51 protein-coding genes (2 of these 51 running past the window's edge) are annotated in these 56,219 nt (G+C 75.0%); 20 read left to right on the top strand and 31 right to left on the bottom strand.

Annotation, left to right across the window (positions count from 1 at the left end; all coding sequences use genetic code 11):
* Positions 1-666, bottom strand: the 5' end (the start) of a protein-coding gene (locus tag ACZ4UB_RS03475; protein ID WP_468068178.1) for a S8 family serine peptidase. The gene continues 1,104 nt to the left of window position 1, outside the view; 666 of the gene's 1,770 nt are visible here — the first part of the coding sequence; the start codon lies at positions 664-666; its stop codon lies off the left edge, out of view.
* Positions 667-1,239: 573 nt separating this feature from the next.
* Here ACZ4UB_RS03475 and ACZ4UB_RS03470 point away from each other — a divergent pair.
* The 6 genes from ACZ4UB_RS03470 (at position 1,240) to ACZ4UB_RS03445 (ending at position 5,928) form a co-directional block, all read left to right on the top strand.
* Positions 1,240-2,292 carry a DUF1996 domain-containing protein gene (locus ACZ4UB_RS03470; protein ID WP_468067969.1) on the top strand — a complete coding sequence of 351 codons (1,053 nt, stop codon included), beginning with the start codon at positions 1,240-1,242 and terminating at the stop codon, positions 2,290-2,292.
* Between the two features lie 106 nt (positions 2,293-2,398).
* Entirely contained in the window at positions 2,399-3,025 is a 627-nt protein-coding gene (locus ACZ4UB_RS03465) for a sigma-70 family RNA polymerase sigma factor (RefSeq protein ID WP_468067968.1), read from the top strand.
* Entirely contained in the window at positions 3,022-3,756 is a 735-nt protein-coding gene (locus ACZ4UB_RS03460) for an anti-sigma factor (protein ID WP_468067967.1), read from the top strand. The genes ACZ4UB_RS03465 and ACZ4UB_RS03460 overlap by 4 nt, the downstream gene beginning before the upstream one ends.
* Positions 3,757-3,953: 197 nt before the next feature.
* Complete coding sequence (locus tag ACZ4UB_RS03455; protein ID WP_468067966.1) at positions 3,954-4,880, top strand: SCO0930 family lipoprotein; 927 nt, start codon at positions 3,954-3,956, stop codon at positions 4,878-4,880.
* 125 nt (positions 4,881-5,005) lie between these two features.
* Positions 5,006-5,206 carry a DUF5302 domain-containing protein gene (locus ACZ4UB_RS03450; protein WP_467968958.1) on the top strand — a complete coding sequence of 67 codons (201 nt, stop codon included), beginning with the start codon at positions 5,006-5,008 and terminating at the stop codon, positions 5,204-5,206.
* A 233-nt stretch (positions 5,207-5,439) separates the two neighbouring features.
* Positions 5,440-5,928 (top strand): hypothetical protein, encoded by a 489-nt coding sequence (locus ACZ4UB_RS03445; protein WP_468067965.1) that lies wholly within the window; start codon positions 5,440-5,442, stop codon positions 5,926-5,928.
* 23 nt (positions 5,929-5,951) lie between these two features.
* On the opposite strand, the gene ACZ4UB_RS03440 is transcribed toward ACZ4UB_RS03445, so the two are convergent.
* Both ACZ4UB_RS03440 and ACZ4UB_RS03435 read right to left on the bottom strand, forming a co-directional pair.
* Positions 5,952-6,647, bottom strand: a complete 696-nt coding sequence (locus ACZ4UB_RS03440; RefSeq protein WP_468067964.1) for a hypothetical protein — start codon at positions 6,645-6,647, stop codon at positions 5,952-5,954.
* Between the two features lie 8 nt (positions 6,648-6,655).
* Positions 6,656-7,393, bottom strand: a complete 738-nt coding sequence (locus tag ACZ4UB_RS03435; protein ID WP_468067963.1) for a DUF1838 family protein — start codon at positions 7,391-7,393, stop codon at positions 6,656-6,658.
* A 298-nt stretch (positions 7,394-7,691) separates the two neighbouring features.
* Between ACZ4UB_RS03435 and ACZ4UB_RS03430 the strand changes: the two genes are divergently transcribed.
* Complete coding sequence (locus tag ACZ4UB_RS03430; RefSeq protein WP_468067962.1) at positions 7,692-8,111, top strand: hypothetical protein; 420 nt, start codon at positions 7,692-7,694, stop codon at positions 8,109-8,111.
* A gap of 271 nt (positions 8,112-8,382) precedes the next feature.
* Here ACZ4UB_RS03430 and ACZ4UB_RS03425 read toward each other — a convergent pair whose 3' ends face one another.
* Positions 8,383-8,604, bottom strand: coding sequence for a hypothetical protein (locus ACZ4UB_RS03425; protein WP_385772531.1), 222 nt, complete (start codon positions 8,602-8,604; stop codon positions 8,383-8,385).
* 250 nt (positions 8,605-8,854) lie between these two features.
* Here ACZ4UB_RS03425 and ACZ4UB_RS03420 point away from each other — a divergent pair, with 250 nt between their 5' ends.
* Entirely contained in the window at positions 8,855-9,925 is a 1,071-nt protein-coding gene (locus tag ACZ4UB_RS03420) for an RNA ligase (ATP) (protein ID WP_468067961.1), read from the top strand.
* On the opposite strand, the gene ACZ4UB_RS03415 is transcribed toward ACZ4UB_RS03420, so the two are convergent.
* The 21 genes from ACZ4UB_RS03415 to ACZ4UB_RS03315 all read right to left on the bottom strand — a co-directional run bounded on the left by ACZ4UB_RS03415 (position 9,926) and on the right by ACZ4UB_RS03315 (position 38,389).
* On the bottom strand, positions 9,926-11,197 hold the full coding sequence (locus tag ACZ4UB_RS03415; protein ID WP_468067959.1) for an SUKH-4 family immunity protein: 1,272 nt from the start codon (positions 11,195-11,197) through the stop codon (positions 9,926-9,928).
* 54 nt (positions 11,198-11,251) lie between these two features.
* Entirely contained in the window at positions 11,252-12,043 is a 792-nt protein-coding gene (locus ACZ4UB_RS03410; RefSeq protein ID WP_468067958.1) for an AfsR/SARP family transcriptional regulator, read from the bottom strand.
* Positions 12,044-12,157: 114 nt separating this feature from the next.
* Positions 12,158-13,615, bottom strand: coding sequence for a hypothetical protein (locus ACZ4UB_RS03405; RefSeq protein WP_468067957.1), 1,458 nt, complete (start codon positions 13,613-13,615; stop codon positions 12,158-12,160).
* Positions 13,612-15,075, bottom strand: a complete 1,464-nt coding sequence (locus tag ACZ4UB_RS03400) for a hypothetical protein (RefSeq protein ID WP_468067955.1) — start codon at positions 15,073-15,075, stop codon at positions 13,612-13,614. The genes ACZ4UB_RS03405 and ACZ4UB_RS03400 overlap by 4 nt, the downstream gene beginning before the upstream one ends.
* A complete protein-coding gene (locus tag ACZ4UB_RS03395) occupies positions 15,072-17,168 on the bottom strand; it encodes an ATP-binding protein (protein WP_468067953.1) in 2,097 nt (698 codons plus the stop codon). The genes ACZ4UB_RS03400 and ACZ4UB_RS03395 overlap by 4 nt, the downstream gene beginning before the upstream one ends.
* Positions 17,161-18,945 (bottom strand): hypothetical protein, encoded by a 1,785-nt coding sequence (locus ACZ4UB_RS03390; RefSeq protein ID WP_468067952.1) that lies wholly within the window; start codon positions 18,943-18,945, stop codon positions 17,161-17,163. Before ACZ4UB_RS03390 ends, ACZ4UB_RS03395 begins: the two co-directional genes overlap by 8 nt.
* On the bottom strand, positions 18,942-21,083 hold the full coding sequence (locus ACZ4UB_RS03385) for a phage tail protein (protein ID WP_468067950.1): 2,142 nt from the start codon (positions 21,081-21,083) through the stop codon (positions 18,942-18,944). The genes ACZ4UB_RS03390 and ACZ4UB_RS03385 overlap by 4 nt, the downstream gene beginning before the upstream one ends.
* On the bottom strand, positions 21,083-23,359 hold the full coding sequence (locus ACZ4UB_RS03380) for a putative baseplate assembly protein (RefSeq protein WP_468067948.1): 2,277 nt from the start codon (positions 23,357-23,359) through the stop codon (positions 21,083-21,085). Before ACZ4UB_RS03380 ends, ACZ4UB_RS03385 begins: the two co-directional genes overlap by 1 nt.
* A gap of 19 nt (positions 23,360-23,378) precedes the next feature.
* Positions 23,379-23,861: a GPW/gp25 family protein gene (locus ACZ4UB_RS03375; protein ID WP_468067947.1), complete on the bottom strand. Its 483-nt coding sequence runs from the start codon at positions 23,859-23,861 to the stop codon at positions 23,379-23,381.
* Positions 23,862-23,938: 77 nt separating this feature from the next.
* Positions 23,939-26,968: a hypothetical protein gene (locus tag ACZ4UB_RS03370; protein WP_468067946.1), complete on the bottom strand. Its 3,030-nt coding sequence runs from the start codon at positions 26,966-26,968 to the stop codon at positions 23,939-23,941.
* Complete coding sequence (locus ACZ4UB_RS03365; protein ID WP_468067944.1) at positions 26,965-28,494, bottom strand: hypothetical protein; 1,530 nt, start codon at positions 28,492-28,494, stop codon at positions 26,965-26,967. Before ACZ4UB_RS03365 ends, ACZ4UB_RS03370 begins: the two co-directional genes overlap by 4 nt.
* A complete protein-coding gene (locus ACZ4UB_RS03360; protein ID WP_468067942.1) occupies positions 28,491-29,156 on the bottom strand; it encodes a phage baseplate assembly protein V in 666 nt (221 codons plus the stop codon). Before ACZ4UB_RS03360 ends, ACZ4UB_RS03365 begins: the two co-directional genes overlap by 4 nt.
* A complete protein-coding gene (locus ACZ4UB_RS03355; protein WP_468067941.1) occupies positions 29,157-30,242 on the bottom strand; it encodes a phage late control D family protein in 1,086 nt (361 codons plus the stop codon).
* Complete coding sequence (locus ACZ4UB_RS03350) at positions 30,235-30,411, bottom strand: hypothetical protein (protein WP_467956253.1); 177 nt, start codon at positions 30,409-30,411, stop codon at positions 30,235-30,237. The genes ACZ4UB_RS03355 and ACZ4UB_RS03350 overlap by 8 nt, the downstream gene beginning before the upstream one ends.
* Positions 30,408-31,847 carry a CIS tube protein gene (locus ACZ4UB_RS03345; RefSeq protein ID WP_468067940.1) on the bottom strand — a complete coding sequence of 480 codons (1,440 nt, stop codon included), beginning with the start codon at positions 31,845-31,847 and terminating at the stop codon, positions 30,408-30,410. Before ACZ4UB_RS03345 ends, ACZ4UB_RS03350 begins: the two co-directional genes overlap by 4 nt.
* Positions 31,844-32,428 carry a phage tail protein gene (locus ACZ4UB_RS03340; RefSeq protein ID WP_468067938.1) on the bottom strand — a complete coding sequence of 195 codons (585 nt, stop codon included), beginning with the start codon at positions 32,426-32,428 and terminating at the stop codon, positions 31,844-31,846. The genes ACZ4UB_RS03345 and ACZ4UB_RS03340 overlap by 4 nt, the downstream gene beginning before the upstream one ends.
* A gap of 3 nt (positions 32,429-32,431) precedes the next feature.
* Positions 32,432-34,471, bottom strand: a complete 2,040-nt coding sequence (locus ACZ4UB_RS03335; RefSeq protein WP_468067936.1) for a phage tail sheath C-terminal domain-containing protein — start codon at positions 34,469-34,471, stop codon at positions 32,432-32,434.
* Positions 34,468-34,935 (bottom strand): phage tail protein, encoded by a 468-nt coding sequence (locus tag ACZ4UB_RS03330; protein ID WP_399257154.1) that lies wholly within the window; start codon positions 34,933-34,935, stop codon positions 34,468-34,470. Before ACZ4UB_RS03330 ends, ACZ4UB_RS03335 begins: the two co-directional genes overlap by 4 nt.
* Before the next feature lie 42 nt (positions 34,936-34,977).
* Positions 34,978-36,852 (bottom strand): phage tail sheath family protein, encoded by a 1,875-nt coding sequence (locus ACZ4UB_RS03325; protein WP_468067935.1) that lies wholly within the window; start codon positions 36,850-36,852, stop codon positions 34,978-34,980.
* A gap of 23 nt (positions 36,853-36,875) precedes the next feature.
* Positions 36,876-37,799, bottom strand: a complete 924-nt coding sequence (locus ACZ4UB_RS03320) for a hypothetical protein (protein WP_468067934.1) — start codon at positions 37,797-37,799, stop codon at positions 36,876-36,878.
* Positions 37,796-38,389 (bottom strand): Pvc16 family protein, encoded by a 594-nt coding sequence (locus ACZ4UB_RS03315; protein ID WP_467956259.1) that lies wholly within the window; start codon positions 38,387-38,389, stop codon positions 37,796-37,798. Before ACZ4UB_RS03315 ends, ACZ4UB_RS03320 begins: the two co-directional genes overlap by 4 nt.
* 121 nt (positions 38,390-38,510) lie before the next feature.
* On the opposite strand from ACZ4UB_RS03315, the gene ACZ4UB_RS03310 reads away from it, so the two are divergent.
* Positions 38,511-39,407 (top strand): hypothetical protein, encoded by an 897-nt coding sequence (locus ACZ4UB_RS03310; protein ID WP_468067933.1) that lies wholly within the window; start codon positions 38,511-38,513, stop codon positions 39,405-39,407.
* 121 nt (positions 39,408-39,528) lie between these two features.
* On the opposite strand, the gene ACZ4UB_RS03305 is transcribed toward ACZ4UB_RS03310, so the two are convergent.
* The gene (locus ACZ4UB_RS03305; protein ID WP_468067932.1) at positions 39,529-40,443 is read right to left on the bottom strand and encodes a phosphatase domain-containing protein; all 915 of its coding nucleotides are present in this window, start codon (positions 40,441-40,443) and stop codon (positions 39,529-39,531) included.
* Positions 40,444-40,446: 3 nt separating this feature from the next.
* Positions 40,447-41,655 (bottom strand): RNA ligase, encoded by a 1,209-nt coding sequence (locus ACZ4UB_RS03300; protein ID WP_468067931.1) that lies wholly within the window; start codon positions 41,653-41,655, stop codon positions 40,447-40,449.
* 210 nt (positions 41,656-41,865) lie between these two features.
* Between ACZ4UB_RS03300 and ACZ4UB_RS03295 the strand changes: the two genes are divergently transcribed.
* The gene (locus ACZ4UB_RS03295; RefSeq protein WP_468067930.1) at positions 41,866-43,638 is read left to right on the top strand and encodes an immunity 49 family protein; all 1,773 of its coding nucleotides are present in this window, start codon (positions 41,866-41,868) and stop codon (positions 43,636-43,638) included.
* A gap of 72 nt (positions 43,639-43,710) precedes the next feature.
* On the top strand, positions 43,711-44,565 hold the full coding sequence (locus ACZ4UB_RS03290) for a carbon-nitrogen hydrolase family protein (protein WP_468067929.1): 855 nt from the start codon (positions 43,711-43,713) through the stop codon (positions 44,563-44,565).
* A 190-nt stretch (positions 44,566-44,755) separates the two neighbouring features.
* Here the strand turns inward: ACZ4UB_RS03290 and ACZ4UB_RS03285 are convergent, their stop codons facing one another.
* Positions 44,756-45,199: a MarR family winged helix-turn-helix transcriptional regulator gene (locus ACZ4UB_RS03285; protein WP_399257134.1), complete on the bottom strand. Its 444-nt coding sequence runs from the start codon at positions 45,197-45,199 to the stop codon at positions 44,756-44,758.
* A 174-nt stretch (positions 45,200-45,373) separates the two neighbouring features.
* On the opposite strand from ACZ4UB_RS03285, the gene ACZ4UB_RS03280 reads away from it, so the two are divergent.
* Entirely contained in the window at positions 45,374-46,879 is a 1,506-nt protein-coding gene (locus ACZ4UB_RS03280) for an MFS transporter (RefSeq protein WP_468067928.1), read from the top strand.
* Here ACZ4UB_RS03280 and ACZ4UB_RS03275 read toward each other — a convergent pair.
* Complete coding sequence (locus tag ACZ4UB_RS03275; protein WP_468067927.1) at positions 46,876-47,490, bottom strand: HutD/Ves family protein; 615 nt, start codon at positions 47,488-47,490, stop codon at positions 46,876-46,878. The two genes, ACZ4UB_RS03280 and ACZ4UB_RS03275, sit on opposite strands and share 4 nt — an antisense overlap.
* 109 nt (positions 47,491-47,599) lie before the next feature.
* Positions 47,600-49,351 carry a carbohydrate binding domain-containing protein gene (locus ACZ4UB_RS03270; protein ID WP_468067925.1) on the bottom strand — a complete coding sequence of 584 codons (1,752 nt, stop codon included), beginning with the start codon at positions 49,349-49,351 and terminating at the stop codon, positions 47,600-47,602.
* A 305-nt stretch (positions 49,352-49,656) separates the two neighbouring features.
* On the opposite strand from ACZ4UB_RS03270, the gene ACZ4UB_RS03265 reads away from it, so the two are divergent.
* The 4 genes from ACZ4UB_RS03265 to ACZ4UB_RS03250 all read left to right on the top strand — a co-directional run bounded on the left by ACZ4UB_RS03265 (position 49,657) and on the right by ACZ4UB_RS03250 (position 52,617).
* Positions 49,657-50,565 carry an ATP-grasp domain-containing protein gene (locus tag ACZ4UB_RS03265; protein WP_468067924.1) on the top strand — a complete coding sequence of 303 codons (909 nt, stop codon included), beginning with the start codon at positions 49,657-49,659 and terminating at the stop codon, positions 50,563-50,565.
* On the top strand, positions 50,562-51,371 hold the full coding sequence (locus tag ACZ4UB_RS03260; protein WP_468067922.1) for an ATP-grasp domain-containing protein: 810 nt from the start codon (positions 50,562-50,564) through the stop codon (positions 51,369-51,371). The genes ACZ4UB_RS03265 and ACZ4UB_RS03260 overlap by 4 nt, the downstream gene beginning before the upstream one ends.
* Before the next feature lie 99 nt (positions 51,372-51,470).
* A complete protein-coding gene (locus ACZ4UB_RS03255; RefSeq protein ID WP_468067921.1) occupies positions 51,471-52,208 on the top strand; it encodes an SAM-dependent methyltransferase in 738 nt (245 codons plus the stop codon).
* Between the two features lie 43 nt (positions 52,209-52,251).
* The gene (locus ACZ4UB_RS03250; RefSeq protein ID WP_468067920.1) at positions 52,252-52,617 is read left to right on the top strand and encodes a DUF6204 family protein; all 366 of its coding nucleotides are present in this window, start codon (positions 52,252-52,254) and stop codon (positions 52,615-52,617) included.
* Here ACZ4UB_RS03250 and ACZ4UB_RS03245 read toward each other — a convergent pair.
* Entirely contained in the window at positions 52,532-53,488 is a 957-nt protein-coding gene (locus ACZ4UB_RS03245) for an EamA family transporter (RefSeq protein WP_468067919.1), read from the bottom strand. The genes ACZ4UB_RS03250 and ACZ4UB_RS03245 overlap by 86 nt on opposite strands.
* 84 nt (positions 53,489-53,572) lie before the next feature.
* Between ACZ4UB_RS03245 and ACZ4UB_RS03240 the strand changes: the two genes are divergently transcribed.
* The 4 genes from ACZ4UB_RS03240 to ACZ4UB_RS03225 form a co-directional block, all read left to right on the top strand.
* The gene (locus ACZ4UB_RS03240; RefSeq protein ID WP_468068177.1) at positions 53,573-54,055 is read left to right on the top strand and encodes a MarR family winged helix-turn-helix transcriptional regulator; all 483 of its coding nucleotides are present in this window, start codon (positions 53,573-53,575) and stop codon (positions 54,053-54,055) included.
* 60 nt (positions 54,056-54,115) lie between these two features.
* Complete coding sequence (locus tag ACZ4UB_RS03235; protein WP_385772570.1) at positions 54,116-54,481, top strand: YbjQ family protein; 366 nt, start codon at positions 54,116-54,118, stop codon at positions 54,479-54,481.
* A 149-nt stretch (positions 54,482-54,630) separates the two neighbouring features.
* Complete coding sequence (tmpA, locus tag ACZ4UB_RS03230) at positions 54,631-55,737, top strand: 2-trimethylaminoethylphosphonate dioxygenase (protein WP_468067918.1); 1,107 nt, start codon at positions 54,631-54,633, stop codon at positions 55,735-55,737.
* Positions 55,734-56,219, top strand: the 5' portion of a protein-coding gene (locus ACZ4UB_RS03225; RefSeq protein ID WP_468067917.1) for a phosphonate degradation HD-domain oxygenase. 90 nt of this gene lie beyond the right edge of the window; only the first 486 of its 576 coding nucleotides appear in the window; its start codon is at positions 55,734-55,736; its stop codon lies off the right edge, out of view. Before tmpA ends, ACZ4UB_RS03225 begins: the two co-directional genes overlap by 4 nt.

Raw genomic sequence — 56,219 nt, 5'->3', positions numbered from 1 at the left:
GTGCCAGGAGGAGTCGCTGGCCTTGGAGTCGACGCCGCATTCGCCGGCGGCGGTCCAGTCGCCCTGGTCGGCCGGGTTGTTGTCGCGGCCGTTGCCGTCGCGGGCCGCGCTGGAGCTGGAGATGAAGTCGTAGCCGGGGACGATGTTCGCGGCCACGTCGGAGTGGGCGACGTAACCGGTGTCGATGACGGCGACGGTGACCCCGGCGCCGGTGGTCTTGGCCCAGGCGCCGGGGACGTTCATGCCGGCGGTGGGCTCGAAGAGGTCCCACTGCTTGGCGTACTCGGTGTCGTCCGGGGTCGCCATGGCGTAGGCGCGGGAGTCCGGCTCGACGTAGGCGACGTCCGGGTCGGCGCGGAACTGGGCGATCACGCCGGCGGCCTCGGACGGGGCCACGGCTCCGCCGAGGTTGACCAGCGCGGCGCCGGTGCCGAGGCGCCGCTCGAACTTCGTCTTCTTGCCGCTCTTGTGGCCCTTGGCGACGGCGTCGTCGGCCGCGGCCGTGTTGGAACTCGCCTCGGTGGCCGAGGACTTGTAGCCGACGATCAGGTTCTCGACCGGAGCGACCGGCAGGACCTGGGTGGCCGGGGCCACGGGGGCCGGGGCGGCCTGGCGGCCGAGGGCCATCGAGGTGGTGGCGCTGCCGGCGAGCAGGGTGACCGACATGGCCACCACCGATATGAGTCGACGTCTGGATGCGTGCACGGTGTTCCCTTTCGCGGGCCGTCCCCGGCGGACCGGGGACGGCCGGTGTGGTGCTGTGTGGGAGGTTGCGTGGGGGGTGGGCATCGGGGAGGAGGCACGGTCCCCGCACGACGGTGTGCGGGAGGGGACGGAAGTACGGGATGCGCGAGGCGCGGGAGCGAGAGGACGGACGATCGGGGAGGGGTGTGTGGGGCGGGCCCGCCGCGAGCCGGCGGCGGCCGGGGAGGGCTCCTCCGCACGCCCCGGCCACCACCGCTCGTCGTGACCCCGCCCGCGTCGACGAGGAGGGGTACCGGCGGTACCGGGGAAGCGTCGAGCCGCAGAGCGCCGCGCCAAGTGGGGTTGGCGGGGCGGATGTTCGACTCGGACGAGACCGCCGGTGGGCAGACAGTAGGCAACGCCGGGATGAACTCGATACGGGGAAAACCCTTGCTCACCCCCTGCCACTGCCCCCACGACCCCCGCCCGGGGGTCCCGTGTCCCGCCTGTGAGACGCGGTTGACCGGGCCGGCGGCGAGCGGCGACCGTGACCCCATGGGGAACGAACGCCGACTGTTCGCGCTGCTGATCTGCCTGCTGCTCGGCGGCGGGCTCACGGCCGCCGTCCTGGGGGCCTCGCGGGCGGCGGACGCGGCGCGGCCCGCGGGCGCCGCCGCCACGGCACACTCCGGAACGACGCGTTCCGGCCCGGCGCACTCCGGCGCGGCGCGGTCCGGCCCGGCGGCCGGCGACTTCGTGGACCTCCGCGACGTACCGCCCGGACCCGCCGATCCCCCGCCGACCGGACCGGGCGGCTCCGCCGGCACGGTGCGGGTGGAGTGCGGCCGCGACGAGGAGGGTCACTACAACGAGGACAACCTCGTCGTCTCCCCCGGCCTGCGCGCGGGCGCGCACCACACGCACGCGTACGTCGGCAACCTGTCCACGGACGCGATGTCCACGGACGACTCCCTGGCCGCGGCCGCCACCACCTGTCGTGGCGGCGACCGCTCCACGTACTACTGGCCGGTGCTGCGCCTCCCGGACCGGCCCGCGACGCAGCCGTGGGAGCACGCGGCGGGCCACGGCAACGCGGGAGCGATCCTGCCGGAGGCGAGCGTGTCCGTGGAGTTCTTCGGCAACCCGGTGAGCCAGGTGGTGCCGATGCCCCGCTTCCTGCGCGCGATGACCGGCGACCCGGTGGCCGCGACGGCGGACGACGAGGCCGACGTACGGGCCCGCTGGGGCTGTTCGGGCTCGCCCGACCGGTCCACCACCCGCTACCCCCGCTGCCCGACGGGCGAGCGCCTCACCCGCACCCTGGTCTTCCCCAGCTGTTGGAACGGCCTGGACACGACCTCCTTCGACCACCGCTCGCACCTGTCGTTCCCCGGCGCGGGCGGGATCTGCCCGCAGGGCACCTTCCCGGTGCCGCGGCTGCGGATCTCCCTCGCCTACGACGTGCCCCCGGGCGCGACGATCGCCCTCGACTCCTTCCCCGAGCAGCGGCACAGCCCCCGGACGGACCACGCGATGTTCGTCGACGTGATGACCGACGCCGCGATGGCGCAGGTGGTGGCCTGTCTCAACAGCGGCCGCCACTGCTGAGCACCGCCCGCACCCCCCGATGTGACGCGGGCCACATGAACCGGGGCCCTCCCCGCGGCGTGTACGGACTGCACCACGCACGCGAGGAAGACGGAGAGGGTGTGAGATGGCCGGACCACTGTGGCCCCGCAGTCGGCGGGGCTCGACCGACGAGGCACTGATCAGGTCGGTGTACGAGGAGCACGGCCATGCCCTGCTCGCCTACGCGACCCGACTGACCGGGGACCGGGCCGCCGCCGAGGACGTCGTCCAGGAGACGGTGATCCGCGCGTGGCGGCACGCCGAGATCCTGGTCAACGGAAAGGGTTCGGTGCGCGGTTGGCTGCTCACCGTGGCCCGCAACATCATCACCGACCGCTACCGGGCCAAGGCGGCCCGACCGCGGGAGGTCTCCGGATCCGCGGCCACCCCGCCGGTGGAGCCGGACCACTCCGACTCCGTCGTGGATTCCATGACGGTCCTGGGCGCCCTGGACCGACTGACCCCCGAACACCGGGACGTCATCACGGAGTTGTACTACCGCCAGCTCAGCGTGACGGAAGCCGCGGACGTCCTCGGCATCCCGGCGGGCACCGTCAAGTCCCGCTCGCACTACGCCCTCAAGGCATTGCGCGAGGCGTTCCGGGACGGCGGCGCGGGCACCGGCGGGGAAAGCAGGAACAATCGGGGCAGACGAGGCAACCGACCGGGCAGGCCGCCGCAGCAGCCCGGACTGCAGGAGGTGGTGGCGTGAACCGGGAATTGCACGAGGAGGAACTGCTCGGCCCGTACGTGCTCGGCGTCCTCGACGGGGCCGAGGTCCGCCGCGTCGAAGAGCACGTGAGCGGCTGCGTGCGGTGCCGCGAGGAGGTGGCCGCGTTGCGCGAGATGGAGGCGGCGCTCGGGGAAGTGCCCGAGGAGGCGTTCTTGGAAGGACCCCCGGACGGCGGCGACCTGCTGCTCCAGCGGACGCTGCGGCAGATGCGGGGCGAGCGGGCCGGACAGGCCCGGCGCCGGACCGTCGTCGCGGGTCTGGCCGTCGCCGCGGCCCTCGCGGCGGTGTTCTGGGCCGGAGCCCAGCTGGGGGCGGGAGACGCCCGGGACGTGGCCGACGGTCCCCCGGCGCCGCCCCCGACGGCGACGGCGACGCCCTCGCCGCCACCGGTGGGCACCAAAGTGGCCTCGGCCACCGATGCGCGCAGCGGCGCGCGGATGACCGTACAGGTGACGCCCGCGGCGCGGTGGGTACGGGTGCACGCGGCGGTGACCGGGGTGCCGGCGGGCGAGCGGTGCCTGCTGGTGGTGGTCGCCCGCGACGGTACGCGCACCACGGCGGGCAGCTGGGTGGTGGGCGGCCAGGAGAACGGCGCGGGCAAGGGCGCCGCCCTGGACGGATCCGCGGCCGTCGACCCCGCCGATGTGAAGGAGGTCGTGGTGCAGAACGAGGCGGGCACGTCGTTCGTGTCCGTGCCGCTGCCGGCCTGAGTCGGCGACGGGCGCGTGCGCACCGACGCGAAGGCGCCGGTCGGGGGGTCCCCCGACCGGCGCCTTCGCGTGGGCCCGGCGGATCCACGGCGACCGGCGCCGAAGAAATTTCCGCACGCCATTGAACCGGCCCGCGGGGGGTCGCGTGTTTGCGGTGCCGACAGTTTCCAACGAACCACCGGATTTCAGGAGTTGTCATGACGAACCTGCGCAAGCTCACCCTCGCCGGAGCTGCCACCGCGCTGCTCCTCGGCGCGACGGCCTGCGGAACGCAGGCGAGCGGGAAGACGGACGCCGCCGCCGTGGGCGCCCAGGTCCCCGCGGCGGCCGCGTCGGGGGCCGCCGACCCCTACGCGAAGGGCGACGGCGCGGCTCCCGGCGGCGCCGCCTCCGGCGCGCTGGTGGTCCGTACGGACGCCAAGCTCGGCCAGGTCGTGACGGACTCCGCCGGTTTCACCCTCTACCGCTTCGACAAGGACACGGCGAAGCCCGCCTCGACCTCCGCCTGCTCCGGCGACTGCGCGAAGGCCTGGCCCCCGGCCCCGGCCAAGGGCGTCGCGGCGGGCGCCGTCCCCGCCGCCGCCCTGGGGTCCCTCAAGCGGCAGGACGGATCGGAGCAGATCACGATCGCGGGCTGGCCCGTGTACCGCTTCGCGAAGGACACGGCCCCCGGCCAGACCAACGGGCAGGGCGTGGGCGGCACGTGGTTCGCCGTCACCCCGGAGGGCAAGAAGGCGGGCGCCGCGGCGCCGCAGGCCGAGCCGGCCGCGCTGCCCGCCCTCTCCGCCGCGGACGACAAGACGCTCGGCAAGATCCTGCGGGACGCCAAGGGCCGTACGCTCTACCGCTTCACCAAGGACACCGCGTGGCCGATGAAGTCCAACTGCGAGGGCGCCTGCACCGAGAAGTGGAAGCCCGCCCAGCCGGTCGACGCGAAGGCGGTCGAGGGCGTCGACCCCAAGCTGCTCAGCACCTACACCCGGTCGGACGGCACGAAGCAGCTGGCGATCGACTGCTGGCCCCTGTACTGGTTCACGGGCGACCAGAACCCCGGTGACACCGCAGGTCAGGGCGTGGGCGGCACGTGGTTCACCGTCACCCCGGAGGGCAAGCTCGTCAAGTGACGCGCGGCGCCGGGGACGGGGTGTCCTGTGCCAGACTGGGGAGCGCCGCCCTTCGGGAAACGCGCTGGTCAGCAAGCGCACGGGCTGACAGACTGAATCGGTTTCAGATCAACCCAGGAGGACACATGGCAGACACCTCGGACACCCCGGACACCCCGGAGGACACCTCCCCCGCCGCCGAGGCCAAGCGCAAGTTCCGGGAGGCCCTGGAGCGCAACGAGCGCAACGCGCAGTCCCAGCAGGCGCACCAGAGCCGCGCCAAGATCTCCGGCACCAGCACGGGTGGCGCGGGGAAGAACAAGAAGGTCCGCCGCAAGACGGGCTGACCCGTGGCCACGGCCCGGTCCCCGCTCAGCGCGGGGGCGCTGCCGCTCCGGTCCCCTACGGGCCCCGGAGCGGCACACGCGTGCCGGTGGAGCCGGTAGCGGATTCCCGGACAGAGCAGCCAGTTTTTGGCCATTTCGGGTGATCTGAGAACCGTCCGGCGCGCTCGCCGCGTCGTGGGGTGCAGTGACAGTGACCACACTGCCCGCACTCGCAACGGGGAAAGGTACGGCCCATGCTCCAGCGCCCGACCACGCGCACCGCCGCCATCGTCTTCGCGGCCACCGCCGCCACCGCGGCCCTCTCCTTCGCCTTCGTCACCACCGCGTCCGCGGACGGGTCCGCCCCGAAGGCCGCCCCGGTCGCGGCCGCCGCCCTCCCCTCCGTCTCCGGGAGCCCCGAGGCCGCGTTCACGCGGATCGCGGACTTCTACGGCGCCTACATCGACGCCGTGTACGACGGCGACGGCAAGACGGCCGACCAGCTGCGCTCCTTCTACCTCGCCAAGCCCCTCCAGGCCGAGTTGAAGAAGTGGGAGGAGACCAACCACGCGAACGGCGTGCTGCGCGCGCAGAACGTGCCGTCGCAGTGGAAGGTCACCTCCACCGGCAGCGGAACGGGCAAGACCAGCGCCACGGTCACCCTGACGTGGGGCGGTTCCACGACCGAGATCCACGTCCAGGCCGACCTGGCGACCAAGAAGATCACCTCGATCAAGGACTGACCTCGGCGCTGTGACGACAGGGGCTAGCTGCGCGGGTCCACCCACAGCGCCTCGCCCACGGCCATGACCTCACCGTCGGCCGTGGCCAGCGCCGTGCCCACCCGGTGCTTGCGGCCGGACTCGCCGAGCAGCCAGGCGTACGAGACGAGCCCCGCGGCGGCCGGCACCGGGCCCAGTACCCGCGCCGTGAGCGAGGCCGTCACCGCCCCGGCCCGCTGGGTGCCCAGGAGCCGCCCGGCCGCGTTCCCCGGGCAGTCCAGCGCGGCCCACACCAGCTCGGGCGGCAGGGCGCCGTCCGCGTCGAGGAGCCCGGCCCCGGGGGTCCAGGCGGCGGCCACCACCTCGCGGCCCGGCACCCGCCCGCAGTGCAGCCGCAGCCCCGTGTCCGGTGTCCGGCCCAGTCCGCAGCCGAAGCAGTCGGCCACGTCCTCGGGCGGCGCCGCGCGGTAGGCCTCGGCCGCGGCCCGGGCCTGGTCCCAGGTGGGCGCCACCGGGGCCTCCGCGTCCGTCTCGACAGGCGTGGCCACGGCCAGCACCAGGACCCCGTTGGTCAGCTCGCTCCCGCCGTCCGCGGTCTCGGCGAGGCCGAGCGGGGTGCCGGTGGGCGTCGGCCGCCGGAAGTCCACCCGTACGGTCTTCGCGGCCGCCCGCCCGGCCAGTACGCCCGCCACGTACCCGCCGAACGCCACCCCGGGGTAGCCGTGCAGGGCGGTCGGCACCGTGAGGATCACAGCTCGCCCAGGTCTCTGAGCCGCCGGAAGTAGGTCCAGCTGGTCTCGTTCGGCTCGCTCCACGCGTCCGGGGCGTGCGCGAACTGCGGGTGGTGCGCGGCGATGTAGGCGCGCGTGCGCTCGGGCACCTCGGCGTAGGAGTCGAGCTTGCGGCCGCGGCAGTGGAAGGTGAGACCACCGGGACGCTGCCCCTGCTCCATCCAGGGCAGCCAGGGCGACTGCCGGGTCCACGACATCGTCGCCGGCACGCTCGGCGCGTCGGTCTCGAGGACGGATTCCGGGGCGAAGAACTGGAAGAGTTCGAGCGCCCGGTAGGTGTCGTCCGCCGAATGGTCCGGGAACCGCTCGACCGGCAGCGGGGACGGGTAGGCGAGCGGGATCTCCAGGCTGAAGCAGACCTGGTCGCCCAGCCGGGTCAGCGGGACGGGGAACGGCCGCCACCGCTGGTTCGCCGGATCGTTCCAGACGTGGACGACCGGCTTCTTCTCCCACGTCTCCAGGATCTCCCGGGTGTCGGGGTCCAGGTAGAAGGCGGCCTCCCGCGTCAGCAGTTCGTAACCGGTGTCCGTGGTGACGAGGCGGGCCACATTCACCCCCTCGAAGCCGAACACCCGCTGGTAGGGCTGGTCGGGGGACCAGGAGAACACGTTGCCGGACCACCAGAAGGTCACCTCGGCTCCGTCGAGCGAGGCGCGGGTACGGGCGAAGGCTTGGAAGAGATCGGCCGGAGTCATGGCGCCCACTGTGCAAGCTCACCCGCGCACTCGGCAAGCACCTCTGCACGGCCACCTGTGCCACCCGCACGGGTGACGTCCGCGCCGGCGGGCCGCGGTGCGGGGGGCCGCGGCCTAGCATGTGCGCCGGGCGGCCCGGGCCGCCCGCGCCACACAGGGGAGGGTCACCGTGACACTGCCAGTGCCCACGGACCGTACGGAGCACACGGCCGAGCGGCGGCCCGACTATCCGCCGCGCACACCCCCGCCACCACGGAGACCGGTCGAATCGCCCCGCCCGGAGCGTGTCTTCACCGTCGTGAACCAGCGCGCGGCGAACTGGGCCCTGGAGGCGCGGCCCTGGGCCGCGACCCGGGTCCGGCGGCTCGTCGTCGACCGGCTCACCGCCTGGCGCTACCTACCCGACCCCGACCAGGTGGGGGCGGTGGTCTCGGCACTGGTCGCGGCCGCCGTCGAGGACGGCGGGCGACGGATCAGCCTGCACCTGGCGGCCACGGACGGGCAGGCCTGCATCGCCGTGCTCAGCCACCTCGCCGGTGCCCGCACGGAGGCGCACACGGGCGTGCTGGGCGGGGTCGCCGACCTTCCCGGCCTGCGCGGCTGCGGATCCGAGGCGGATCCGGACGGTCACCGGCTGTGGGCGGTCATCGACGTGCCGCTGCGCGAGGACGTCGTCCCCGCTCAGCGAGGTGCGCGGGCGGCTAGGCCGACGGAGTGAAGGGGTCGCTCAACTGCTCCCCGTCGTCGTGGGCCGTGCTCGTGTCAGAAAAGGGGTCTTCGGGGCCGAAATCGGGGGCCCTGAAGGGGTTCGTCGTCGCCGGGAGCCGCGATGCGGGCATGGTGACGTGGGTCCGCGCCGTTTCCGGCGCGGAGAACAGCGGTGATGCGTCGATGAGGGCGCGCCGCCTTTCGTGGTTCGGAGATGCCGGGATCGGGTGGAGTGGACGGAGGCGTGGTTGATCGCCACGCCTCCGTCGACCCTCACCGTCTCAAAGAGTGGTCATCTTGGTGTACGGGCTCAGGATCCGCATGCGCGACGAGCCGAAATCGACGAGAACCGCGATTCCGTCCTCGATCGCGATGACACGGCCGAGGCCGTGCTGATCGTGTGTGACCCGGTCGCCGACAGCAAACACCCTGAGTGGCGGAGCGGTCGCGGCCTTGAACGGGCTGGCTGGCAGGTGGCGCCGGGTTCCGGCTGACTTTGTCATTGTCACCAGTATGCGCCCGTCGGGCCGCTGTGCCGCCCGGTGTGAGTCTCTCTCTGGTTGCGCCCTGATAACGCCGGTGCCGGATTCTGCCGGTTGGACCCGATCGGTCCGCAAGCTCGTGGCCGGCGCCGGGCGGGGAGAGGGGGGTCGGTGCGGCCGGCGAGGCTAGCAGACCGATATCCGCTGGCCCACGGAAATTCCGGTCGCCGAGAGTGACCCACGAGGAGAACCGCATCCGAGGAGAGCCGACATGTCGACGCTGCGCGTCACCGCCGAACCCCTGACCGTCCACACCCATCCGAACGCCGATGCCCTCGAACTGGCCCAGGTGGGCCTGTACCGCGCCGTCGTCGCGAAGGGCGCCTACCGGACCGGCGAATGCGCGGTGTACATCCCGGAGCAGGCGGTCCTCCCGGCCGGGCTGATCGACGAGCTCGGGCTGACCGGACGACTGTCGGGCAGTGGGGCGGACCGGGTCAAGGCGGTCAGGCTGCGCGGCGAGCTCTCCCAGGGCATCGTGTGCCGACCGGCGGCGTTGGCGGACGTGGACCTGGTCCGTGCGGCCGGCGAGGGGACGGACTTCGCGGAGCTGTTGGGCATCACGAAGTGGTCGCCGCCGATACCGACCAGGATGAACGGCGCCGTCGAGGCCGCGCCGGACCTGCTGCCGTGGGTCGACATCGAGAACCTGCAGCGCTACCCGGACCTCTTCGCCCCCGGTGAGCCGGTCGTGCTCACCGAGAAGCTGCACGGCACGGCCTGCCTGGCCACCCACGTCGTCGAGGGCGGCCGGACCCACGTCTCCTCGAAGGGCTACGGCGCCAAGGGGCTGGCCCTGGTGGAGGATCCGCGCAACCTGTACTGGCGGGCCGTCCTCGCCCACGACGTGCCCGCCGTCGCGGCCCGGCTCGCCGCGCGGCTGGGCGCGACCCGGGTCGGCATCTTCGGCGAGGTCTTCGGGTCGGGGGTGCAGGACCTGACGTACGGGGCGGACGGGCGCGCCGAGCTGCTCGGCTACGCCGTCTTCGACGTCTCGGCGGAGATCGACGGACAGGTGCGGTGGCTGGACCCCGCCGCCGCGCTCCTCGACGGCGAGCTGCCGCTGGTACCGCGGCTGTACGAGGGGCCCTACGACGCCGACGCCGCGCTGGAACTGGCCACGGGCCGGGAGACCGTCTCGGGGAACGCCCTCCACCTGCGGGAGGGCGTGGTGATCCGGCCGGTCACCGAGCGGTACAGCCCGGTGGTGGGCGGCCGGGCCATCGCCAAGGCGGTCAGCCCCGCCTACCTGACGCGCAAGGGCGGCACCGAGTACGAGTGATCAGTAGCCGTCCACGCCCAGCTCGGTGATGGACGCGAAGAGGTGGCCCCAGGCGTCCCCGCCGGGGGTCGCCTCGTCGAGGGCGTCCGGTGCGTGGGCGCGGACCTCGGCGCGGAAGTCACTCTGCCCGTCCTCCGCCGGATACGGGTCCCAGCAGGCGCCCATGAAGCGGTGCACGGCCTCCAGCAGGCGCAGGAAGGTCTCCGTGTCGCGCGCGAAGGGGAACGGGGCGGGGAGCGCGTCGTCGTCCGGGTCCCCCCGCGTCAGGGAGACGGTGCCCGTCTCCGGCTGGAGGAGGACCTTTCCCTCGTCGCCGTAGCCGAACTCGAAGGTGCCCAGGTGCAGCAGCCCCGCGGCGTCCGCGTCCACCGCCCAGGGCTCCTGCTCGCCGAAGGCGAGCTCGAAGCCGCTCACCCCGGCCGCCCAGCGCCGGGGCAGCCCCACGGCGGTGAGGAGCTCCCGGGTGGGCCGGTGCGCCAGCGCCGCGGGCAACCGCTGCTCGGGCAGCCGGATCACCAGGTCGCTGAAGACGGCGTCCACGCGGGCCGCGTCCAGGGGTGCGCCCGCCGGGGAGGGGTCGACGAACCACGGTGTCGCGGTGGCCTCTTCCCAGGAGTCGTAATCGGCGCCGCCGGTCGGCCAACCCGCCTCGACCACGGCCTCGTTGCGCTCCACGACCGCGATGCCCCGCGCCTCGACGATCAGGAAGCGGCCCCCGCCCAGCGCGACCGGCTCCTCCCAGGTGCCCGGGCACTGGAGGGCCCACGCGTCCTCGTCCGTGTCGAAGAGGAACGGCCCGTCGTCCCGCGCCTCTTCGTCGCGCTCGGCGAACTCGCCCGCCGCGGGTGCGGGGCGAGGCGCTCCGGTCTCCAGGTCGAACCAGCGCTGCGCGGTCCACAGCGACCAGACCTCCAACAGGGGTCCGCCGGCGGCGGTTCCCTCCACCGGATCGAAGACCGTGGCGGACCGGTCCCCGCTCAGGTTCGGCTCGGCGCGGTACGCGCCGACCGGTCGCCACCAGGCCCACACCGTCCGCCAGGGCAGGCCCGGTTCGGCGGCGGCCACCTGGTCGGCGTACGCGTCCCGTCCGAGCACCTTGGCGGCGAAGTGCAGCCGGGAGGCGAATTCGGCCCGTACCACCTCCACCGGCCCGAAGACGGCTTCGGCCTGGGTGAAGACCTCGTACCCCTCCCCGGATCGAGCGGTGTCGGTCAGTTCGCGGGCACGGCCCTGGCCGATGGAGAGCAGGGCGGTGGGATCATCACAGGTCACGGGCCCATCCTGCCACCGGCCCTGATGTCGACCCCACCGAGGGGTGGTCCCGGGTCAGTTGCGGGCGGCCGCCTGCCTGGCCCGCAGGCGCGGGGTGATGGTGCGACAGAACCGCGCTATCAGCTCGGACAGTTCGCGACCCGGATCCACCCCCAGCTCCCGCCGCGTGAGTTCGCGGTAGGCGTCGTACGTCCGCATCGCCTCGATCAGATTGCCCTCCCCCAAGTGGGCGTCGATCAGGGCCCGTTGGGCGCTCTCCCGCAAGGGCTCCGCACCCACCGCCACGAGCGCGGATTCGACCGCCTCCGCATGGCGCCCGGCCCGCCCCAGCTGGCGGCTCAGTGCCTCCAGCGCATGCAGCAGGCGTTGACGCACCCGCTCCCGCTCCAGCAGCACCCAGTCGTCGTACCAGCCGGGCAGCAGATCGAGGGCGTCCGTACGCCACTTGAGCGCGGACAGGTCTTCGCCGGTGGCGGTGCCGCCGATGAGCCGTCCCGCCCAGCCGTAGAGGACGTAGAGGTCGACCACGGTGTGCTCGCGCATCGCGAGCGAGCACTTGTCGGAGTCGAGCAGGTCGATCCCGGCGGCCTTGAGCCGCCACAGGGCCGAGCGGAGGTTGCCCGCCGCGCGCAGGTCGTCGCCCGACGGCCACAGCGTGCCCGCCGCGTGCCGACGCTCGACCCGGCCCCCGTTGAGGGCCACGAAGGCCAGCAGCCGCTTGCTCCCCTCCGGAACGTCCAGCCGTCTTCCCCGGTGCACCACGCGCGGACCACCGATGAGGTGGAGGGTCGGTGCGTCCCCTTGCCCCGGTACCCGGGCCACCGACTCGCGGAACTGCGTGGTCAACGTACTCGTCGTATGCAACGTGCTCGGCGTATTCATAGGCGGTCCCCCCTGCTAGAAAGCCCGCCATGGATACTATGTGCACTGCGTCACGGATCAGTCACCGACTGCTACAGGTCATTCGGTCGAGTGGGTCCCGGCCGCCGCGCCGGTCACCTCCCCCGGGCTGTAGCAGGAGCGCCGCTGCCGCCCGACGAAGGCGACCCAGTTGGTGAGGGGGCGACCCTGTTCGTCAGCGGGGACCAGGACGTCGACGGCGGCGGGGCGGTCCAGCGGGATCCGGTCGCGGTGCTGGGCCTCCTCTACGGCCTGGGCGACATCGGCCGTGCCGCACCAGCAGTACCGCACGTCCACCTGCGGCCCGAGGAAGGTCTCGATCCGACCGAGCGCGGCGGCGGACGGGGAGAGCGGGGAGACGTCATCGCTGCCGCCGCCGTCCTCGGGGGCCAGCGGCAGGTAGCCGGCGGGCGGCAGTTCGGTGATCCCGAGGCGCTCCAGGGTCTCCGGCTCCGGCACGTCGACCGCCGCGGGGGCCGACAGCCGCCCCGCGTCGAGGCCCTCGACGAGCAGGCCCAACTCCCGCCCCAGTTGCTCCTTGGTGTGGCTCTGCAGGAAGGTCTGCCGGCCCAGCCGGGCCAGTTGTTCCAGCAGCGGCTGGAGATCCGTCCGGGGCGCCGCCCGCGCGGCCGTCAACTCCGCCAGCTGGCACTGGAACTGGAGGATCTGGGCCATGAAGACGTCCCAGGGCCGCATGCCCGTCCGCGCCTGCCAGTACCGGTACGGCGGGGGCGCGCCGCGCTCGCGGCGGGCGGTCCAGGTGTCGACCTCCCAGGCGGCGGCCGTGCCCGGGGCGCGGCTGAGCACGGCGAGCCTGACCCCCTTCGCCTTGCCCGTGAGCGTGGGCGGGGTCCAGCTCCGCGGCAGGTCGGCGGCGCCCGGTCCGTAGGGCCAGGCGGAGGCTTCGGTGCGCTCCGCCGCGAAGAGGCGGGAGGCGAGCCAGTTGCGCCGGTGGTCCGCGGGCCGGTTGTCCAGACCGGGCTCGGTGGCCTCGGTGAGCCGGATGCGCACGCCCTCGGCGCCGTAGGGGCTGCGCGTGGTGCCCGCGCCGGAGCAGGGGTCGTCGCAGTAGCTGCCCTGGACCGGGGCTTCGCCGTAGGGCCAGGAGGCGGGGACGGCCTCGACGTACCAGAAGGCGTTGGGTCCGGGGGTGAGGCCGCCGAGCGGGAGGGTGATCAGGCGTTGGGAGCGCAGCGGGCGGCCGTCGGGGGCGACGGCGAGCCCGCCGCCGACGCGCAGGGTGGCGTCCTTGACGCTGACCTCGTACCCCTCGGCGACGCCGGGACCGCCCGCCTCGCCGACGGCCAGGGCCAGCTCGCGGGCGTAGTCCTGGATCCGGTTGAGGTGTTCGGCGCGCAGGAACAGGCCGTCGAAGGCGGTCAGCCGGTCGATGCCGCCGCCCGCCGTCGCGGGGGTGCCGTCGGACGCCGGGGACCCGGGGCCGGCGGCGACCGGTCCCCCGGGCGGGGCGGGCGGGGTCGTGGCGGGGGACGGGGGCGTGCCCTCGGTGACGGTCATGCCTCGCTCCTCCCCGTCGCCGACACGCGCGGCAGACGTACGGTGATGATGGCGTCGTTGCCTTCGTCGGCCGTGCCCGGCGGACCCCCGACCACTCCGGCGAACGGCACGGCCGGGTCCTTCCCGTAGAGCGGCTTGGAGCCGGTGCCGCGGACCCGGATGCGGACGGTCTCGTAGGCGGGCCGTTGGTCGAGGTCGACCTTCACCCGGTGGCCGTCGGTGGAGATCCGGATCCCCGCGACCTCGTCGTCGGCCCAGCCCCGCCCCGCGTCGGAGAGCGAGCTGATCTCCACCCCTTCGGGTTCGGCCGACCCCGGGGCGAGCGGGGCCGTGACGTCGAAGCTCAGCACCGTGTGCTCCCGCGACCAGGTGAGGGAGTCCGGGACCAGCCGCGGACCGCCGGCGTCCGGCGCGGCGGGGGCTCCGATCAGGCCGGGGGCCAGGGCGCACAGCAGTTCCTGGACGGTGGTGGTCGGCAGGACCGCGGTACGGGCCCCCGCGTCCAGGGTGACGGCGCCGATCCGGACGCACTCCTCGTACTGCGTGACCTCCACCGTGAGGCGGGCCAGCACCACCGCGGCGTGGTCCTCCGTCACCGGGGCCCGGGGCGCGCACGCGTCGCCCTCCGCCCGCTCCGGTGCCTGTGCGGTGGCGTCCAGCGCGGCGAGCCGCCGGAAGGCTTCGAGCAGGGCCGGGGCGCGGCGCGCCTCGGGGACCCGCGCCACCTCGGCCGCGGCGCGCCGGGCCTCCTCGCCCGCCCGGTCGCCCGGCAGGACCTCGTCCAGCCCGAGCAGGACCCGTACCCGGTGGTACGGACGCCAGGGGGCCGGTGCCTTGGAACGGATCGTGATCCGCGCCGTCTCGACGATCCGGGAGAAGTCGTCGTGGCGCCGCGTCACGTCGCAGGGGTCGGCGAGTGCGGGCACCGGCCGGTCCGGGCAGGTGGCGAACTCGGCGAGGACCCACGCCTCGACGGTCCTCGACGGGGGCGGGCAGGGCGGGGGCTGCGCGGGCGCTCCGGGCACCGGGTCGGGGGGTGCCTGACCGGGATCCGGGTGGCGTGCGGCCCAGGCCGTGGCCCAGTCCGTGAGCGAGACGCACCAGGCCGTCTCCAGGCTCAGCTCGCGCCCGAGCCCGTCCACGGCGAGTCCGGGCACCACGCGCAGTTCCCCGCCGTCGCGCCGCACGCCGAGGCCCCACACCACGCCGGGGCCATGCAGCCAGGCGTTGTGGAGCATCTGCTTGCCGCGCGGATTCCCCATCAGGACACGGAAGTCGTCCTCCCCCAGCAGCATCCCGAAGGCCACGCGCAGCGCGAGGAACGGGTTCGCCGCGACGTCGTCCCCGGCGCAGGGGCCGGGGTCGCGGGCGGTGCCGCGGGGGTCGTCGGTGGGCAGGTCCGGGGCGGACGCGCCGCCGCAGCCGCACGGGCTGGTGCTGCCGGTGCCGAGCGCCGTCATGATCTCTCCTCCTGAGTGGGTTCCTGCGGGGGCCTGCGCCGATCGGACTCCTCGACGGGCGCGGTCGGTTCGGCGCCGGCCAGGGCGGTCGCGGCCCGGCGGTCGACGGGCGCGGCGCCCGGGTCGGGGCCGCCCCCGGGGAACGGCCGGCCGGCCTTGGCGTACTCGCGCCGCATCGCGTCGAGGAGGTGGTCCTGGTGGATCGCTCTGCCCTGGTCCGCGGCGCGGAAGGCGCCGCCGATGGCGGCGTTGCGGATCCATCCGCCCGGGACCGGACAGCGCCGCGCGAGCGCGGCGAGGTCGACCTCGGGGTGCAGGAGGCCGGGCGGCAGGTGGATCTCCCACAGCCGACGGCGTCCTTCCGCGTCGGGGAAGGGGAAGTCCACGACGAAGTCCATCCGGCGGGTGAAGGCGGCGTCGATGTTCTGCCGCAGGTTGGTGGTCAGCACGGCGAGGCCGTCGAACCGGTCCAGCCGCTGGAGCAGGTAGGCCGTCTCCATGTTCGCGAAGCGGTCGTTGGACCCGGAGACCTCCGTCCGGGTGGCGCAGAGGGCGTCGGCCTCGTCGAGGAGGAAGACCGCCTGGGTACGCTCGGCGACCTCGAAGCACGCGGCGAGGTTCTTCTCGGTCTCACCGATGTACTTGGAGACCAGCTCGGACCCGTCGACGACCAACAGGTCGCGCCCCGCCTCCGCCGCAAGGACCTCGGCGGCCAGTGACTTCCCGGTCCCGGAGGGCCCGGTGAGCAGCAGCCGCACCCCCCGGGCCGCCCGGGCCGCTTCCCGCAACCGCCAGTCGTCCAGGACGAGGGCCTGGTCGCGCAGGCGCGCCACGGCGTCGCGCAGCTGCCGGCCGGACTCCCCCGCGAGCACCAGCCGGGACCAGCGGGCGCGCGGGGTGAGCAGTTCGGTGCCCGGGGGCAGCAGCGCGGCGGCCCGGGCCCGGATGGCACCGCGGACGTCCTGCTCGACGCCCTCGTCCGCCGCGCCGAGCGCGGCCCGGCTGTGGACGTCGAGGGCCACCTGTGCCGTGAGCGCGGGGTCGAGGGGGTGTCGCGCGGCCAGCTCGGGGGCCCGCTCGGGGGCATCGGGCAGGGCGGCGCGCCACGCCGCCCGCCGGTCCCGGGCACCGATCGGGCCGACGGGCACGGTCAGTACGGGCCACTGCGGGCCGGGTCGGACCGTCCCGGGTGCGGCGCAGACGAGGAGCGGGCCCGGCAGCCGGTCCAGGGCGGGGACCACGGGACCACGGTCGCCGGTCGGTGTCGGTGCGATGAGCAGGGGCACCGCGCCGCGCAGCGCCGCGTGCAGCCCCAACAGCCCCATGGCCACGGGGTCGTCGGGGCGGGCGCGGGCGGCGGTCAGTCCGAGCCCGGCCGCCCGGGCGAGCGCCGCGCACCGGCTCAGCGCGATGGTCTCGTCCCGGTCCGGCACGAGCAGGACCCGGGGTTCGGCGGAGCACAGCGCGGCCACGGCGCGGGCGGTCTCGGGGCGTTCGAGCCAGGTCTCCAGGCCGGCGACCGGCGGGCCGGGGTCGACCGGGGCGAGCGCGGCGGGCCAGGCGGGATGCCCGTGCAGCGCCTCCCACACCTGGTCGGCGAGGGTGAGGGAGCGTTCGTGGAAGGGGCCCTCGCCGGTGAGCACGAGGACGCCGCCGCGCACGGCGGCGCCTTCGTGGAACAGCCGGCGCAGCATCACCCGGGCCGGGACCCCGCTCCCGCCGCCGTCGCCGGGGCGGTCGCTGAGCAGGCAGGCGAGGCCGACGCTGGGGTGCGGGGCGCCGCCGGGGTGCATGGCGCGCAGGGTTCGGGCCAGGCCCTCGTGTTCCTCGGGGAGCCCGGCGAGCAGGACGAGTTCGCACTCCAGCGGGCTCAGCCCGAACCGGTCGACCAGGCGCCCGAAGGGGGTGGCGAAGAGCGGGGCGGTCGGGTCGCCGATCACCGCCCGGCTCGCGGCGCCCTCGGCCCAGGCCCGGAGGAACGCCGAGGGCGCACCACCCGCCTCGGCGCTGCACGTACGGTCCAGGAGGTCGGCCAGCCGGAGGGCGACGGTGGCCGCGCGCGCCGAGAGGTCTCGGCTGGTGCGGTCAGACATAGCGGTACCTCACGACCGCGCCGAGCCAGCCGAGCCAGCCCGGGTCGAGGTCCAGTCCGGCGCGGCGGACCACGGGATCGGTGTCCGCGGCGGGGAGCGTCGCCTCGATCCAGCCGGGCTCGGCGGTGATCCGTCCGTCGCGGCGGGCCATCGCCGCCACCGCCGCCATCGGCTCGACGGGGGACGCGGCGGCCCGCTCGCCGTGCAGGCGTACGGCGGTGACGCGGGCCCAGTCCGCGGCGAGTTCGGCGATCCGGGCCCGCTCGGCCGGGGTCGCGGGGGCGGCGGCCAGGGCGGTGGCGGCGCGGTCGGGCCCGAGCCCCGCCAGGGCGAGCAGGGCCGCGTCGTCGGCCGCGGCGTCGGGCAGCAGGAGCCGCGCGACGTGGTGGAGCACCCAGGACAACGGGCGTGCGGCGAGGTCGGGTTGGTCCAGGACCCGGTCGGGGAGCCCGGTCTCGGCGGCCGTGGCGAGGAGGAAGAGCAGGCCGGTCCAGTCGGTGGCCACGCCCGCCGCCGGACCGGGCGGCCGCGCGGGGGTCGCGGACCGGGGCGGTACGGTCCCCCGCGCGCGGGAGCCGTCGGCCCCGGGCGGGACCGGGAGCCGGGGCGCGACGGGGTCGGCCGGGGCGCCGGGCTCCCGCGCGGCGGCCAGGGGCGTGGGGACCCCGGCGCCCCGCACGGCAGCGACCGGCGCGGCGGGGGGCCCGGTGGGGGCGGGGACCGGGGCCGCGGCGGGCGACGGGGCGGGATCCGGTGCGGGGCGGACGCCCGGGTCCGGCGGCGCGAGGTCCGCGCCGTGCTCCGCGGGCGCACCGACCGGGCCGCACAACCGCTCGGCGAGCTCCTCCACCAGGCCGGCCGGCGCAGGGCGCAGGAGCAGGGCCGGGGCGGTGTCCGCGACGACCAGCACGGCCCACGCGGCCCGCAGCGGCGCGGTGGGGCGCAGCCGGGACGACCTGATCAGCTCCGCCAGCGGCGAGGCGGCGGCCAAGGCGGTCGCGAGCGTGGCCGCGCGGGCGCGGGCCGCCCGGTCGGGCGCTCCGGCGGGGGTCGCCCGTACCCCGGCGGCGGGCGCGGTCCAGGTGGCGTCCGGGGTGAGCCGCGCGGCCAGCAGCTGCCAGCCGGCTCGGCCCAGGGACCGGTCCAGGGCGGCGAGCCCGGCCCGCTCGGCGGCGCGCAGCAGGGCGGCGGGGGTCTGTCGGGGGTGCCGGTCCAGGGCGGCCAGGATCGCGGGGCCGGGCGAGGCCGACGGGTCCGGGTCCCCGGCGCGCAGGATGCCGGTCTGCCGCCAGGCCCACAGCCGGGCGGTGCGGCCGGTCGCGAGTCCGGCGATCGCGTCGGCCAGCGCCTCCCCGTCGTGCCGGTAGTGCACGACGGTGCCCGGGCGGCCCTCCCGGACGGTCTCGTCGATCGCGGCCGCGACCGCCTCGGACCAGGCCCGGGCGAGCGCGGGGTCGGGGCGGTCCAGGTCGAGGGGAACGGTCAGGTCGAGGCGGGGCAGGCACCAGCGGCCCGGCGGGAGGTCCAAGGCGCGCAGGGCCGTTTCGAGGCCGCCCCCGAGGGCGTGCCGTAGCGGACCGCGCAGCCGTCCGGGATCGGCCGCCCCCGTGTCGGCGGCCGGTCGCAGGATGACCGAGAGCCGGTCGACGACGAGGACGGGACGCGCGGCGTCCCCCTGTGTCTCGGACACCGCCGCGCCCGGACGGCCCGTGTGCTCGGGGGTGCGCGAGTCGGCGGTGGCGCCCGGTCCGGGCGGGGTGGCGGGGGCGGGGCTCATCCGACCCTCACCGCCCCGGCGATGGAGGTCTCGCCGACGCGCGCGCCGACGGCGGGGACGCCGACGATGCCGTCGTCGCCGATCCGGACGCTGCCGACGACGGCGGGCCCCCAGGCGGCTCCGGGGCCCACGACGGAGGTCAGTCCGAGGTGGAGCGTCCGGCCGATCCGCATCCCCGCGCCCAGCGGGCAGATGTCGACCAGGGTGTGCGCGGGCTTGTGGGCCTCGACGACGGCCCGGACCACCTCCAGCTGTTCCGCGCCGAGGTCGGCGGGGATCAGCACGCTGAAGCGGTGTGCGGTGGCCGTGTATCCGTCCTCGCCGGGTCGGGTGCCGCCGATGGTGAAGCGGCCCAGCGCTCCCGAGGTGCTCGCGGCGCCGCCGACGGCGGGGGCGGGCGGCCCGCCGGGTCCGGCGCCGAGTACGGCCCCGCCGAGTCCGCGCAGCCGCCAGCTCTCCACGACGCTGATGGGCAGCGGGAGGAAGAGGCGCAGGATCCGTTCGAGGCAGGCCACGGTGCCCCGGATGCGGAAGAGGTCGTAGGCCTGGGCGACCAGCGCGCGCCGGGCGGGGACGGGCCAGCGCCGGTCGAGGGCGAGGCCCAACAGCCCGGCCAACCAGCCGAGGGCTTCGCGCGGGGTGGTGTCCGGGTCGAGCAGCAGGGTGCGTTCGGCGGCCCGGCCGTCCAGCTCGTGCAGCAGCCCTTCGGCGGGGGCGAGGAACCGCTGGAGGAAGTCCGCGTCGCCCTCGTCCCGGCTCCAGGCCCGTGGCAGCCGGCCGGGCAGTCGATGGCCGGGCCGCTCCACCCGTAGCCCCCGCACGCGCGGGGTGAGCCGGCGGGTTCCGGTCAGCTGGAGCACGATCCACAGGTACCGGCCGGGCGGAGCCGTCACGGGGGCCTCGTACGTGTCGTACCCGTCGTCGGGGGCGATCTGCGCCCAGGGCCATTCGCGCCCCGTCGGGCGGCGGAAGAGCGGCGCGGGGTCGGGGAGGTGGGTGGCGACCTGGTCGGCGGAGGGCAGCGGCGGCGTGAGCTCGGGGTGGCGCACGATCCGCCCGCCCCGGACCGGAGGTGTCCGGGGCAGCGGGTCGGGGACGGTGTCCTCGTCGCTGGTGAGGCAGCTGATCCGGACGTCGGTGCCGGGCGGGACGCACGCGTCGAGGAACACCCGCCCCCAGCGGGTGCGGTACTCGGCGGCGTCCAGCCGGTAGCAGAGCACCCGGCCCGTGGGGGTGTAGCGGGCGGCGGGTCCCGCCGTACGGGCCGTGCCGTCGGCGGTGGTGAAGGCGATCCGGCCGTCGGGGGCGACGGTCACGGCTCCGCCGTCGTAACCGGGGGCGCGCAGCGGTTCGATCTCGGCCCAGGAGGCTCCGTCGGGGCGGAAGAGGCGCAGCGGCCGGCCCGGGCCGCGGGCCACCACCAGGGTGCCCTCGGCGGTGAAGTCGAGGTCGCCGGCATCGGGCACGACGAGCGGTCGGGAGCCGTCCGCCCGGGCGACCACGGCTCGGCCGCCGCCCGGTCCGGTCCACAGGACGTGCACCTGTCCGGCGTGGTCGGCGATCCGGGTGGGCCGCAGGCCCGCGGCTCCTGTCGGGGGGCGCAGCACGGGCCCGGGCCGCGGGTCACGGCGCCCGCGCAGGACGACGAGGCCGGCCGGCCGGGTGAGCAGGGCGACGACGGCGCCGCAGTGGGCGGTCAGGTCGAGCGGCCGCCGGTGCGGCCGGGCGGCGTCGCGGACCGGGACGCGGCGCAGCGGCCGTTCGGCCCAGAGGTCGACCACCTGGACGGCGCCCGCGCCGGATTCGGCGATGTAGAGGCGTTGCGCCGTGTCGACGGCGAGTCCGCGCGGGACGCACAGGGTGCCGGGCGGCTGGTGCGGAGCGCCGGCGGTGGACCCGGTGCGCGCGGCGGGCAGGACGTCGACCCGGCCGGTCCTCGGGTGCGACCGGTAGGCGCGGCCCCACCGGTCGAAGGCCAGCCCGGCGGGCCCGTGCCCGGCCGCTGGGGGACCTCGCTCCGGCTCGGGCTCCCAGGCCAGGCAGACCCCGCCCTCGTCGAGGAGCGCCGTCGATTCGTGGGCGCAGCGCGCCCATTGATCCGCGTCGGCGAGCAGGCCGAGCGTCCGGTCCGCGTACATCAGCACACCTCCGGGGGCAGGGGGACGACGACGGGGTCGCCCGGGGACGGCGGAGGCGTGCCGTAGCCGGCGCCGACGGGCAGCGGGGTGCCGGTGACCACGGTGATCTCGGAGAGCCGGGGGACCTCCCACGGCCGTAGGGGGACGAGCGGCATCGGTGTCCACACCGGGCCGGCCGCCCCTGCCGGTGATTGCGTCCCCGTTCCTGTCCCTGTCGCCGCACCCGCACCCGCACCCGCACCCGTCGCGGACGGTGTGGCGCGGCGGGCCAGCAGCAGTTCGTCCTCGATGTATTCCAGGCCCTCCACCTGGACGGCCACGGCCTCCAGTTCCGCGCGCCGCACCGCCCGGCCCAGCGGCCAGCCGCCGCCCTCCGGCCCGTACGGCGGGAGCGGGGCGAGGTACTGGCGCAGGATCAGCTCCACCCAGCGGCGCACCGCGTCGCTCTGGTAGCCCTCCCGGGTCCGGATGCCGACGGAGAGCGCGATGTCCACGTAGGTGGGAGGGATGACGTACAGCTCGGTGGTGACCAGCCGGCGCGGATCGAGGTACGCCGCGACCTGGCGCAGCAGTGCGAGGTCGGGCAGGGGCGCGCCCGGGTCGCGCAGGTCCTCCGTCGGGAAGACGAGCACGCTGATGACGCCCGCCGCGGGCTGGGTCGGCGTGTCGGGGTGCAGCAGCGGGAGGGCTTCGGCGCGCCGGATCCCGGGCACTTCGAGGGCCAGCGCCCGGAAGTCCTCGGCGGTGACGGCCCGGTCGCGGCGGTGCACCTCGGCGGGCAGGGCGTCCAGGGCGTCGGCGAGGGACGCGGGATCGGCTCCCCCGGTCGCGGGGAGCGGGTTGGTGACCTTCACCCCGGCGACTCCGGTGAAGGAGTCCATCGCCCCGGGCGCCACGTTGCCCGCGGAGCCGCCGCCGTACCGGTAGGAGAGCACCCGGATCCGCTCGCCGATCCGGGGCAGTCGGCCGCGCGTACCGAAGCGGACCACGCCCGCTTCGGCGTCCAGGGTGTAGTGCCGGTCGAGGGGGCCGCTGGTGGCGAAGGATTCGACTTCGGTCCAGGGCAGCCAGCCGTCGGCCTCCTCCACCTCCAGGCGGACGCTGCCCGCGACCACGGGGCGCTGGGTGAGGCGGAAGGCCTGGCCCGCGTCGGCCGTGCCGGTGCCGAGGAGTTCGGGCGTGGCGGTACGGGCCTGCAGGGCGCCCACCGCATTGATCCCGACCCAGCGGATGCGGTGGATGGCGTCGTTCTCCCCGGCCGGACGGCGTACCCGGAGCCAGCACAGGACCCGCGCGGCGGCCTTCTCGTCGTCGAGCGGGGGCGGGCTGTCCGCGCCCGCGCCGCCCACGGCGCCCCGGGCGTGGGTGGGGAACGCGGACGGCAGGGCGAGGGAGACCACGCCGCGAGCGGTCAGTCCGCGGGTGGTGTCCGCGAGGACGTCGAGCGGGGTGAAGGCGGACGGGCCGGCGGGGCCGTTCCACAGCTCCCAGAGGAAGCCGGGCGGCGCCGAGAGGAGCTCCGAGGCGCGCAGCCGGGTCGGGTCCCCGGGGGTGCGGGGCACCAGGTCGTAGGGGCGCGGCAGTTCCTCGTCGGGGAGGACGCCCAGGAAGATGCTCCGGCCGCGCAACGCGCGCGGGTCGGCGGAGTCCTTGGCCAGCAGCGCGATCCACAGGCACTGGTCGAGGGTGGCGGCGACGTCGAGCGGTGCGGCGGCCCCGCCCAGGGGATCGGTGGGCACGGCGGTGGTGACGTAGAAGGACACGGGTGCGCCGGCGCAGGCCCGCTCACGCTCGGCCGGCGGGAGCGCCTCCACCGCGTTCTGCCGGCGCCGCTTCTCGGTGGCCGCGCGCGCGGGGTCGTCGGCGGACGGGGCCGGGGCCGCGGTCTTCCCCACCGCCAGGACCTCCAGCGGCCAGGCCACCACCTCGCCGTCGGTCTCGAAGGGGACGGCGCCCGCGCGGGCTTCGGTGCCGCGCAGGACCTGGACGCCCGCGGGCCGTTCGGTGTCGAGGACCAAGAGGGTGCGGGCGATCAGGGCGGGCCGGGGGCGGACGCCCAGCAGCCGCAGGAACGCGACCTTGGTGGTGTCGGGGATCTGGTTGAAGCGGAAGAGCAGGGACTCGCCGAGGTGGGCGAAGAGTTCGAGCAGGGCGATGCCGGGATCGCCCGCGTTGTGGTCGGTCCACTCGGGGGCGTAGACGGGGATCCGCTTGACCAGCTCGTCCCTGAGCTGCTCGAAGGTGCGGTCGTCGAGGATGGGGCCGATCAGTGGCATGCGCGCTCCCGTCCCTCCGCTATCGCAGGTAGAAGGGGTAGACGAGATTGTCGGGGCGCAGGTCCAGGAGGTGGACGTAGGCGATGTCGATCCACACCATGGTCGGCTCCTCCCCCGGGGTCACGGCGACCTCGGTGACCCTGATCCGCGGCTCCCAACGGGTGAGCGCCTCGCTGATCTCCGCGCTGATGGCGCCGCGGGTGGCCGGGGTGTTCGGTGCCATCAGGTGGCGGCGCAGTCCGCAGCCGAAGGTGGGCCGCATGACGCGCTCGCCGGGCTCGGTGTCGAGGATCGTCTCGATCGACTGCCGGACCACGGCGGGCCCGCTCAGCCAGGCGGGGGCTCCGGGGCGGTCCCCGGCCGCCGGTCCGCTTCCCGCTGTGCCCGCTGCCGAGGGGCGCAGCGGGAAGCGGATCCCGGTCCCGGTCCCGGTCTCGCCTGCGGATGGTGCTCCCGGTCCGTAGCCGCCGGGGGCGGAGGTGAGGGCGTCGATTGCTGCCATGCCCTCCATGCTCCGCACGGACCGTCACCACAACGTTTCCGGCGGGCCATGGCGAGGGGTCCGGTCAGGGAGGGGCCTCATCCCCGGCGTTTGGCGAGGATCTTCGCGATCTGCCCCAGCAGCAGCGCCTTGGCCTCGTGGTACCACGTGATGGCCTCGTTGATGCGCTTCTGCGGGTACCACTTGCGGGCTCCGGCCCACTGGGGCCAGGGCACTTCCTGGCGGGAGGAGTTGGGGCCCTTCTCCTGCATGCGCAGGTTGCCCGTCTGGTGCACCAGCTCCGCCCGCTCCTCGGGGTGCAGCCGTGCGACGTCGGGGATCTCGGCGAACTCCTTCTTCGCCACCACGTGGTCCACGCTCCAGGACGCGCGCGGGACCGGGTTCTCGCCGTACTCGTCCTTGCCACCGGCCCGCTGGTAGGTCACGGCGCGGTGCGCCGCGGGTACCTTGGTGCCCTCCAGCGTGTCGTAGATCGACCGGCCGGCCTGCTCCCGCTTCCTCGCGCGTTCGGCCTCGATCAGGTCCAGCTTGACGCCATTGGCCTTGCGGGCGTCCAGCTCCCTGATGTGGACCATGACCATCCCCCGGGTGACCAGGGCGGGGGCCACGTCGGGATACGCGTCCCGCAGGATCGCCCGTTCCACCGGGGTGCTGCCCTGTCCGACCTTCCCGGCTCCGACGGCCTCCATCCGCCGGTTGAGGGCTGCCAGGTGGACGCGTGCCTCCTCGTCGTCCGGGACGGGCACCTCCGCGGCCGGCTTCGCCGTGGTGTCGGCCTCCACGAGCGGGAGGTTGTGCGTCGTGGGGTTCATCGAGGCCGTGATCTGCCAGGCGTTGCCGTGGAGTTCGGCCTCCAGTGCGGTGAAGCCGTGCGCCTTCTTGATGCCCGCGAGGGCGTCCCGGAGTTCGACCGCGTCATACGGGTCGCGGTGGGACGTCGCGGCGACCTCGCCGAGCGCCTTCAGGCCGGTGAGCCAGCGCTGTTGGACGGCGGGCGCGGGCACGACGGGCTCGTCCGGCTCCGCCTTCGCGCCGGCCGGTTTCGTCCCGGCCGCCTTCGCGCCGCTCGCCTTCGTCCCGGCCCGTGTCGCGGGGCCCGGTTTCGCCCCGGCCGGGGGTGGGGTGGCCGCGGCCCCCTTGGTGGTGGGCGGCGGGGCGGCCGGACGGGCGGCCCCCGCCGCCTTGCCCGCCCCGGCAGCCGGCGGCGCCGCGGTTCCCGGCTCCGACCAGCTGCCGCGCTTCGGCTCGTCCTTCGCCGCCTTCGCGGGCAGGCGGTCGCCGACCAGGTCCGACAGGAACTTCTCCGGGGCGAAGTCGACCTCCCCGAAGGTCACTTCGGGCACCGTGCCCGAGCCCACGACGTGCTCCACATCGGCCCCGATCCCGAACTCGCCCGGCAGCGGGTACTCCCGCTGGAAGAGCGGCCAGTCCCACCGGTGATCCGGGACCGGGGACCACCAGGGGCTGTCCAGCTCCACGAAGAGTGCGCCGCCGAGGCCCAGGAACGGCTGGGCGGCGATCTCCATGTGCCCGGCGAGGAAGAACTCGCCGTGCTTGCCCGCCTTGGGGTCCGCGACCTCGCGGTAGCCGATCCGGGGGGTGGCCTCGACGTAGCCGCGGATGCCCGCGAGCGCGCTGAGCGCGAGGCCCGCCTTGATGTCGTGGCCGACGAGCGTGGCGCCGGCGCCGCCCTCGGCGGTGAGCCGGAGCCCGGCGGAGGCGGAGACGTTGAGGGTCGCGGTCAGCCCGAAGTCGCGCAGCACCTCCGGCTTGGTCGACCAGGTTCCGGTCAGCTCGATGTGGTCGAGGGTGGCCGGGCCCAGCACGGCGAGGGCGTCGAGCCCGATGTTCGCGAAGAGGAAGACATTGCCGACGAGCGGGACGCCGTAGGCCGCGCGGACCTCGAACCGGGCGAGCTGCTTCTGGTAGCGGCGCTCCGCGAAGAGCGGCTTGTCCATCCTCGGGGTGATCTTGCCGACCACGGTGACGTCGCCGAGGTGGTCGACGATCACGAGCGCCTCGCCGCTGAGCCAGTCGGCGAGCCTGACCTGGAGCGTGCCCCAGCCCGCGACCATCCGGGGCCCCGGTGCGGCGACCGGCACCGCTGCCGCTACTGGGGCCGGAGCCGAGGACGGCGCCGCCGGTTCCGCGGTGCCGGCGCCGGCGGCCAGGGGTGCGGCCGCCGCCTTCGCCCGGTCCGGCAGCTTGCTGTCCGTCAGCTCCTTGGCCGTCTTCGCGTCGGTGGCGACCAGCGTGAGCTCGCCGTCGAACTTCTCGTTCGTGTACCGCACCGTCCCGCGCACGTCGACGGCGCCCGCCCCCAAGGCCGCCGTCAGCTGTCCGGTGAATCCGCGCAGCAGTACGTCGACGCTCGCGCTCCCGGTCAGGGCGCCGTCGGGGCCGCGCCGGACCGGGACCGCCACCGCGCCCAGGCCGGCCACCGCTCCGCGCGCGACCGCGTCGAAGGTGACCACCTCATTGGCGAGGCCGAAGCCGCCGGTGGCGCTCAGGAAGCCGCCGAGGGTGAAGGACATCCCGCTGACGTTCACCACCAGGGTCGTGCCGCGCAGTTCGTTCTCCACGCCGGGCAGCCGCAGGCCGCCCAGGCCCGCCCAACCCAGCGCGTCGGGGTGCTGCTCCATGAGGTCGAGCAGGGCCCGGCCGCCGCCGAGCAGTCGGCCCTTGACCACCGCGGAGGCGTGGCCCTCCAGCACCCCGTCGTGGACGCGGAGGGCGAGGACCGGCTCGATCCCCCGGGCGCGCAGCGGGTGCAGCAGGGGGTGCAGGAGCGGGACCGGCTGGAAGGCGTCGCCCGGTCCGGTGACCAGGGCGCCGCCCTCCGTCCGCCGCAGGTTCAGGGTGCCCGCGGCCAGCTGTCCGAGCCGGACCGGGACCGGACCCCCCGCGGCCCCCAGGGCGTCCAGGTGGGCGGCGATCGCGGGGGTGGCGGTGAGCTCCGCGCCTCCTTGGAGGGCGAGTTCCTCGACGAGGGCCCCACCCGGTGCGGCTCCTGCCGGGACGGGAGCCGGCACCGGATCGAGGACCTTCGCCGGCGCCGGCACCGCCTCCGGCGCGCGCACCGGCACGGGTTCCGCGCGGGCGCTCATCCTCCGGCCCCGCACAGCGGGTCGGGGGGTGAGGTCTCCGGCTCGGGTCGGGGCACGGGCCCGGGCGGTGGCGGGGTCAGGGCGTCGAGGAGGTCGTCCCCGTCCTCGTCGGCGAATCCGCTGCCGGGGTCCTGGAGCCGGGCGGCGGCGCCGGGGCTGCCCATCAGGGCGTCCAGGTCGGCCCGTTCGTCGTCGCCCATCGTGGACAGCTTTCCGCCGGCCGCGAAGTAGGCCTTGAGCGCGGCGAGCGCCTCCACGGACGGGGGCAGGCAGAAGCGCAGCGCCAGCAGCCACCAGAGCTGGAAGAGGAACACCACGATCGGCAGGAACATGCTGAAGACGAAGAACGCCACGATCATGAGGATTTCGAGGGCGAAGGTGCAGGTGCGGGCCGTCGTGCCGCCCACGGAGCCGCCGCTCGGGGTGCCGCCGCCGGGATCGAAGGAGAACTGCGAGCCCGGCGGGCTGGTGACGGCCACTCCCCCGAGCCCGGGCGGGCCGCCCGCGCGGGCGGCGACCGCCCTCAGGTCCGGCAGGGTGAGCGAGGTCGTGCGGTTCTTGGTGCCTTCCGGATCGTAGAAGGCGGCCAGCCGGAAGCTCTCCGTCGGCGCGCTCCACGAGGTCTCCACCGGGCAGTGCTCGTGCCCGGGGCGCGCGGTACGGCGTACGAAGCAGGTCAGTTCGTAGAGGGACTGCGGATCGAGCTTGGGGGCCCCGAGGTCGTCGTGGTCGCCGGAGGAGACCGGTACCAGGCCGAACCAGAGGGAGCGGGCGGGCGGCGCCGGCCGGTCCGGGCAGTCACCGGAGCGCGGCGGCAGCCGCCACATCGGGAACTCCTCTTCCTCGTCGGCCGGGCGGCCGGGCGGTGCGCTCCCGCCGAGGGGACGCCACTGCCCGCCGGCGGGTCCGGTCATCCACGCCTCGGTGTGCTCCTCCAGGCCCACTTGGTCCAGCAGTGCGCGCTGCTCCTCGGCGAAGCGGGTCCGCGCCAGGTCCGCGCGCAGGACGTCACCGGCCTCCGAGGTCACGAGGCCCGCCGGGGCCCGCTCCGCGCCGAGCAGCTCCGCCGTGAGCCGGCCCGCGAGCCTGCGCAGGACCTGCGGCGGCGCGGTCAGGTCCATCCGGCGGCGGCGCATCACGAACCCCACCTCCAGCCCCTCCGCGGACTGCGGGCGGGGCAGCCCGGGCCGGTCGCAGAACAGCTCGACGACGACCGCGTAGAACCGGTCGTGGCTGGGCTGGTAGAGCTTGCGCAGCCCCGTGCGGACCAGGCGGTGGGTGGCGAAGCGGGCCCGGCCCGGCTCCCGGTCGCCGAGCGCGACGGGCACCGGGTAGGACCAGACGTCCTCGGCCCGGTCGAAGCGCAGGGAGGCGCGCGGGTCCGCGAGGAGCCGGGTGACGAAGTCGGCGCGGTCGTACTTCTGGAGGGTCGGGGCCAGCGCCCTCGGGTCGAAGCGGTCGAACCCGCCGCGCTCGCAGGTGTACCAGGGGGCGAGCACGCGGAAGCCGTGCTCGGCGGCGCTCACCAGATGTTCCCGGCGCCGGGCGTGTAGGCGGGGGACACGATCCCCTGGTCGACCATGAGGGTGCCGACCCGGACGATGCCGCTGAAGGCGGAGTATCCGGCGGTGACGTTGACCACGGGCGCGGTGACGTCGAGGGAGGACACGGCGTGGATCTCGACGGCGCCGCCGGTCAGCCGGACCACGCAGCCGCCGCTGTGCCGGATGGTGATCTGCTGCGTGGCGTCGTCGAGGGTCACCTGGTGGCCGGAGGCCATGGTGATGCGGACCTTGGCCGCGCCGGGGGTGTCGTCGAACTGGAGCCTGCTGTCCTGCCGGGAGCGCAGCTGGCGCAGGTCGTTGGACGGCTGTGGTGTGTGGGGCAGGGCCGCGCTGCCGTGCCAGGCGGCGCCGAGGACGTACGGGCGGCGCGGGTTCCCCGCTTCGAAGGCGACGACGACCTGGCTGTCGACCTCGGGCAGCACCAGCAGTCCCTGTTCGTCGTCGGCGTACGGCGAGCACAGGGTGGCCCAGGCGCGGACGTCGCGCTCGCCCTCCTTGCCCATCCAGGGGAAGCGCACCTCGACGCGGCCGAGCCGCTTCTCGTCGACGATGTCGGTGACGAAGGCGGGGTAGACGCCGAAGTATCCGGGGACGGAGCCGTCCGCGGGGGCGGGCAGGGTCATTCACACCACCTCGTTCATTGAAGGGCGTTCGGCGTCGAAGCGGGTGCGGAAGCCGTGCTCCGGGTCGAAGGTGTGCCGGATCCGGGTGACGTGGTATCCCTCCCCCTCGAAGGGCGCGCCGACGGAGCGGAGGGTGAGCCGGCCACCGACGACCAGGTCGGGGCTGCCGTGGGTGGTGCCCGCGACGCTGACGAACCGGCGTCCGCGGCGCAGCATTTCGGCGCGGGCCCAGGCCCGGGCCTCCTCGGCGGTCAGGGCGCTCTCGCGGATCCGCAGGCTGGTGGCGGGGCCGAGGGCCTGGGTCAGCAGCCGGGCGCCGGTGCGGCCGCCCGTCGTCTCGGCCTCCACGGCCTCGGGGCCGGCACGCTCGTCGATGCCTTCGCCGCGCTCGGCGTCGTAGCCGGTGACGACGGTCTCGCTGCGCTGGTGGGCGAGGTCGGCCACGAGTCGGACGGAGAGCAGTTCGCTGCCGTAGACCAGGGTCTGGGGGGCGCTGCCGCGGCTGCCGCGGGGGCGGAAGTGGAGGGTGCGTCCGCTCGCCCACAGCTCGGCCTGGATCAGCCGGGCCCGCTCGCGCAGGAAGGCGAGGTCGCTCTGGTTGAGTTGGTGGACCAGGTCGTAGCGGGGGCCGGGAGCGTCGGCTTCGACGCCGAGGCCGTGCTCGGCGGCGACGGCCTCGGCGAGGGCGGCGTCGGTCGTCTCCCGGTAGGTGCGCACCCGGCGGGTCATGCGCAGGCGCATCAGGGCGTCTTCGGCGTGCACGAGGACCTGGGGTGGTTCGCCGTCGCCGAGGACCAACTCGATGGCGGAGACCACCCCGTCGAAGACGTGGCGCAACCGGTCCGCGGGTCCGAGGGCGACCTTGAGGGCGCTGCCGAGGCCGATGGTGCTCCCGTCGAGGTGCAGCAGGCGGTCCTGCGGTCCCTTGGCTCCGGCGCCGACGGCGAGGAAGTGCGCCCGCAGGGTGCGCAGGCCCTCGGTCCCCTCCGCGACGTCGAGGTGGACGCAGTCCCGCGCGAGGTCTCTGACCAGCGCACCGCCGACCTCGAAGACGGGTGATACGGCCGCGACCACCGGCTCAGTCATCGAAGGCCTCCGCCCCGGTGCGGGCCGCGAGCCAGGCGGCGCGCTCGCAGGCCTCGCGGTGACGGTCGGCGGCGGCGTGCGGATCCGCGGCGCCACCGGCCGGGGCCGCCGGTCCCTGTCCGGCGGCGGGCACGACGTCGGTGTGCAGTTCTCCGATGTACACGCTCATGGCGGGCCTCCTCGCGGTGTCCATCTCAGGGTGCGGGGGCCCGCGTCACGGCGGCGTTGCTCACAGTCGGCGGCGGCGCGGCCGGGCGGATCGGGCGGGAGCCGCTCCCACGGCGCGGCGCCGGGGTCGGGCGCCGGGACCTCCTGGCGGCGGGCCCGGTCGGCGAGGCTGCGGCCGCCGCCCGCCTCGACCTCGGCGAGGGTGCCGGGATCGGCACGCGCGCGCAGCGGTACGCCCCGGCCGTAGCCGAGCGAGCGCCGGTCGGGCGCGGCCGGGCCGGGGGCCGGCGGCGGGGCGGTGGGCGGCGCGGTGGCGGGTGGCGCGGTGGGCCGACCCGCGGCCGGCGGCACCTCGAACGACTGCCTGGCCCGGGCGGTGGCGCGGTCCACCGCGGCGCCCGTGACCGCGGCCGCCGCCGCGGCGATGCCGCCGCCGGCCGACAGCGCGAAGCCCGCCGCGACCGGGTCCGCCGCTCCGCCGTAGCCCGCGCTCCCGGGACCGGCGACGCCCGGTGCGCCGCCCGCCGCGGGACCGCCGGAGGCGCCGTCCCCCGGCGCGATGCCGCCGCCGATGCCGAGGTCGGCGCCGCCGCCGATGCCGAGGGCGCCGGCGAGTCCCGCCACGGAGGTGGCCGCCACGCCGCCGGCGGAGGTCGCCGCGAAGGGCCCGGCCCCGGCGAAGGGGACGGTGACCTCGGCGCCGAGCTGTACAGCGGCCCCGGCCGCCAGGGTCAGCGGACTGTCCAGCCCGTTCATCGCACCGCGCCACCCGGCCGGGTCCAGGCCGAGGCGGGAGAGCACCTGCTGGGCGGATTCCCCCTCCCGCGCCCGCACGACCCGGTTCGGGCGGCCGGTGCCCGAGGTGCCGGGCGCGGCGCCGGTGCGGGGGGCGCCCGGTGCGGTGGCGGCTCGGGCGTCGCGGGTACCCGGCCCCTCGGCGTGGGCCTCGTAGGCGAAGTTCTGCTCGACGAGGGTGACGCCGACCTTGGCCCGCAGCGGGGTGCCGTCGGGGGCGAAGTGGTCGAGCTCTTCGGTGACCTGGGTGACGATGCCGTTGTAGCGGAGGGTGCCCCAGACGAAGCGGACGACGGGCGGCGGGTCGGCGGGCTGGTCCGGCGGCGGTTCGGCGTACTGGCGGACCAGGGCGGTCCAGCGGCGCACGTCCACGTACTGGCCGCCGGAGCGTTGTTCGGTGGTGTCGAACTCCAGGTCGAAGGTGAGGGTGGAGCCCTCCGTCGCGGGGTGTTGGCGCTTCTGGGAACGGGTGGTGGCGCCGCCGCGGTCGACGGTGTTGTTGCGGCTGATCCGCAGGGAGGTGGGGTTGAACTGGACGGGCACGGCGGGGCCGTCGTCCACGACCAGCGGTGGTTGGTCCTTGGCTCCGGCGCCGCTGCGCGCCAGGCGTTGCAAGGTGGCCTGGGCGAGGGGGGCGCTCACGTGGTGCGCTCCAACCGCAGGCCCTCGTGGGCGATGTGCAGTTCCTCCATGGCGATCTCCCCCGTCTTCGCGTGCAGCGATGGGCCGATGATCTTCAGTGGCAGTCCGCGGGCGAAGGTCCAACGGGCCACCACCCGCTGCCCGGTGGGGTCGAGCACCTCGATGTCCCCGTCGTAGCGGACGGGGGGCGCGGCGCCGCCGACCGCGTCCTGGAGCCAGTCCCACAGGCTGGTGTCGGCGCTGCCGTCCGGTGTCGCCAGGAACATGCCGCGCCTGAGGACGAGCGGTTGGAGCCGGACCCGGCCGAGCCGGCGCACCGATGCGTCGTTCGCCCCGCCCTGGGCGTACTCGCGGACGTCGACCTCCAGGCCGAGCCCGGTGCACTCCTGGAACCCGCCGTCGCCGAGCCGTTCGGGCGCGGGGGCGGCGGGGCCGCGGTCCGCTCCGGTCGCGCCGACGGCCGCCGCGGGGGCGGCGTGGGTCACGTGCGCGAGGACGGGGGGCGGCTGGTCCGTGCGGCCCGGGGCGGCGCTGCGGGTGAGCCGGACGCGGAAGCGGAAGGTCTGTACGGCTTCGGCCACGGCTCACCCCACCGCCACGGCGCCGTCGCCGTCCTGGGCGATCCGCAGGACGAGGTACTCCAGGGGCTGCGCGGGTGCGACCCCGATCTCGGCGACCAGTCGCCCGAGGCCCTGGGACCAGGCGGGGTTGAGGCGTTCGTCGCAGTGCACGAAGAAGGACTCCTCCTCGCGGTCGCCCGCGAACGCCCCGGAGCGGTGCAGTCCGCGCAGCAACTGCACCACGGTTCCCCGTAGTTCGGCGCGGAGTGCGGGCGAGTGGGGTTCGAATGCCAGGACCTGGGCCTGCCGGTCGAGGGCGAGGCGCAGCATGGTCATCAGGCGGCGCACGCTCAGTTGGCGGTAGTCGGGGTCGCCGGAGAGCGTACGGGCGGAGGCGAGCCGGAAGCCGTCGCGCTCGGCCCGGAAGACGTCGATGCCGAGCAGGTGCAGGGCATCGTGGTCGGCCTCGGCGAGCCGCTGGGCGGCGGTCACGGCTTCGGCGGCGAGTTCGTTGGCGGGCCCCCAGGGCAGGCCCAGGCGCCGTTCGCGCTCGGCGATGATGCCCGCGGCGAAGCCGCTGGGCGGAACGAGGACGGCGCTGCCCCGGGGGTCCTCCGCGGGCATCACGCCGAGCCACGGGTGGTGGGCGGCGGCGTAGGAGCTGTCGAAGGCGGCGCGCCAGCGGGCGACGGCGCGCACCGGGAGCCGGGGAGGTACGTCGAGCAGGGCGACGAAGCGCCGCTGCCGCTCGGCGAGGGCCACGAGCCGCTGCTGGCGGCGCAGGATCTCGGGCAACTGCGTGACGCCGTCCAGCAGGAACTCCCGTACGGCGGCGGAACGCGAGGTCAGCGGCGGCGACGGTGGCGGGCAGGGGGCGAAGACCGCGCCGGGCGGGGTCCGGGTGGGAAGTTCGGTGCTCACGGGCGCCTCGGCGTACTCCCACAGCAGGTCGGGTACGGCGAGCAGGGCCACCTCGGTGACCAGCGCCATCCGGTCCATGCCGACGGCCGGTGCCGGGCCGCTCCCCGGCGGCGCACCGGTTTCCTCGACGGCCTCGCCGCCGCCGACGGGCAGCAGGTCGACGGGGACGGGGCCCTGGAAGCTGTCGGGGCCGATCCCGGAGTAGCGGTCGAGGCCGGGGCGGACGGGCCGGGACAGGGCGGAGCCGAGCCTGCCGTCAGGGGGCAACAAGGGGTCGGGCCAGGTCCCGTCGGGGGTGACGAGGAGGGATTCGGCGGCCAGTACGGCGGCGGCGGGGCGGGGGTGGTCGCCGCCGAGGCCGAGCCCCGCGAACCGCTCCTGGCGGGGGCGTGCCGGATCGGGGTCGGTGACGGTGATGGTGACGGTGACGGCCTCGACCTCCACGGCCAGGGTGACGGTCCGGCCGCCGGGGCCGGTGACGGGCGGCCGGTCCAGGACGGCGATCCGGCGCCGCGGCCCCCCGGGCGCCGGTCCGGGACCGGGGTCGGTGGCGGACGGCGCGTCGACGAAGCCGGTGATCCGGAAGAAGTCCCCGGTAGTGGGCAGCCCCGCGCCCCGCAGCCGCAGGACGCTTCCGACGGGCGGGATCCGGGCCTCGGGCAGGGCCAGCTCGGGCCCGCTCACCTCGGCGGCGAACTGCTCGGATCCGATGAACTCCCACCGGACGGCGAGCCGCCCGCCCCAACCGCCTTCGTCGCGGGCCCGCAGGTCCACCTCGGGTCCGCTCCCCGCGCCCGTACCCGCGCCGCCGCCGAGCCGGGTCCGGTGCAGCGCGTGGGCCCGCTGGGCGGCGGGGTGCGGGGCCCGCGGGAGGGGGGCCACGCGCAGCACGTGGGCGCGGACCCCGCCCTGCGCGAAGAACGCCCGTACCGCGTAGGGCAGCAGGCCCGGGCCCTCGAAGCCGCCGAAGCGGTCCAGGTAGTCCGTCCAGCGGTCGACGGCGACCGGGGTGTCGACGGGGCCGCGCGGGGCCACGCCGACGAAGCCGGCGACGTCCAGGCGCACCGGGCCGAAGGAGGGCGGCGGGCGGCGGGCCTGCCGGTGGACGCCGGGTGCGCCGAGCCGCGGTCCGAGGGGGGTCACGAGGAGAGCGACAGGAAGTCGATGGATTCGGCGACGAGGTGCAGCTCCTCCATGGCGACCTCGCCCCCGCCCTTGCCCTGGAGGGTGGGGCCGACCCACTTCTTGGGCTGGGCCTGGTTCAGCCGCCAGGAACAGACCGGGGCGTGCCCTTCGTCGTGGAGCGTCACCGTGACGGTGAGGGGGAGGTAGATGCCGCTGCGGGTGTCGGCGATCCACTTGAAGAGGCGCAGGTCGCCGATGATGCCCCGCTTGAGGGTGACGTCGTCCGTGGTGTTGGTGTTGGCGATCTTCCGGACGTGGTTGAACTGGTCGTTCCCGTTGCGGTACTCGGAGAACTTCACCTCGTTGCCCGCTCCGCTGAAGTCGGAGAAGCCGCCGCTGATGTCCCCCTCCAGGCCGGCGCTCGTGTTGCCGAGCTGGACGAGGAAGTTGAAGGCTCCGTAGGGGTTGGTGCGCGTGGCCATGGGTCTGTCTCCCGGTCTTCCGGCTGCTGGTGGCGGGGCGCGTCAGGTGCGCTGGGCGTCGGCCGTGAACTGTCCGACGCGGAACACGACGAACTCGGCGGGGTAGGTGGGGGCCACGCCGACCAGGCAGACCAGCCGTCCGTTGTCGAGGTCGTTCTGCGTCATCGTGGTGCGGTCGCAGCGGACGAAGAACGCGTCCTCGGGCTTGGTTCCCAGCAGGGCTCCGGTCTGCCAGGTGGCGATGAGGAAGTCCTCGACCGACTGCCGGACGGAGGCCCAGAGTCGTTCGTTGTTGGGCTCGAACACCGCCCACTGGGTCGACTTGTCGATCGAGTGCTCCAGGTAGATGAAGAGCCTGCGCACGTTCACGTACTTCCACTCGGGGTCGGAGCTCATGGTCCGGGCGCCCCAGACGCGGCGGGCGCGTCCCTCGAAGAAGCGCAGGGAGTTGATGCCTTCGGGATTGAGCACGGCCTGGCGGTCGTAGGTGACGTTGGTGGTGAAGTCGTCGATGCCGAGGAGGACCTCGTTGGCCGGGGCCTTGTGGACTCCGCGCTCGATGTCGCTGCGGGCGTAGATCCCGGCGACGTAGCCCGAGGGCGGTACGTCCAGGAGCGCCGCCGGTGCGCCGGGGTCGACCCGGCGGGCCGGGTCGGTGATCTTGACCCACGGGTAGTAGAGGGCCGCGTACTTGCTGTCGAACTGGGCGCGGAAGCGGCGGACTTCGGAGATCGAGCTGTCCGGGGGCGGGTCGATCACCGCGATGCGGTAGCGGAGCCGCTCGCAGTGCCCGATGAGGAGGTCGACGGCCGCCTTCTGCTCCGCGGCGACGAGGGTGACGGTGTCCGGGACGGCGACGATGGCGATGTCGTCGATCTCGGCGAGCGCGCCGAGGCCGCGGGCGGGGTCGGTCAGGCTGTCCGGGTTGGCGTCCCGGCCGCCGAGGTCCGCCGCCGAGAGCGGGTCCCCGTCACCGCCGCCGACGAGGTAGAGGCCCTGCGGCGCGGTGAGGAGCGCGGCGAACCGGGCGCCCGCGGTCACCGGCTGCGCGCCGGTCGCGGGCGGTACGTTCTCCAGCCAGACCAGGGCGAACTCGTCGGCGGGGTCGGCGGCCTGCAGGACCTTGGCCACCGAGCGGGGGTGGGCGTCGTCGAGCTCCAGTTCGTTGTACACGTCGGTGCGCTCGCCGCCGGCGCGCACGGTCACGGCGAGGGTGAGGTGGAAGGCCGCGGTGCCGGCCGCGACGGGCTCGAAGGCGCCCTGCGGGCCGACGTACCCCAGCTCTCCGTCGGCGCGGCGGGCCACGACGCGGACGTTGCCCGGGGTCGGCGCCGTGGTGTCGGGGACGGACGGGGCCTCGCCCCCGGCGAGCGGAAGGACCTCCACCGCGGCTCCGGGCCGCACTCCGGTGAGCCGGGGCAGCGCGCCCGGGCGCGGGACGAGGATGTTCTTGCCCCGGCGGAAGGTGACGGCGACGCTGATCCGGGCGCCCGCCGAGCCGGGCCAGCGCGCCCGCCAGCGCACCAGCGGGGTCCCCTGAGCGGGTACCTGGACGGAGGCGAAGTTCCGCGGGACGTCGATGACGGGGGGCGCGGTGGCGGTCCGGGTGAAGACGAAGACCCGCGAGACGTAGAGCCGCCGTCCGCCGTTGGCGAAGAACGCGCGCGCGGCGAGCGCGAGCGGGCAGCTGTCGTCGCCGATGGTGAGGCCGCCGAAGGCCCGTTCGTACTCGGTGTAGCTGGTGACGAGTGTCGGCGCGGGCAGGACCGTGGGGCCGCCGTCGGGCAGGGTGTAGGGCACCGGGCCGTACGCGGTGCGCCCCGCCATGGCGAAGGTGCTGGTCGGTACGCCCTCGATGGACCGGGAGCGGAAGCTGGTCTCCTCGACGTAGACGCCGGGGGTCAGGTACTCGGGCATGTACGGCTCTCCTCGGTCACGGGTCAGTCGGTGGTGTGGAGCAGGTCGTCGGTGGGGAGCACCCGGCCGACGGTGAGGGTGCGGACCGTGTCCGCGGCGCAGGTGCGGTAGCCGGGCGGCAGGGCGAGGCCGCGCAGCACGTCGTTGTCGAGGTCCTGGGGGCCGGGCGGGGAGGCGCTGCGCCGGACGGCCTCCGCGACCAGGTCGGCGAGCGGGTCGGGCGCCGGGGCCGGGTCGGGGGGCGGGACGGGGTCCGGGGCGTGGGTGCGCAGGGCGATCGCGAGGCGGGGCGGTGGCGGGAAGGGCAGGGGCGCGGCGCCGCCGATCAGCAGCAGGGCGTGTCCGTGCTCGTCGCCGTGCGCCCAGCCGAGGAGGGCGCCGCCCGGGCCGAACGCCTCGATCCGGGGCCAGCGCACGGGGTCGGCCGGTCCCGGTCCCGGGCGGGTGACGCGCAGCCGCAGCCCCGTCATGCCCTGCGGGACGGGGTAGGCGGGCCCGGGGAGCAACCAGGGCAGCAGCAGCCGGGCGTCGGCGCGGACCCGGGGGCCGTCGGGCGCCGCGGCGTCGGCGTCGGCCAGTTCGGCGCGGGTCCACAGCGCTACGGCGAACCGCCGCGGGATCCAGCGGCGGGCGGGGTCGTCGACGCGTACGCGCACGGCGGCGCCGACTTCGCCGGGGGTGCCCGACGTCCCGTAGCGGAGCACGAATCCGGACGGCTCGTGGCGCTCCAGGGCCCGCACGGGGTCGTCCGGCCCGGGGCGGCGGCCGGGGATCCGGGCGGACTCCCAGCCGACCCGCAGCCCGGGACCGGCCGGGCCCCGGGTGTGGGCGTCGAGCGGGCGGACGGCGAGGGCGAGCCGGTGCAGTACGACCGCCGTCCCGGGGGCGACGGTGAGGCGCGGGTCCGGGTCCGCGCCCCGCGGGTCCGCTTCCGCGGCGCCGGTCACCGGGGCAGCTCCGAGGTGGCGACGGCCACGGTGGTGACCTCGCCGGGCACCGGGAAGCGGCGGCCGTCGATGCGCACGACCCGGGCGAGGTAGGGCAGGGAGAGTCGGTAGTCGGTGGTCATCGCCTGGAACGCCTCGCTCATCGAATCCATCGCCAGCTCGTCGGGCACGATCTGTACGGTGTCCCCCGGCAACCAGCCGCCGGTCGGGTCCAGGAGCGGTCCGGTGAGGGGTCCCGCGCTCTCCAGGATCCGGACGGCGAGCCCGAGCCATTCCAGCTCGGACTCGACGACCTCGTCCCAGGCCGCGAGCAACAGGTGCATCCGCAGCGGCAGTCGGGGCAGCCCGTCCCGCGCGGCCAGGGCGGCCCACGCCGGCCGGGTGTCGTGGTCGACGCTGACCCGGTAGCAGTAGACGGTGACGGCCGGGCGGCGGATGAGGGCGTCCGTGGTGCCCACCCGGTCGAAGTCGACGGGCCCCGCGAGGACCGCCTCCGGGCGGCGCCCCTCGGGGATCTCCGCGCCGAAGCCCGCGTTGAGCAGCGTCACGACGCTGCGCCCCACGGCGGCGAGTGCCCGGTATCCAGCCATGCTCCGATGCTGCGGGCCGCCCGTCACGCCGGCGTTGCGGGCTGCGGGCTGCGGGCGACGGACCGGTGACACCCCGCGGCCCACACTCGGTGCGCCTGCCCCATCGAGAAGGAGAGCCCTCATGAGCAGCACCTCGCACCCCCGGCCGGCCGGCACCGACTGTGACCTCGGCGCCATCGACGATCTCGCGTGCAGTGCCAAGGGGATCCAGCGCCGCGCCGAGGTCACCCAGGAACACCTGCCGCAGCTGCGCGAGTTCCAGGAGAAGCTGGGCGCCGCGCGCGTGGAGTACGCGAAGGCCCGGCACACGGCCCAGGGCGATCTGGAGGTGGCGGGCGAGGTCCTCGACCGGGTCCGCGAACAGATCCGCTGCCGGATCACGCCCGAGCAGCGGCACTGCCTGCGCGAGGCCGTGGACGAGGTGTTCGAGGAGATCAGCGAGTGCTCGGACGGCTGGGGCTGCTGTGTGGACGACTGCGACTGCAACTTCGACGACGGGGTCGGGGAGGAGGACACCGTCGCCACGCTGTCGGCCCGGATCGCCCGCTACACGGCGGAGGTGCTGCGGGACACGGCGTGCTTCGTCTCCTTGGACGGGGAGCTGACGGCGCTGCCGGAGCGGGCCGCCAGGATCCGCGCGGACGCGGCGCAGTTGCTCGCCGACGCCGCCGACCCGGTCGTGGGGAAGGACGTCGTGCGGCTGTACGCCCGGTTGCTGGTGCTGCGGCGCCGGATCCACGACGCGTGGCGCGGCTTCGCCACCGTCTCGGCCTATGTGGAGTGCCTGTGCAAGGTGCTGCTGTGCGTGCTCAAGGGGTGGCAGGCCATCGCCGTCCTGGAGGGGGCGCGGGCCGAGTTGATGTGCAAGGAGGAGTCGCGCAAGGCGGCGTGCCTGCGCAAGCGGAACCAGGTGGTGGAGGAGGTCATGGCCGTGTACGCCCGCCTGTGTCCGCCCTGCCCGCCGGGGCACGGGGACGGCTCGGAGGAGGAGCCCTGCGAGGAATCCGACCCGGCGTGAGGGCCGCGCTGTCGCGCGAGGGCCCCGCCCGCGCTCCCGCCGCGGCCCGTCGGGGTCACGGCGGGAGCGCGGAGGAAGCGCGGGGGCGGCCCGGCGCTGCGGCCGCGCGGGAGGTCCGGGGTCAGAAGGCCCCGTAGTTGACCTGCCAGGTGGGCAGCCCCATCCGGCGCCAGATGGCGACCACCCGGTCCCGGTCGTCCAGCGATACGCGGACCGCGAAGCGGTGGCGCACGTGCTGGTCGAAGAGTTCGGCCTTCACCACGTCGTCCTGGCGGTGGTCTCCGGAGGCCCGCATCCACAACTCGTCGTACGGCACGTCGTACCGCGCGAGCCATTCCTCCGTCTGCGGACGGTGTTCCTCGCTGCGCCCCGACAGCAGCACGATGGTGTCGCCGTCGGCCCGCCGGAAGGCGGTGAGGGCGTGCCGGACGGACGCGTTGAGGAGGTCGGTCCCGCAGCGCGAGAAGTCGTACGGGCCGCGGTCGCCGCGCAGCGCGAGCGTCCCGTCGATGTCGCACATCACGGCGGCCGGCAGGGCCGGGTCCGCGACGTAGGGCTCGACGTCCGGCTGGTCGTTCAGCCAGGCATCGGTGAGTCGCCAGCCGCCCTTGGTGGCCTTCGCGTGCTTCTCTGCCAGGATCCGGATGATCTCCTCGCCGACGGACCGCTCCCGCGCGGCGTCCCGGCGCACGCACTCCTCGACCGGCACGTCCGTGAAGTCGTGGACGACGAAGGTGGCCCGTCCGGCAACGGCCGCCTTCAGCCGCTTGGGGACGTGCTGCGTCAGGTGGGTGTTGTCGACGACCACGTCGAACCCGCCCTCGACGGCGGTGCGCACCGCGGCGTCCTGGATCGCGAGGACGGTCTGCTCGTGCGCGAAGGACCGCTCCCCCTCCGCGGCCGGGACGTCGAGCATGGCCCGTAGGTCATCGAGGTTGACGCGGCGCATCCGGCCCCCGGACTCCGCCTGGAGCGAGCGCGCGGCGGTGGTCTTGCCCGACGCGGGCAGCCCCGTCATGACGTGGACGACAGGCACTGGTCAGTTCTCCTCATCGGTCGTGAACGGGTCGGACGCCTGCGGCCGCACCGCCCGCCAGGTGACGAGGTCGGTCGGCCGTGCGTCGAGCCGCAGGAACAGGGCCGCCCGGATGCCCGGGTCGACCACCGCCCGCGTGGCGCGGGCGAAGGCGCCCCGGTCGTCGCCGAGGTGCGCGATCTCCCGGAAGGCCTCGTCGATGGCGCGTTCGCGGTCGGTCGCGGCGCGTTCCATCCCCGCGATCATCTCGCGGACCCAGTTGTCGAACTCGTCCGGGACCTGTTCGAGGAGCGCGTCGAGCGGCGCGCCGCCGTGGGCGCGGACCTCGGCGAGCGAGCAGCCGATGCCCTGGGCGACCTGCCGGGCGGGCAGGGCGGCGAACCGCTGGATGCCGTGGCCGCGCCAGATGTCGCGTGCGGTGACGCCGGTCAGGACCTTGTGGAGGCGTACGTATTCGGCGATCTTGGCCTTCACCCGGACACCGGAGGCGTAGCGCAGCACGAAGCCCTCGGCGTCGGTGCCGGTCGCCGCCGCGCCGTCCGGCAGGGTGCTGGACTCGGTCCGCGCGATCAGCTCGGCCAGGGGCACCGCGGGCCAGGTGGTCACGACGCCGCCGATCCCCGCCCAGTCGTGCGCGGCGGACGCCAACGGCCGTTCGGCGCCGTCGCGATCCATCGCGGCGAGCAGCACCAGGTCCCGGCGGTCGCCGTAGTCGACGACGATGCGGTTCTGCGGGTAGAGGATCTCGGCCAGGTAGGTCACGCCCGGGACGAGCGCGGTGGTGTCCTTGGCGTCGAGGTACCGCTGGGCCCAGGTGGCCTGTTCGCTGATGAACGACCCCTTGGACGCGACCCGCCACGCTCCGGCGTAGTGGAAGACGACGGCGAGGCTCCCGTCGACCTTCTCGTACACCTCGAAGGGCTCGTCCGGCAGGGCCGGCGCGTAGGGCTGGCCGGCCGTGTGCTCACCGACGTTGAAGAACTTCGGCAGGGGCAGTGCGACGATCTCGCCGGTCGCGTCGTCGGCGACCAGCCCCCGGCACCGGGTGGTGACCCGGTTCCAGACCCGCTCGTACTGACAGGTCCGGGTGTAGGTGTAGATCGACAGCGGCAGCTCGGGGTGCGACTTGCGCGTGACGTGCCCGGCGTCGAGGGCCGCCGCGAGCTCGTCGGGCGGCATCAGTTCTTTGAGAGTCAGGGGCGCCTGGCTCATGGGATTCCTCCTGGTTGCGAGGCTCCAGTCTGCCCCGGGGCGGCTGCCCGCCGGTATCGAATAACGGCCCCGCGCGGGGCGTGCGGGCGGGGCGGACGCACCACCTCCACCAGGGCCGAAGCGGCGTCGACCGCCTTGTCGGACCCCCCGCCTATGCTGGCGGACGAGATCGGATGAGGCCATCCGGCAGCCAATCGTGGGAGGTTACGGGTGCGTATCGAGCGCCATGCGGTCGGGGAAGCGGCGTTGTCCGCCGCGGTCGAGGATTTCGCCGAGCGGATGGCCGGTGACGTGCACCGGATGCAGCACGACGAATCCCCGCAGTACGGCTGGGAGATGATCTGCGAGTCCTTCCTCGACTACGTGGGTGCGCGCTCCGTGGACCATCCGACGCTCGCCGGGAAGGACTGCAAGCTGGCCTTCGAGTCGGCCGCCGCGGCCGCGCTGGGCTCGTTCGCCCTGACCGCGTGGCCCCAGCGGGTGGGGGACGTGTTCATCGAGTACACCGGTACCGGTGTGGTCTACGACCGGGAGGAGCTCGCCGGCGACGTCCCCGCCTACGACTGGCTGGACACCTTCTTCCTCGCGTGCGTCGCCGGGGACACCGACCGCGACGGGGCGCTCTTCCTCAGTGCGGCGCCGCCGCGCGACGGACAGGAGGGGCGGGCCGATGTGGCGCTCGTCCACGCCCTGTTGGCCTTCGTGTACGGGGTGCTCGGGAGCGCCGATGCAGGGGGCTCGGGGGGCCCGGTCACCGACGAGCAGCGCGCCGCGTTCATCGACGTACTGGTCCGGGAGCTGGGCCCGGGCAGCGACCGGTCCCACGACCGGGCGGCGCTGGCCACCTTGCGGGCGCTGGCGGCGGACGACCGGGACGCGTTCACCGCGGCGCTGGCCGAGCAGCTGACGCGGTACCGGGAGCGGCAGGCGGCGACGGCGAAGCCGCACCCGCGCTCGCTGCTGCCGCTGGACGCCCTCGCGCTCGCCTCGTTGGCGCAGCGGTGGAAGGGCTGGGAGCCCGGCGTGGACTCCGATTACCTGCCCGCGGCCGCGCTCGGCGGTTTCGCCCCGCCGGTGCCACGGGTACGGGCCTTCGGCGCGGACAAGCGGCCGGACGCCCTCGCGGCGCTGGCCGCCGGGCCGCTGGTGGTGGACGGGCCGCGCCGGTCGCGGGACCAGGAGCCGACCGATCCGGAGCAGGCCGGGCGGGCCGAGCGGTACGACCAGTACCTGGGGCGCAGCGCGGCGGAGTTCGCGGATCCCGAGGAGAAGGCGGCGGACGTCGCGCAGCGGTTGACGCGCCTGATGGACGACCAGTACCGGCTCTTCCAGCGGCGGGTGACGGACGGGCCCACCGCGGACGACGGGCGCGGGCACGGGGCGCTGGTGCGCGCCGCCGAGGCGGGGACAGCGGCCTTCCGGCTCGCCGCGGCCGAGCCCGGCAGCGAGCAGGAGGTGAGTGTCGGCGGCGTGACGCGCGCGCTGCCCGCGGGCGGCCGCCCGAACGCGGTGGGCCCGGCGCAGTGGCTGCGGGCGACGGCGGCGGCCGTGCTCTCGGGGGAGGACGCGCTGTTGGCCGAGTGCGTCCGGATCGGCCCGGACCCCTTCGGCAGCGGCGGCCGCGCCACGGCGGTCCGCGCCTACGCGACGGCGCTGCACGACCACCTGCGCGGGGCCGACGCCGAGCCCGCGCTGCGCGGGGCGGCGGCGGAGGCGTTCCGGATGCGCCACCTCAACTACCTGCCCCCGCCGGTGGTGTTGCTGTCGCAGCTGGCCGCGGGCGACCGGGAGGGTTTCGCGCTGGCGCTGGTGGACGCGCTGGAGGAGCACCGCGACCACTACGAGGTCGGCGAGAACGCCACCGACCCCGACGCCCCGCTCAATCCGGACGTCCTGGCGCTGGTCTGCCTGGCCCGCCGGGCCGGCTGGGAGGTGCCGGTGCGCTCCCCGTACCTGCCCGCGTCCCTGGTGCCGGTGGCGTAGGTCCGGGTGGCGCGGGCGGTGGTGGGGCGGGCGGCCGGGGTCGTCCGGAGCGCTCGGGTAGTTTGGTGGTCCATGGATGATCTTCATGACCTTCCCGCCGCCCCGCTGACCGTCGTGGCGGGCCAGGCCGGCTGCGCCGCGCTGGACGTCGCCGCCAATGCCGCCACCGCGGCCGATCTGGTCCGCCGCGCCGCCGACCGGGGCGGCGACCTGCTGGTCCTGCCGGAGCTCTTCCTCACCGGCTACGAGCTGGCGGGGATCGCCGCCGACCCCGCCCGGCACGTGCCGGCCCCGGGGGACTCCCGGCTGGACGTCCTGGCCGCCGCCTGCGCCGCGACCCGTACCGCGGTGGTCGTCGGGGCCCCCGCGCGGGACGCCGGGACCGGGGAGCTGCGCATCTCGGCCCTGGTCCTGGGCCGGGACGGTCACCGGGCGGCCCAGTACGACAAGCAACACGTCACGCCCGGCGAGCGGGCCGCCGGTTTCGGCGCGGGCCCGCGCGGGTGCACGCTCTCGCTGGACGGGTGGCGCCTCGGTCTCGGCATCTGTTGGGACTCCGGCTTTCCGGAGCACGCCCGCGCGGCCGTGCGGGGCGGCGCCCACGCGTACCTGGTCGGTGCGATGTTCGGCCGGGGCAACGGCGAGCGCCAGCTCGCCACGGTGTTCCCCGCGCGGGCCCTGGACAACACCAGTTACGTCCTGCTCGCCAACCACTGCCGCCCCAGCGGCCCGTACGACGGCTGCGGCCGCAGCGCGATCTGGAACCCGGACGGCACCCTGCTCCACGACGCCGGCACCGATGACCCCGGGCTGGCCGTAGCCCGCCTCGACCCGGCGGTACTGGCCGGTGCCCGCTCGCAGGAACCCGTCCTGATCGACCCCTCGCTCGACGCCCCCGCCCTCCCCCGCAGCAGCGGCACGCTCTGAGGCGCCGCCAACGGGGGGCCTGGTTCAGCCGGACCACCGTGCGCGGCGCCACGCGCTCGATGTCCGCCAGGGCGGCCCAGCTCGCCGCTCCCCCGCTGCCGGGACTGCGCGGGCCGACGGGATCCGCGCTGGGCACCTCCAGGTCGATCGGATCGGCGGCGGCGTCCGGTGGGTTCGGCCGGCGCTCCCGTCAGAGCGCCTTGCTCTCCATCGTCGGGCGCAGGCGCGCGAGCAGGGCGTAGAGGGTCGCGCTCTCGTCCTCGTCGAGGGTGTCGAGCGCGCCGTGCGTGGCCTGCATCTCCTCGCGCACGCGCCGGATGATCTCGCGGCCCGCGTCGGTGGCCACGACGTTCTTGACCCGGCGGTCGGCGGGGTCCGCCTCGCGCCGGACGAGCTCGCGGGCCTCCAGCCGGTCGACGATCCCGGTGACGTTGGATGCGTCACACACCAGCAGGGTGGCGAGCCCGCGCATCGGGACCGGTTCGTCGAGCTGGGCGAGGGCCTTGGCCTGGGTGGAGGTGAGGCCGTGACGGGCCGCCGCGGCGGCGAAGTCCCGCCACTGGGCGGTGGCGATCGCGGCGAGCAGCTCCAGCAGCTGGAGCTTGGCGGGCGAGGGCGGTGCGGTGGCGCTCATGACTGGAGTGTACTCGCAGTGCTTGAGGTCATCAATCATTTACTTGACGTCCTTAACTATCCAGGTCTAACGTCATCCTCCTGACCAATTGCTTGATGCACTCAAACATCCGCGATCTGAAGCGATCCGAGTGACACCCCAGCGTTCTGAAGCCATGAGAAGGTCCTGCCAGCCATGAGCACCCCCGCATCCGCCCCCGCCGCCGGGCAGAGGAACGAGACGGTCATCGTCTTCGCCCTGAGCCTCGCCGCCATGGTCGTGTCGATGATGCAGACCCTGCCCGTCCCGATCCTGGGTCTGATCCGGACCGATCTCGGTACGTCCACCGCCAACGTGAGCTGGGTGACCACCGCCACCCTGCTCTCCGCCGCGGTCTTCACCCCGCTGCTCGGCCGCTTCGGCGACCAGCACGGCAAGAAGCCGACCCTGATCGCCGTCCTCGGCGTCATGGTCGTCGGTTCCGTCATCGCCGCGCTGGCGACCTCGCTCCCGCTGCTGATCCTCGGCCGCGTGCTCCAGGGCGCCGCGACCGCGATCTTCCCGCTGGCCCTGTCGGTGCTGCGCGAGGAGGTCCGCCCGCAGAAGCTCCCCGGTGCGATGGCCCTGGTCAGCGGCACCCTCGCCTTCGGCAGCGGGCTCGCGCTCGTCGCCACCGGCCTGCTCACCTCGGGCACGGACGCCGACTACCGCAACGCCTTCTGGATGGCGACCGGCTTCGCCGTCCTCGCCCTGCTCGCGGTCGTCTTCCTCGTCCCGGCCACCCGCCACAAGACCGGCGGCCGCACCGACATCCTCGGCGCGCTGACCCTCGGCATCGCGCTGCTGCTGCTCCTGCTGCCGATCTCCCAGGGGCACGAGTGGGGCTGGTCCTCCGGCCGCACGCTGGGCAGCTTCGCCGGCGCCGTGGTCATGGGCGCGGTGTGGGTCTTCACCGAGCTGAAGGTCCGCGAGCCGCTCGTCGACATGCGGATGTTCGTCCACCGCCCGGTGCTCATGGCGAACCTGGCCGGCATCCTGGTCGGCTTCGGGATGTTCGCGAACTTCCTCGGCGTCTCCTACCTCGTGCAGATGCCCAAGGCGCTCACCGGCTACGGCTTCGACGCGTCCATCCTGCGCGCCTCCGTCCAGTTCCTGCTGCCCGGCGCGATCGTCTCGCTGCTCGCCTCCCCGGTCGGCGGCCAGCTGGTCCGCCACCGCGGGCCGCGGATCGCCCTCGCCGTGGCCGCCGCGCTCGGCGCCGTCGGCTTCGGCTGGCTGGCCCTGGACCACGAGCACACCTTCTCCGTGATCGGCGCCGGGATCGTCGTCGGCGCGGCCGTCAGCTTCGGCTACGCGGCCATGCCCGCCGTCATCATGGCGAGCGTCCCGCACCACCAGAGCGGCATCGCCAACGGCATCAACTCCATCTCCCGCTCCACCGGCAGCGCGATCGGCAGCGCCATCGTCACCACGATCCTGGCGTCCAAGACGATCGAGCACCTGCCCGCCGGGGTCCCGCCGCTGCCCGCCGAATCGGGCTTCACCCTGACCTTCGGGATCGGCGCCGTCGCCTTCGCGCTGGTCGCGGTGATCAGCTGGCTGGGCCTGCGCGGCAGCACCGGCCCGCGCGTGGTCGAGGCGAGCGCGCCGCGCCTGGCGAGCGTGCCGACGAAGACGCCCGAGAGCGCCGACGCCGTCTAGCGCTCCCCCACCGGTGCGAACCGGACCACCGCCGCGCGGCCTTCCGCGCTCAGGTGCAGGACGCCCTGCTCGCCGCCCGTCGCGAGCAGGGCGTCGTACGTTCCCAGCCGGACCGCGTCCAGGTGCGGGCCGGCGAGGGACGCGGCGCCCTCCAGCGCCACCACGAGCAGTACGTCGCGGACCCCGGCCGGGCCGCTCAGGGCGAGGTCGCCGCGCACGACGGCGACCTCCGCCCGCGTGGTGGCCCTGCGGTACATCACGTTGAAGTTCACGACGGGTCCGTCGAGCAGCCGGCAGTCGGTGGCCACGTCCCCCGGGAACCGCTGCGGCGCGAAGCGTTCGGCCACCGCCCGGCGCACCCCGTCCACGGTGAGGTCCATACCGGCCCCCTCGACCACGGTGAGCGTCCGGTCGATTCCGGGGAACGCCGAGAAGGGGCCGTCGGCGGCCACCTCCGCGAGGCTGACCCGCCACCCGAAGTCGCCGCCGGGGCCCTGGCCGCGGCCCGTGGCCCCGGCCGCGATCTGCCGGGTGACTCCCCCGCCGTTCTTCCAGGCCTCGGCCGTCCGGTCGGCGGCCCGCAGGATCCGTACGTCACGTTCGCTCGTCATGGTGATCAGCATGCCCCGGGCCAGGGCGCCGGAGCGGACCGGGGCGGCGCGGCGCAGCGGCGGCCGCGACCCCCTGTCACCGGGGTCGCGGCCGCCGTGCGCCGGTCCGTCAGCCGACCGCGAGATCGTCCCCGTAGACGGATCCCTGGCCGTACCAGCCGTGCAGGAACACCGTGACCGTGCCGGAGGCCCCGGTGGTGAAGGGGACCGACAGCTTGGTCCAGGCCGCGGAGCTGGTCCACGTACTGGCGCTGGCGCCACCGCGCACGCCCAGGTAGGCGTAGCTGCCCTGGACCCATCCGCTCAGCGTGTACGTGGTGTTCGGGGTCAGCGTGAGGGTCTGCGCGCACTCCCCCGTCTGACCGGCGGTCGGCGCCGTCTTCAGGGCGTACGAGCCCCCGTGCGCCGGGGTCGCCACCACCGCGCCCCCGCTCTCACAGGTCCACGGAGCGAGCGCGCCGCTCTCGAAACCGCCGTTGACCAGCGCTCCGCTGCCGCCGCCCGGGCCGGAGACCGTGAGGGTGAAGGTCGTGGAGTGGCCGAGCTGGCCCGCCGTCCCGGTGACGGTGATCGGGTAGGTGCCCGGCGCGGCCGAGGCCGCGGCGGTGACGGTGAGCTGCGCGGAGCCGCCCGCCGTGACCGAGCCGGGGGCGAGCGTGGCGCTCACTCCGGCCGGCGCCCCGGTCGCGGTCAGGGTGAGGGTCTTGGCGTTGCCGGAGGTGACGGCCGTGCTCACCGTGGCCGTGGCCGTGCCGCCGGGGGCCACCGACGCCGAACCGGGCGCGACGGCGAGGGAGAAGTCGTCGGCCACCGGTCCCCCGCCGCCGGTGAAGGGCGCGAAGGTGTGGGTGAAGTACCAGGGGTCCTGGACGATGCCCGAGCAGGTGTCGGAGCCGCCGGTGCCGGGGCAGCCGCCGTTGTCGCGCTGGAGGGCCCAGAAGGAGAGCGTGTTGATGCCCTTGCCGACGGCCCAGTTGTAGACGGCGGTCGCGTCGGCGGTGGTGAAGGTCTCGGCGGCGCCGAAGTCGTCGATGCCGGGCATCTCGGTGACGCCGATCATCCCCCAGAGCTGGGCGGGGGTCTTGGCCGGGTAGAGGGTGGCGAGCTGGTTGTAGAGGCCGGCGGCGGCGGTCTGGGTGTCGGCCGCCATGTTGTGGCTCGCGTTGTCGTAGTAGTCGAAGGTCATCAGGTTCACGACGTCGACCTGCGCGCCCGCGGCCTTCGCGCTCCTCAGGACGGCCAGCCCGCTGCTCGCCAGGCCACTGGTGGTGGTGGGCAGGGTGTAGGAGATCTGGAGCGGGCGGCCGCTCGCCGCGGCCCAGTCCTGCACCTTCTTGATGGCCTGGTTGCGACGGTCGATGCCCGCCTTGTTGGTCAGCGAGTTGTCCTCGATGTCCATGTCGAGGCGCGCCATGTCGTAGGTGGTGATCACCTTCTCGTAGGCGGCCGCGATCGAGTCCACGTTGGTGCAGCTGTCGGCGATCTCGGTGCCGCCGTTGTCGGCGGCGTACCCGCCGAAGGAGGGGATGACGTCGCCGCCGCGCGAGCGGATGGTGGCGAAGTCGGAGCCGAAGACGGAGGCGGAGATCGGCTGGCCGGTCGAACCGTTCCAGTAGGGGGTGCACGATCCCTTGGCCTCGGTCTGGACGAACGCCATCGTGAGGTACTTCGCGCCGGACTTCTGGGCGAGGTCGGCGGGGCTGTCGTTGGAGTACGCCTCGAAGTAGGGGGCGAACACGTGCGCCGGCAGCGGGGTCGCGGCGGCGTGCGCCGCCGAGTCGGCCGCGAGGACGAGGCCGGCGGAGGCGGCGAGCGTGCAGAGGGCGGCCGTTAAGGCGCGCAGGGACCTGGGGCGTCTCATCGTTGCTCCCGGTGGGGCGTGAGCGAGCGAATGGGCGGACGCCTCATGATTGGTCTGGACCATCCGTCGGTCAAGGGTCCAGACCACTTCATTCCCAAGGGTTTGCCGATCCGTCCAACTCGCCGCCGCGTGAGGCCATTCGGTGGGCGAACCGGGATGCCGGGGCTCCTACCGGGACGGGAGCCGCACCCCCCGGGAGCCGGGAACACCGCACCGATGCCGGGCTCGTGGCGGTTCATGACATCCTATGACGGCACAACTCGCCGGGCCGGACCGGTCGATGTCCGGGCAGACAGGGAAGGTCGATGAGGCTCTGCTTTCTGGTGGAGGAGCAGTACCGCCATGACGGCATGCCGAACGAGGTGATCGGGCAGCTGACCTCGTGGGGTCACCACGTGGACGTGGTGCGGCCCGGCGGTTCCCTCCTGCGCATGACCGAGACGGTACGCACGGGCAGCCACGACGCGTGGGTGCTCAAGACCGTGTCCGGCGGCCCCGGGCTCACCCTGCTCGAAGCCGCCGCCGGAGCCGGGATGACCACGGTCAACGACGCCCGCGCGATCCGGGGCGTCCGGGACAAGGCCCTCGCCGCGGCCCTGGGCGCCAGCCGCGGGCTGCCGCTGCCGGCGACGTACGCGGTGGCCCGGCCCGAACTCCTGCTGGAGATACCGGACGCGGAGTACCCGCTGGTGGTCAAGCCCGCCGACGGCAGCTCCGGCCGGGCCGTGTACCTGGTGTCCTCGCCGGACCGGCTGGCCGCGATGCTGGCGGACCTCGCGGGCGAGGGCATGCTGATCGCGCAGCCGTACGTGCCCAACGCGGGCACCGACATCAAGGTCTACAGCGTCCGCGGCGAGCTGTACGCGACCGAGCGCCGTTCACCGCTGCACCCCGACCACGCGGTGCGGGAGAGACGCGTGCCGCTGTCCGCCGAAGTGGCCGCGATAGCCGGGCAGGTGGGCGCGGTGTACGGGCTGGACCTGTACGGGGTCGACGTGATCCTCGGTCCGGACGGGCCGGTGGTGGTCGACGTGAACGACTTCCCGAGCTTCCGCCAGGTGCCGGACGCCGCGGCCCGGGTGGCCCGGGCCGTACTGGAGCTGGCCCGGGCCGGAACGGCGGGCTCCGCGGGCGCCGGACCACGACCCGCGATCCCGGCGCAGGCGGGCGCGCCGACGGCGCCCCTGACCGCCACGGCCGGCGAGGCGCTGTGAGGATCGGCCTGATCACCCCCGAGCCCGGACATCCCCTGCTGGCCGGGACCACGTCCCTGCTCGCCCCCGAGCACCGGGTCGAAGCCCTGGACCCGGGCACCGCGACGCGGCTGCCGGGGCCGCCCGCCGACGTCTACCTGCTCAAGTCCCGCACGCCGCGGGCGCTCGCCCTCGCCCGCGAGGCCGAGGCGCTCGGGGCCCCGGTGATCAACTCGGCGGCCGCCACCGAGCTGTGCCAGGACCGTACGGTGATGGCCGCGCTGGCCCGTGGGGCGGGCCTGCCCTTCGCCGCCACCCGCGCCTACGCCACCCTCGCGGAACTGGCCGCGGGTCCGCCGCTCGCGGGACCCGTCGTCGTCAAGAGCCACCACAGCCGTCGGAGCGATCTGGTCGCCCGGGTCGACGACGGGGCGCGGCTGGCCGCGCTGGCGGACCAGTGGGCCGCGGAACCGGTCGTGGTGCAGGAGTTCGCGCCCAACGACGGCTGGGACCACAAGCTGTGGGCGATCGGGGACCGGGTCTTCGCGGCGCTGCGGCGCTCCGAACTCTCCCCCGGCGGGCGGGGCCCGACCCTGCCGCTCCCCCTCGCCGAGCTGCCGTCGGGCTGGGTCGAGCTGGTCCGCGCGGTCGGCGAGGTCTTCGCGCTGGACGTCTACGGGGTGGACGTCATCGCCGCCGAGGGGGGCGGGGAACCGCTGGTCGTCGACATCAACGCCTTCCCCGGCATCCGGGGCCAGTCCGGCGCCCCCGAGGCCCTGGCGGCCCTGGCCCTGCGCCGCGGCGCGCACCGCACCGCCACCCGCTGACCGGACGGGGGCGCCGGCCCGCGGCCCACGGGGGCCGTACCTGACGCACCGGGGCAAATTCGGATGCGGACGGGGGCCGCCGGGTGTGAGGGTGCGGCCATGAACCGCGAAATGATCTCCAGCATCGCCCACACCCACCACCCGATCAAGGCCCCGCTCGACGACGTGTCGGTGCGGCGCTTGCTGGAGCACGGCGTCGCCCGTGAGGGCGCCCGCCTGCTCGACCTGGGCTGCGGCACGGCGGAGTGGCTGCTGCGCGCGCTCGCGGCCCATCCCGGGACCCGGGCCGACGGGGTCGACGTGTCGCCGCAGGCGCTGGAACAGGCCTCCGCCGCGGCCCGTGCGCGCGGCGTACAGGACCGTCTGGTCCTGCACCAGCAGCCGGCCGCGGAGTTCACCGCGCCGCACTCCTTCGACCTGATCCTCAGCATCGGCTCCTCGCACGCCTTCGGTGGCCTGCTGCCCACCCTCGAAGCGGCGGCGGAGCGGCTGGCGCCCGGCGGGCGGGTGCTGATCGGCGACGCCTTCTGGGAGCGCGAGCCGTCCCCGGAGGCCGTCGAGGCGCTCGGCGAGTACGAGGACCTCGCGACCACCCTCGACCTGATCGGCGCGGCGGGCTGGACGCCGGTGCTCGGTCACGTCAGCACCCGCAGGGAGCTCGACGACTACGAGTGGACCCTCTGGGGCACGTTGGCCGAGTGGGCGCTGGACCACCCGGAGGATCCGGACAGCGCCCAGGCCCTGGCCACGGCCGGCGAGCGCCGCTCGGAGTGGCTGCGCACCTATCGGGACAGCTTCGGCTTCCTGACCCTGGTGCTGCGCCGGACGGCCGGGTGAAAAGGTGGTGCGACCCCCGCGGGCACCGACCTAGAGTCGAGGAATGAGCACTCGCACCTTCCGCATCACCGTCCGCGGCGCCTTCGACGGGCTCACCGCCGAGCAGCACGCCGAGCTGGTCGCCCGTGCGCCCGAGCACGACATGCTGCGGGCGGAGTTCACCGTCGAGGGCCACCTCACCTACGACATCGCCGCCCGGCCGTTCTTCACCTTCCGGTTCCTGGAATCGGGCGAGAAGGAGGAGGACATCCTGGACGCGAGTGCGCGGGCCGAGCTGGCCGCCGAGGCGTGGCTGGAGGAACGCGGGTACGGCTTCAAGAACATCAAGTCCCAGTCCCAGGACCTCTCCCTGGCTCCGCTGGGCAAGCGCGGGCGGCGCGCCGCGGCGGCGGCGCTGTCGACCGGCTGATCGACGGCCGGGCCGGGGCCGGGCGCCCGAGCAGGATCCCGACCAGGGCCAGCAGGAGCCCGCACAGCTGCCGGGGGGCGAGGGTCTCCCCGGCGACCAGCGTGCCGAGCAGGACGCCCGTCACCGGGTTGAGCAGTCCGACGAGGCCGACGGTGGCGGCGGGCAGCCTGCGCATGCCCGCGAACCAGGCCGCGAAGGCCACCGCCGTCGCCAGCACGGCCGTGTAGCCGAAGCCGAGCAGGGCGGGTCCGTCCACCGCGGGCGGCCCGCCCTCGACGCCGACGGCCAGGGGCAGCAGGAGCAGGCCGCCGCCGACGAGCTGCCAGGCGGTGGAGGCGAGTATCCCGGGCGCCGCCGCCCCGTCCGCCTGGTACCAGCGCTTGGCGAGGACGAAGCCGAGGCAGGACATCACCATGGCCGCCGCCGCGGCGCACGCGCCCAGCGCGTCGACGGCCGTGTCCGCCCCGAGCAGCATCAGGGCCACTCCGGCGACGCCCACGCCGGCCGCCACCAGGTGGCGCGGGGCGGGGCGCTCCGCGGTGAGCGGCCAGGCGATCAGCATCAGCACCAGGGGCGCCGCCGCCATCACGGTCGAGGCCACGCTGGAGGGCAGGCGCTGGGCCGCGAGGTAGACCAGGGCGAAGAAGCCGCCCATGTTGAGGGTGCCGAGCAGCAGCGACTTCCACCACCACGATCCGCGCGGCAGCACCCGTGCGACCGCGAGCAGCAGCAGTCCCGCGGGCAGGGCCCGGATCGCCGCGCCGTACAGCGGCTGGCCCGCCGGCAGGAACGCCTGGGTGACGTAGTAGTTCGCGCCCCAGGCCACCGGTGCGACCGCGGTGACCAACGACCACCGCAAGGTATCTTCCATGGAAGTCACTTTACCTTCCGAGGAAGGTAAAGTGGGAGGGTGCAGCACGAGAATCCCGTGGACCCCGCCCCCGCCCCCGACCGCATCGCCCGCATCCAGGCCGAGTGGGCGCGCGAACGCCCCGATCTGGACGTCGGGCCGCAGGCGGTGATCGGCAGGCTCCACCGGCTCGCCGCCCTGTTGACCGAGCGCCTGTGCCTCGTCTTCCGGCGCTACGGACTGAGCGAGGGCGAGTTCGACGTCCTGGCCGCGCTGCGCCGCGCGGGTGCGCCGTACGAACGCGCGCCCGGCGAGCTGGCCGCGCACACCATGGTGACGACCGGCGCCATGTCGAAGCGGATCGACCGGCTGGAGCGCGACGGCCTCGTCACCCGCCGCCGCTCGGCCAGCGACGGGCGCGGCCGGGTGGTCGCGCTCACCCCGGCGGGCCGGGAGCTGTTCGACCGGGCGTTCACCGAGCACGTACGGGGCGAACGGGCCCTCCTGGACGCCCTGGACCCGGCGCAGGCGCAGCTCCTGGAAGCCCTGCTGACCACCTGGCTGCGCCAGGTCGAGCCGCCTTCGTAGGGGGCGCCCCGCCGCCCGCCCCGGGATGCGGGACGGGCCCCGCGGCGGGAGAGTGTCCGCATGGGAATCGATGATTACGGCGGCGGTACCGGGGCGCAGTCCGCGGTCCTGGTCGTCACCACGAACGACGTGCCGGGCTACCGCGTGCAGAAGGTGATCGGCGAGGTCTTCGGGCTCACCGTCCGCTCGCGGCACCTGGGGAGCCAGATCGGCGCCGGCTTGAAGTCGATGATCGGCGGCGAGCTGAAGGGCCTGACCAAGACCCTGGTCCAGACCCGCAACCAGGCCATGGAGCGACTCATCGAGCAGGCGCAGGCGCGCGGCGCGAACGCGGTGCTGATGATGAGGTTCGACGTGACCGACGCCGCCGACGTGGGCACCGAGGTCTGCGCCTACGGAACGGCCGTCGTCATCGCGCCCCAGTAAGCGAACCGTCCCGGAGGCGAGCCGTCCACCGCGGCGCCACCTGATCGTCATGCGCGGATGCCACGCTGCCCGCGGGTCAAGTTGTACAGACAACTTGACCCGCGTGAGCGAAGACACCCGAGACGACGCACCTGACGACGGGAGCCGTGATGACGGCGACGACGATCCCCCGCCCACCCGCGCTCTGGCTGCGCGACAACTGCCCCTGCACGGAATGCCGCGACCCGCGCAACGGCCAGAAGCTGTTCCAGATCACCGATCTCCCCGCCGACCTCGCGGTCGGCTCCGCCCGCGAGGCCCGGACCCCGCTCGGCGAGCCCGCCCGCGAGATCCTCTGGGCACCGGACGGCCACCGCTCGCTCTACCCGCTGGCCTGGCTGGACGCGCACGCCCCGGGACCGGCGGACGACCGCCCCGGCGACGGGCGGACCGAGGCCGACAAGGAGCTGTGGGCCGCCGCGGACCTGCGCGGGCGGCTCCCGGAGGCCGACTGGAGCGGCTACCGCGACGACGCCGCGGTGCGGGCCGGGGCCCTGGAGCACGTCCAGCGGCTCGGTTTCGTGCTGCTCCGCGGCGTCCCCTGCCGCGATCGGCAGGTCCTGGACGTGGCCCGGACCTTCGGCCACGTCCGCGAGACGAACTACGGCGAGCTCTTCGAGGTGCGCGTCGAGCCCGACCCCAACAACCTCGCCTTCACCGGGGCGTTGATCACCCCGCACACCGACAACCCCTACCGCGATCCGGTGCCCACGCTCCAGCTCCTGCACTGCCTCGTCAACGAGGCGAACGGCGGGGACTCGGGCCTGGTCGACGGCTTCCACGCCGCCGCCCTGCTGCGGTCCGAGGACCCGGCCGCCTTCGAGGTCCTGACCCGGACCCCCGTCGAGTTCGCCTTCGCCGACGCGCACACCGAACTGCGCGCCCAGCGACCGCTGATCGAGACCGACGCCCTCGGTCGCATCCGCGAGATCCGCTTCAACAACCGCTCGATCGCGACCCTGCACCACCCGGCGGAGGTCCTCGACGCCTTCTACCGCGCCTACCGGAGCTTCGCGGCGCTGCTGCTGCGCCCGGAGCTGAGGCTGGACTTCCGTCTCGCGCCCGGCGACTGCGTCGTCTTCGACAACACCCGGCTGTTGCACGCCCGTACGGCCTTCGCCGAGTCTGGTGCGCGCCACCTCCAGGGCACCTACGCCGATCTCGACGGGCTCGCCTCCACCCTCGCCGTCCTGCGCCGCACCGGCGGTGCCCGATGAGGCCCGGTACCGATGCTCCCCTCGACGCGCTCGACCAGCTCGCCGCGCTCTTCGAGGGCGAGGGCGGCGCCGAGTACCTGGGCGAGGCGGTGACCCAGGCCGGGCACATGCTCCAGGCGGGCGCGCTCGCGGAAGCCGCCGGGGCGCCCGCCGCGCTGGTCGCCGCCGCGCTCCTGCACGACGTCGGCCACTTCCAAGGAGCCGTCACCGGGCGGGACCTGATGGAGGGCCACCAGGACAACCGGCACAGCCACACCGGGGCGGACTGGCTCGGGCAGTGGTTCGGGCCCGAGGTCACCGAGCCGGTGCGGCTGCACGTGGCCGCCAAGCGCTACCTGTGCAGGGTCGAAGCGGGCTACTTCGCCCTGCTCTCCGAGGCCTCCGTGCACACCCTGCGGATGCAGGGCGGTCCGATGACGGACCAACAGGTGCGCGCCTTCGAGGCGTTGCCGGGGGCGGCCGACGCGGTCGCCGTGCGGCGC

It is taken from the genome of Streptomyces sp. NPDC028419, from assembly GCF_055565515.1.
Note: the sequence above shows the minus strand (reverse complement) of the source record. Positions and strands in the feature narration are given on the sequence as shown.

Bases quoted from the DNA above. Each gene is read 5' to 3' on its own strand.
- ACZ4UB_RS03470 (WP_468067969.1), top strand. From the start codon at position 1,240: ATGGGGAACGAACGCCGACTGTTCGCGCTGCTGATCTGCCTGCTGCTC.
- ACZ4UB_RS03465 (WP_468067968.1), top strand. From the start codon at position 2,399: ATGGCCGGACCACTGTGGCCCCGCAGTCGGCGGGGCTCGACCGACGAG.
- ACZ4UB_RS03455 (WP_468067966.1), top strand. From the start codon at position 3,954: ATGACGAACCTGCGCAAGCTCACCCTCGCCGGAGCTGCCACCGCGCTG.
- ACZ4UB_RS03450 (WP_467968958.1), top strand. From the start codon at position 5,006: ATGGCAGACACCTCGGACACCCCGGACACCCCGGAGGACACCTCCCCC.
- ACZ4UB_RS03445 (WP_468067965.1), top strand. From the start codon at position 5,440: ATGCTCCAGCGCCCGACCACGCGCACCGCCGCCATCGTCTTCGCGGCC.
- ACZ4UB_RS03435 (WP_468067963.1), bottom strand. From the start codon at position 7,393: ATGACTCCGGCCGATCTCTTCCAAGCCTTCGCCCGTACCCGCGCCTCG.
- ACZ4UB_RS03425 (WP_385772531.1), bottom strand. From the start codon at position 8,604: ATGACAAAGTCAGCCGGAACCCGGCGCCACCTGCCAGCCAGCCCGTTC.
- ACZ4UB_RS03420 (WP_468067961.1), top strand. From the start codon at position 8,855: ATGTCGACGCTGCGCGTCACCGCCGAACCCCTGACCGTCCACACCCAT.
- ACZ4UB_RS03405 (WP_468067957.1), bottom strand. From the start codon at position 13,615: ATGACCGTCACCGAGGGCACGCCCCCGTCCCCCGCCACGACCCCGCCC.
- ACZ4UB_RS03400 (WP_468067955.1), bottom strand. From the start codon at position 15,075: ATGACGGCGCTCGGCACCGGCAGCACCAGCCCGTGCGGCTGCGGCGGC.
- ACZ4UB_RS03395 (WP_468067953.1), bottom strand. From the start codon at position 17,168: ATGTCTGACCGCACCAGCCGAGACCTCTCGGCGCGCGCGGCCACCGTC.
- ACZ4UB_RS03390 (WP_468067952.1), bottom strand. From the start codon at position 18,945: ATGAGCCCCGCCCCCGCCACCCCGCCCGGACCGGGCGCCACCGCCGAC.
- ACZ4UB_RS03385 (WP_468067950.1), bottom strand. From the start codon at position 21,083: ATGTACGCGGACCGGACGCTCGGCCTGCTCGCCGACGCGGATCAATGG.
- ACZ4UB_RS03380 (WP_468067948.1), bottom strand. From the start codon at position 23,359: ATGCCACTGATCGGCCCCATCCTCGACGACCGCACCTTCGAGCAGCTC.
- ACZ4UB_RS03375 (WP_468067947.1), bottom strand. From the start codon at position 23,861: ATGGCAGCAATCGACGCCCTCACCTCCGCCCCCGGCGGCTACGGACCG.
- ACZ4UB_RS03370 (WP_468067946.1), bottom strand. From the start codon at position 26,968: ATGAGCGCCCGCGCGGAACCCGTGCCGGTGCGCGCGCCGGAGGCGGTG.
- ACZ4UB_RS03360 (WP_468067942.1), bottom strand. From the start codon at position 29,156: ATGACCCTGCCCGCCCCCGCGGACGGCTCCGTCCCCGGATACTTCGGC.
- ACZ4UB_RS03355 (WP_468067941.1), bottom strand. From the start codon at position 30,242: ATGACTGAGCCGGTGGTCGCGGCCGTATCACCCGTCTTCGAGGTCGGC.
- ACZ4UB_RS03350 (WP_467956253.1), bottom strand. From the start codon at position 30,411: ATGAGCGTGTACATCGGAGAACTGCACACCGACGTCGTGCCCGCCGCC.
- ACZ4UB_RS03330 (WP_399257154.1), bottom strand. From the start codon at position 34,935: ATGGCCACGCGCACCAACCCCTACGGAGCCTTCAACTTCCTCGTCCAG.
- ACZ4UB_RS03325 (WP_468067935.1), bottom strand. From the start codon at position 36,852: ATGCCCGAGTACCTGACCCCCGGCGTCTACGTCGAGGAGACCAGCTTC.
- ACZ4UB_RS03315 (WP_467956259.1), bottom strand. From the start codon at position 38,389: ATGGCTGGATACCGGGCACTCGCCGCCGTGGGGCGCAGCGTCGTGACG.
- ACZ4UB_RS03310 (WP_468067933.1), top strand. From the start codon at position 38,511: ATGAGCAGCACCTCGCACCCCCGGCCGGCCGGCACCGACTGTGACCTC.
- ACZ4UB_RS03300 (WP_468067931.1), bottom strand. From the start codon at position 41,655: ATGAGCCAGGCGCCCCTGACTCTCAAAGAACTGATGCCGCCCGACGAG.
- ACZ4UB_RS03290 (WP_468067929.1), top strand. From the start codon at position 43,711: ATGGATGATCTTCATGACCTTCCCGCCGCCCCGCTGACCGTCGTGGCG.
- ACZ4UB_RS03285 (WP_399257134.1), bottom strand. From the start codon at position 45,199: ATGAGCGCCACCGCACCGCCCTCGCCCGCCAAGCTCCAGCTGCTGGAG.
- ACZ4UB_RS03280 (WP_468067928.1), top strand. From the start codon at position 45,374: ATGAGCACCCCCGCATCCGCCCCCGCCGCCGGGCAGAGGAACGAGACG.
- ACZ4UB_RS03275 (WP_468067927.1), bottom strand. From the start codon at position 47,490: ATGACGAGCGAACGTGACGTACGGATCCTGCGGGCCGCCGACCGGACG.
- ACZ4UB_RS03270 (WP_468067925.1), bottom strand. From the start codon at position 49,351: ATGAGACGCCCCAGGTCCCTGCGCGCCTTAACGGCCGCCCTCTGCACG.
- ACZ4UB_RS03265 (WP_468067924.1), top strand. From the start codon at position 49,657: ATGAGGCTCTGCTTTCTGGTGGAGGAGCAGTACCGCCATGACGGCATG.
- ACZ4UB_RS03255 (WP_468067921.1), top strand. From the start codon at position 51,471: ATGAACCGCGAAATGATCTCCAGCATCGCCCACACCCACCACCCGATC.
- ACZ4UB_RS03250 (WP_468067920.1), top strand. From the start codon at position 52,252: ATGAGCACTCGCACCTTCCGCATCACCGTCCGCGGCGCCTTCGACGGG.
- ACZ4UB_RS03245 (WP_468067919.1), bottom strand. From the start codon at position 53,488: ATGGAAGATACCTTGCGGTGGTCGTTGGTCACCGCGGTCGCACCGGTG.
- ACZ4UB_RS03235 (WP_385772570.1), top strand. From the start codon at position 54,116: ATGGGAATCGATGATTACGGCGGCGGTACCGGGGCGCAGTCCGCGGTC.
- tmpA (WP_468067918.1), top strand. From the start codon at position 54,631: ATGACGGCGACGACGATCCCCCGCCCACCCGCGCTCTGGCTGCGCGAC.